Raw genomic sequence first — 57,671 nt, 5'->3', positions numbered from 1 at the left:
TCCCGCGGGCGTGTTGGCGGAGCCGTCCGGTGCCTTGCCGGTGACGTTGCCGAACCGGTCGCCGTGCCACTTGTCCCAGGCGTCCTTCAGCGTCTGCACGGCCTTGCTCAGGGCCTGTTCCGCCAGGATCAGCCCGTTGCCCTGGAAGGTCTTGCTGACGTAGCCGTCCACCTTGCTCGCGCTCTGCGTGCTGAAGCCGCGGGGCGCCAACTGCTCGTGGTAGTGCTTGTACTGCTTGCGCAGCGTGTCGAGGAGGTTGACGAAGACCCCGGCGGCGTTGCCCTGCCAGGCCGCGTTGTCGCGTCCCATGGCGTTGACCCAGCCGTCGAGGAGGGTCTCGTGCTCCTCGAAGAAGAGCTTGGCGCGGTCGAGGGACCTGGCGCGGTGGGAGAAGGTGCCCAGGTCGACGGAGTCGGTGTCCGCGACGGTCAGTCCGTCGAAGGAGAAGCCGCCGGTCCGCCAGGGCGATGCCTGGAGCTGGCCCAGGGCCGGGCCGACCCCGTTGGCGTACTTGTGGAGGTTGGTCCCCGTCAGCCCGCCGCCGCTCTGCCAGGCGTAGTTGATCTTCGCGATGTACAGGTTCAGGGCCTTGGCGTTCTTCATGGGGCCCGCGTCACCGGTGCCGGCGTAGAACAGCACCCAGGTGCCGCCCTGTGCGGTCAGCCGCTGGGCCAGTGCCGTGGCATCGGTCTTCCCGGCGTTGGAGATGGTCACCGACAGCCAGGGCGTGTCGACGGCGGCGTCGGCGTTGCCGCCGTTGCTGTTCGAACTGCCCTTGAGGTCAGTGGTGACGGACTGCCGGGCGGGGACCTTCCATCCGGTCATCAGATGGACCGTCTGCTCCCATGTGCCGGGGGTGCTGTCGTTCTCTGGCATGGCGGTCGGGGCTCCGGTGGGTACGGGGTCAGAGGGTGGAGGCGGTGCCGCCGATGTCACGGCCGACGTCGGCCATGGACGAGATGAACCGGTCGGCGCTCACCGCCTGGAGCGAGGAGCCGGAGGTGTTGAGCAGGGTGGTAACGGTGTCCCTGAGGTCCCGGTCCATGTCCTGGAAGAGCTTCTTCTGCTTGACGAAGACCCGGTCGATGTTCCTGGCGAGGGCGACCAGGTTGGTGCGCAGGGCGTCGCCGTGCACCGTGCCGGCGGCCCCCATGGGACCGATGGCGAGCTGCCGGTGGGGGGTGGCGCTGAGCACCGAGTGGAGGGTGAACAGCGACTCCACCGGCGGCTGGTCGGCCGTGTCGTTGCGGATCTTGGTGAGGTCGCCGCTGAAGGTGGTCAGTTCGTGGTCGGCGAACGAGGTCAGCTGGCCGGCGTCGAGGTGCGTGAGGTCTGCCATGCGTCATCTCCCTTGCTGGTCTTGGGTGCCCGCGGGACGGCTGCTGGTCCTGGGTGCCCGCGGGACGGCCCCGCGCGGCCGGGAAAGGGGCCCGGCCATGGGCACGGCCCGGACCGAGGGCGCGGCCCGGGAACGGGGGGCGCGGCCCGGGACGCTCCGCCGCCGCCCGGCTGCAAGGGCGGCGTGAGACGGCGGTGCGGCCCGGGACGCGGGTCAGGACAGTTCGCTCCACATCTGGGCGAGGCTGTTCTCCGTCTGCCGGTAGTTGTTGGAGACCTCACCGAGGAGGGTGGCGTGGGAGGTCAGCAGCTGCTCCATCGCGATGACCGCGTTGTTCCAGTCGGTCTGGGCGGTGCTGTAGGCCTGGGCGTCGGCGCCCTGCCAGGTGGTCTTCAGCTCGTTCAGCTCCGCCTCCAGGTTGTCCAGGGTGGTCTCGATGGCCCGGGTCTGCTGGATCAGGTCCTCCACGCCCTGGTCGACGTGGTTGTACTCGACGTGGATGACGCCGTCGGCACTCATGGCAACTCCTGGTGTCGTGGGTGGTGGTGGGGTCAGCCGGTGAGCTGGTTGTAGACGGAGTCCGCCGCGCCCTGCGAGGAGCGCAGCATGTCGGTGTTGGCCGTCTGGGTGGAGGTGTGCTTCTGCAGGGTCACGTTCAGGTGGTTGATCAGGCCCTGCAGCTTGTTGAGGATGATCTGGGCCTGCTGGTCCCACTGCTGGAGGAGCCGCTGGAACTCGGCGCCGTCCTCGGACGCGGCGCTGTAGCTGGTGGCCAGGGCGCCCGCCGTGGTGTCCACGTCGTTCTTGCAGCGCAGGATGGCCGTGTGGGCGGTGTTGAGCGCGTTGACGCCGAGGAGGGTCGACGACCTGGACGACTGCTGGATCGGTGTGGTCAACGGAATGCCTCGTTTCCCTGAGTGGTGTCGGACACGGGTCGGTCCGGATGGCGTGCGGGCTGTTCGGCGTGCTCGCGGGCCACGCGGTCAGTGCTGCCCGCCGGCGGCGGACCCCGCGGGGTTCCGGCAGCCACCGGGCGGTGTGGTGTGGACGGCGGTGGCGCCGGAGGCGGCGCGGGGATCCAGGTCGGGGCCGGTCGGGAGCATCCGCAGCAGGGGCGCGGGCAGCGCCGACGGCTCCGTACCGCCGTAACCGAGGGCCGAGACGGCGTCGGACACCAGGCGGTACTTCACTCCGTTGTCGGTGACCAGGTAGGTCGTGTCGCCCAGCGTGCCCCCGCCCGCGCCGAGGGCGCGCACCACGGCACCGGCTCCCGGGCGCACCGCGACGGCGTCCACCGGGGAACAGGCGGCCTGCACCCCGTCCGGAGCGACTGCGGGGGAGGCGTCGAGGGCGGAGACGACCGCGACGCTCGTCACCGGGCCGCGGGAGGTCGGCCGCACGCTCGCGCACAGGTTCTCCTCCTGGTCGGGCTCCACCAGCCGGGGCGGCCCGGAAGGCCACGGCCCGGAGTCGGCGCCTGTCTTCGCGGCACGCTCGAGATGGGCGTCGAGGGTGTCGGTGGCCAGCGTCACCGGGCGGGGCGGCTTGCCGGCGTAGGCGTCCTCACGGGTGCGGGGGTCGCCCAGCACGAGAGCGGCGCGCGTGGCGTCGAGCGGGCGCAGTCCCTGCCGGGTCAGCAGGTAGTAACGCAGCGGTCCGTCGGGGACCTGCGCGGTGAACACCTGTCCGACGCGGGTGGGGCGGCCGTCCAGCGCGGGGCCCGCCGAGCCGCGTCCGGGGACGTCGAGGGGGGCCAGACGGGGGCCGAGGGGCAGGCTGTTGAGGAATTCGGCGGACACCGCGCGGGGCGTCGCGTCGCCGTAGCCGAGGGCGCGTTCCGCGCCGTGTTCGGTGTCGAGGGCGAGTCTGCGGCCGTGCCAGACGAGGAACCTGTCGCCGCCCGCGGAGACCAGCAGGCCCTGCGTGGACGTCAGCCCGTCCCCGGCCGGCGGCTCGGCGCCGACGACCAGCGTGGTGGTGGCCCGGCCGTTCGCCCCCTCGGTCCGCCCGGCGCCGGAACAGACCAGCCAGGGGGCCGAGCCGACGTCCGAGGCGAGGGGCAGGTCGTCCGGGGCGCCCGGGATGCCGACCGGGACGCCGCGCGGGGTGCCGTCGAGGGAGGCGGCGGACACCATGCGTACGGCGAGGTCGGATCCGCCGATCAGGCGCGCCGAGGCGTAGTTGCGGATCGGGTGCAGGACGCCGTCCTGGTAGATGAACCGGCTTCCGGTGTCCTTGCGCACGATCATGGCGTCCGCGCTGCGCCAGGAGTCGTCGCCGCCGGGCGACAGCACCCCGAACAGGACGCAGCCCGCCGCGCCCAGCACGCCCAGCAGCAGGCCCCAGGCGGCGCCGCGGCTGGTTCGGCCCATCGGGCTCTCCGCGGCGTCGGGGTCGGCGAGCAGCATGCCGGAGGTGAGGCAGCTCATCATGAAGACGTGCGCCTCGACCTGGTCGCGTTTGGACTGCATCGGCCCCTGCCTTCCTTCTCGTCTGTCGCTGTGTGGTCATCCGTCGCCGCGGGGCACGGCCCGCGGTGCCGCGGGGGTCAGCCCAGCAGGCCGCGCATCCGGCCGTAGACGCCGAGCACCCACAGCAGCAGCGGCAGCAGGGCGATCGCCGCCGCCGAGTGCAGCAGTTCCGCGGCCCTCCCCCAGTGCGGCACGAGACGGCGGCCCGGCAGGAACCAGCACAGGACGGCGAGAGCCGCCGTCAGGGCGGACAGCAACACGACGGCCAGCAGCCGCTTCCCGGCGCCGGCGTCGGCCGCGAGGGACACGATCAGCACCGCGGCGCCCCACAGGCCGGGAGCGAGCACCGCGACCCGCTGGAAGGCGTTGCCGATGCCCCGGCTGTGCAGGGCGAGCAGCAGCGCCAGGACGGCGGTGGTGACGCGGGCGGGGGTGTCGTGCTCGCGGCCCAGCGCGGTCAGGGCACCGGCGCAGACCGCGCCCACCGCCCCGTACAGGGCCGTCATCCATGCCTCGGCCCGTACCGTGCGGGTGACGAGGCGTTCGCCGGGTTCGGGGTCGATGCCCTGCTGGAGTTCCTCCGCGTTGGTCGGCAGGGGCGGCATGCGCAGGCCCGCCAGCCAGAAGGAGACACCGGGCACGCCGGCACCGAGCAGGGCGGCGGCGACGGCGACGAGCGCGGCGGCGTGCGGGGCCGGCAGGTCGAAGGCGACCATGAGGAGCCCGGCCAGCCACGCGGCGACCGCCACCACGGCGGAGGCCAGGAAGAGGCGGGCGGGCCCGGAGATGAGGATCAGGGCGAGGCCGGCGCCGGTCGCCGACGCGGCCGCCGCGGACAGCAGCCGGCTGCCGGTCGCGGCGTCTCCCGAACCGTCCGCCGCGCCCAGCAGCGGCAGCAGCCAGCCCGCGGCGCCCAGACACGGGCCCGCCATGACGGCGAGCGCGGTGGCGGTCCCGTTGTCGGCCATGGCACGACTGGCGGCCGCAGCCCCGGCCAGCAGGAGCAGGCCGAGGGCCGCGGCGACGGCCGCCCGCACGGCGACCGGTGGACCGGGGAGCGCGAGGACGACGAGGGCAGCGGCGGCGGAGCACACCAGCAGGGTGCGCAGCAGTCGGCGGGTCGCGTCCGGGGACCACTGGTGCGGGCGGTCGCGCAGGGTGCCCGCCATCCCGTCCACCACGTCGTCGAAGTGCGCCTCGGGCAGGGTCTCGACCCGGGGCCGCAGATAGAGGGTGTCGCCGTCGCGCAGGTGGAGTGACTGGGCGGTCGACTCCAGGTCCAGCGGCGCTCCGCCGAGGCGCTGGAGCACCCAGCCGCCGTGTTCGAGTCCGGACTCCTCCAGCTCGTCACCGGCGTAGCCGATGACGACGGGCAGCAGGTCGGCGATCGGGACGTCCGACGGCACGGCGAGGTCGACGGACCGCGCGGAGGTCCGGATGTTCATACGGCACAGGCCGGCTGCCGCGTTGTCGCTCACGCTCGTGCCCTTTCTTCCTTCTCGGTGGCCCGCGCCGAGGCGGGCCTGGGGGTCGCGGACGGTGGTGGCGTCGTGATCCGCGTCGTGCCCGCGCTCACCCGGGCGAGGGGGATCCGGACGCCGTCCGACTGCCCGGTCCGGGGCCGGGGCGTCCAGGAGGGCGGCGTCCCGCGCGTCGGGGAAACGCCTGTGCGAAGGCCCTCGGGTCGGGGCGCGTCCTGGCTGCCGGAGGATCGTAGGCAGGCCCGTGTGAGGGAAAACTGACCGCGGACGGGGGCGGGGTGGAGTCACGCACGGGGCCGCCGACACGGCGATGACACGTCGACCGCACGGCGACGGCACGGACACGCCCCGTGCCACCGGCACGGACACGCCCCGTGCCACCGGCCCGGACCAGCACCGTGCCACCGGCCCGGACGCGCGGAGACGACGGCCTGAACGCACGCCGAGCCAGCGGCCCTTGACGGACGAAGACGCCGACCTGAGCGCGTCGGGTGCCACCGGCTGCACTCGTCGGAGACTTGGCCCCGTACCGTCGGCCAGGACGCGCGGCGACGCCGACCGGGGCGCCCCAGTGCCACCGGCCGCACTCGGCGTCGGCTCGGGCACTTTTCACGCACTCGGCGGTGCCTACGATCCCCGGTGAGGTTCGTGGACCTGTTCCCCGACCGCCGTGGGCCTGTTCCCGACCGCCGAGGACTCCACGCCTCCGCGGCCTTCGCGCGACGTGTCCCCGGACGTGAGGCCGCCCGGTGGCGGGCGGAGCGGCCGGGAGCACGGAGCCCGGTGCGGCGACCGGTTTCGACCGACCACGGCGGTGTGCGGGGCCCGAACCGCCGGACCCACCGAAGGAGCACCGTCCCGTTGTCCGTTGAACTCTTCCGCAGACCCGCCCGCCGTCGGGGTCCCGACATGCCCCAGGGCGAGCTGGCGCTGCAGGAACCGCCGACGCTGCCGGAGGCCCAGGCCGACACGTCCGCCGTCTGGACCTTCCTGCCGATGGGCATGATGTCGGCGTCGATGCTCGTGATGTTCCTGCGGCCCGGCGAGAACTCGGTGCTGAGCTACATCGCGATGGGCATGATGATGCTGTCGATGGTGGCCATGCTGGTCGGTCAGGTGATGCGCGGCCGGGGGGAGCGCAAACTCCGGGCGAAGGGCGAACGCCGCGACTACCTGCGGTATCTGGCCCAGGTACGCCGCAAGGTCCGGCGCGCCGTCGTGGAGCAGCAGGAGGCGCTCGCCTGGCGCCATCCCGATCCCGCCGCGCTGTGGTCGATGGTGCGCACCAGCAGGCTGTGGGAACGACGGCCCACCGACGACGACTTCGCCGAGGTGCGGATCGCCGTGGGTGACCAGCGGCTCGGCGTACGGCTGAACCCCGTGTCGACGAAACCCGTCGAGGACCTCGAACCGCTCAGCGCGCACGCGCTCCGGCGGTTCATCCGCGCCTACTCGACCCTTCCGGACCAGCCCGTCGCGATCTACCTCCGGGCCTGGTCGAAGGTCCTGACCCGCGGCGACACGGACCGGGCGCGGGCGGCCGCGCGTGCCGTGGTGGCCCAGCTCGCCACCTTCCACTCCCCCGACGACCTGTGGGTGGCGCTGTGCGTGTCCGACGAGCGGCGGGCCGACTGGGAGTGGCTCAAGTGGCTGCCGCACGCCCAGCACCGGCACGACCGGGACGGCGCCGGACCCGCACGCATGGTCGCCCCCTCGGTCACGGAACTGGAGAACCTGCTCGGCGCCGAGTTCCAGGAGCGCCCCGTCTTCGACCCGGACGCGGTCCCGGGACGCGAGGAGCCGTTCACCGTCGTCGTGATCGACGGCGGCCGGGTCCCGGCGGGACACCGACTCGACGGGCAGGGCTACCGGAACTGCGTCGTCGTCGATCTCGACGGCGCACTGACCTGGCGGCCGGGCCGCACGACGCTCCGCCTGGACTTCACCGGCGCCGAGCTGCGCCTGGTGCGGACCGACCGCAGCCGGCAGGAGCAGACCACCGCGCTCGGCCGTCCCGACCGGATGGGCCCGGCCGCGGCGCGGGCGCTGGCGGCACTCCTCGCGCCGTACCGGCTGAGTCTGGGCGTCGACAGCACGGAGCCGCTCTCCTCCGACACCCAGCTGACGGCGCTCCTCGGCATCCCCGACCTGCACCGGCACGACCCGCCGGCCTACTGGGCCGGCCGCACGGGCTCCGCCGAGCGGCTGCGGGTCCCCATCGCCGTCGGCGCCGACGGAGCCCCCGTCGAACTCGACATCAAGGAGTCCGCGCAGGGCGGCATGGGCCCGCACGGCATGCTCATCGGGGCGACCGGCTCCGGCAAGAGCGAACTGCTGCGCACCCTCGTCCTGGGCCTTGCGCTGACCCATTCGTCGGAGACCCTGAACTTCGTCCTCGTCGACTTCAAGGGAGGCGCGACCTTCCTGGGCCTGGACGAACTGCCGCACACCTCCGCCGTGATCACCAACCTGGCGGACGAGGTCGCCCTCGTCGCGCGCATGCAGGACGCCCTGCACGGTGAACTGATACGCCGTCAGGAGCTGCTGCGGGCGGCGGGCAACCACACGTCCGCGCTGGAGTACGAGAAGGCACGCGCCGCGGGCGCGCCCCTGGAGCCGCTGCCCAGTCTGTTCGTCGTCGTCGACGAGTTCAGTGAACTGCTCGCGGCGCACGCCGAGTTCATGGAACTGTTCGTCATGATCGGCCGTCTGGGACGGTCACTGGGCGTACACCTGCTGCTGGCTTCCCAGCGTCTCGACGAGGGACGGATGCACCAGCTGGAGAGCCACCTGTCCTACCGCATCGGCCTGCGCACCTTCTCGGCCATGGAGAGCCGCGGCGTGCTCGGCGTCCCCGACGCCTACCACCTGCCGTCCCAGCCGGGCAGCGGGTACCTCAAGAGCGGGGTGGAGGCCCTCACCCGGTTCCGCGCCGCGTACGTCTCCGGACCCTACCGGCGGCGGCGCGGTGCGCTGGCGCGGGCCCAGGTGGCCGGACAGGTCGCGCCGTGGAGCGTGGGCTGGGTCGCGCCGCGGCAACTGCCCGAGTCGGAGGCCCGCGCGCGGGCCGAGGCGGAGGCCGCGGAGGAGGCGGCGGCCCGGAGTCTGCTCGCGACGGCCGTGGACCGGCTCAGCGGTTCGGGTCCGGCGGCGCGCCAGGTGTGGCTGCCGCCGCTCGATCTGCCGCCGACCCTCGACCAGTTGCTGCCGCCGACCGCGCCGGACGCCGAGCGGGGTCTGACCGTCCCGGCGGGCGGCGCCGCGGACGTGACGAGGGGCGCCCTGCGGGTGCCGCTCGGCATCGTCGACCGTCCCTTCGACCAGCGGCGTGACCCCCTCGTGGTGGACCTGTCCGGGGCCGGCGGTCACGTCGCCGTCGCCGGCGGCCCGCAGAGCGGCAAGTCGACCCTGGTCCGCACCCTCGTCATGGCCCTGGCCCTCACCCACACACCGCGCGAAGTGCAGTTCTACTGCCTGGACTTCGGCGGCGGCAGCCTGACCGGCCTGAGCGGGCTGCCGCACGTCGGCGGTGTGGCCGCACACGTCGACGGCGAACGGATCGGCCGGACCGTCGCCGCGGTCACCTCGCTGCTGGCCGACCGGGAACGCTTCTTCCTGGAGCACGCCATCGACTCCATGGCGACCTACCGCAAGCGGCGCGCCGCCGGTGAGTTCCCCGACGAGCCCTACGGCGACGTCTTCCTCGTCGTGGACGGCTGGGGCACGCTGCGGCAGGACCACCTCGACCATGTGACCGCCCTGTCGCAGATCGCGCTGCGCGGCCTCAACTACGGGGTGCACCTGATCGTCACCACCGCGCGCTGGGTGGAGCTCGCCGCGCAGGTGCGCGACCAGGTGGGCACGCGCCTGGAGCTGAAGATGGGCGACCCGATGGAGTCGGTGATCGACATCCGGCGGGCCCGTTCGGTCCCCCGCGTCCCCGGCCGCGGTCTGACTCCCGAGAGCAAGCTGCACTTCCTGGCCGCGCTGCCCCGCCTGGACGGCGTCCAGCGGCACGACGACCTGGCCGAGGGCGTCGCCGACGTCGTCGCGTCCGTCGCCCGGCACTGGACGCGGCCACCGGCCCCGCCCGTGCGGATGCTGCCGCTGCGGCTGCCCGCCGCCGAACTGCCGCCCGCCGAGGGCGACCTGCGGGTGGCGCTCGGTGTGGAGGAGGACGGGCTGGCCCCGGCCTGGCACGACTTCGCCGAGCACCCGCATCTCGTGGTGGTCGGTGACTCGGAGACCGGGAAGACGAACCTGCTCCGCCTGGTGGCCAAGGGCATCACCGAGCGCTACACGCCCGCGGAGGCGCGCGTGCTCGTCGTCGACTACCGCAGGGAACTGGTCGAGGCGGTGCCGCAGGAGTACCGGCTCGGCCACGCGGTCTCCGTCGACCAACTGCGCGAACTGGCCGACGGGGCGGCGCGCGCGCTGCGCACCCGTATGCCCGGCCCGGACATCGCGCCCTCGCGCATGCGGTCGCGTGACTGGTGGCAGGGACCGACCCTGTTCGTCCTCGTCGACGACTACGACCTGATCAACGCACCGCTCGGGCGCAGCCCGTTCGAACCGCTGCTGGACTTCCTCGCGCTCGGTCACGAGGTCGGCTTCCACCTCGTGGTGACCCGCTCCGCAGCCGGCGCCGGTCGCGGTCTGGGCGACCAGGTCCTGCGCCGCATGCTCGACGTGAACACGCCCGCGCTGCTGATGTCCTGCCCGCCGTCCGAGGGCTATCTGTTCGGCAGTGTGAAGCCACGCGTCCTGGTTCCGGGCCGTGCGCTGCGCATCACCCGGCGCAGGACGTTCCAGGTGCAGACCGGGCTGCTGGAGCAGGACTGAGAAACCGCGTGGGGGGGGACAGGCTCCAGCCGGTCCCCCCGCTCACCTCCCCCGGACGCGAAGCCCGAGCCTCTCTCCCGGGGCCGGCGCCCTTACGTCTGCTCGGCGGCGGCAGCGCGGCGAGCGCGCCGGGCGCGTACCGCGCCCCGTGCGGCAGCCGCCGCCAGCACGGCCGTGAGACAGACCGAGCCCACGAGCAGGGCGATCCGGCGCGGGCCGGGGTCCTCGCCCGACAGGGACACCACCACCCCGCGCCGCGGTGTCGGCTGCGGCACGGCCGCGTCGACGTGCGGTACGACCGTCAAGGCGGCGTAGGTGTCCAGGCGCGGCACGTCCGCCGGGTACGCGGTCGCGGTCAGCCTCCGCGCGGTCTCCTCCGCGCTCAGCTTCGGGTACCGGGACCGTACGAGTGCCGCGGCGCCCGCGACCTGGGCGGTGGCGAAGGACGCGCCGGTGCCGGTGAAGCTGCCCGTGCCGCGGGGCCCGGGGCCGACGACCTTGTCGCCGGGTGCGGCCAGGTCGGCCCGCACCGGTGACCGCGCGCCGTCGGGACGGCCGCCGTCGGGGCCGAAGTCCAGGACCGACAGCACGCCCTTGTCGGAGGCGGGCCAGAAGCGTGCGGGAGCCGCCGCGCGGGACGACACGGCGGCGGGTGCGTCGGGCACGGCCGCCGCGACCACCAGGCAGTCGTGCGCGGCGGCGTAGCGGACCGCCGCCGTCAACCGGGGGCTGCTCTCGGGCAGGGCCAGCGGGACGGCGATCACCCCGGCGCGGGCGTCGGCGGCCGCGCGGATGCCCGCGGCGACCCTCGCGGGGTCGGGCAGGCCCCGCGGGTCGGTGCCGCGCACGGCGAGGACCCGCGCGTCCGGGGCCACTCCCCCGAGGTCCACGCCGGCGGCGCTCTCCCGGTCCGCCGCGACGAGTCCGGCGACGAAGCTGCCGTGCCCGACGCAGTCCTCGCCCGCGTCCCCCACGGCGTCGACCCGGCCCTTGAGACCTCGGGTGCCGGGCGCGACCCCCGTGTCGACCACGGCGACGGTGACGCCCGCTCCCCGGGAGTGCTGCCGGACGGCCGGCAGGCCGAGCACGGCGTGCGTCCAGGGCACCACCGTCATCGCGGTGGGCGAGGACCGGGTGCAGGGCGCGCCGGGGCCCAGCGAGCCGGGGATGACGGGCAGCCGCACCGTCGCCCCGGAGGACGCCGCGGGGGGGTGGGGCGTCGTCGGCCGACGCCGTCGGCACGCAGCACAGGGTGAGCGCGAGGGCCCACAGTCCGCCGGGAATCGCGTGGCGGGCGCGGCGGGCGGACGGGGCGGGCGGGCGCACCCCGCACGGCTGGGAGAGGGGCATGTTCGGTGCGGTCCTTGGGTGGTCGTGGGGGCCGGGCCGGTCAGGTCGAGGACAGGTACGGCCCGGCGTGCAGGCGGGGGGCGGCGGGTCGCGGCGGGGCGTCCGTGCCGCTCTGCCGCGGGGTGTGCCGGGACAGCCGGTGCAGGGCCTCCTCGCGGGTCGGCCCGTTCCCGGTCCGGCGCACCAGCTCCTGGGCGTAGGCGCGTTCCCAGGCGTGCAGCACGAAGTGGCCCGGTGCGTGCTCGTCGAGCAGGTGCACTCCGGTCAGCGCGGCGAGCAGCGGGAGCGTCGTTCGCGGGGGCAGGCCGGCCAGGGCCGCCGCCTCGTCGGTGCGGACGCCGGGACCGGGATGCAGCGCGAGCAGCGCGAACAGCCGGGACGCGGCAGGGGCGAGCGTCCGGCAGGAGCCGTGCAGCCGCTGCCGTGCCGCCGCGCGGACGGCGTCGTCCCACGCCCGCGTGTTCGCGCCGTCCGCGATCTGCGCGGCGGCCGCTTCGAGCGCGAACGGCAGTCCCGCGCAGCGCTCCACGATCCGTGCGGTGTCCGCGGCGGCGAGGACGGCCCGGCCGCTGCCGCGGTGGGCGGTCAGCAGGTCCGTGGACTCGGCGGCCGTCAGCGGATGCAGGCGGACGCGGTGGGCCCCCTCGTCCGCGACGAGCGGCAGAAGCTGGTCGCGGCTGGTCACCAGGGTCGCGCATCCCGGCGCGCCGGGCAGCAGGGGCCGTATCTGCGTTGCGTCGCGGGCGTCGTCGAGCAGCAGCAGGGCGCGGCGGCCACTGAGTTCGCTGCGCCACAGGGCGCTGTGGGCGTCCTCGTCGTCCTTGTCACGGGGCAGCCGGTGTGGCGGTGTTCCGAGTACGGGCAGGAGGCCGCGGATGGCGTCGACGGGGGCGACGGGAGCGGCGGTGGGGGCGAAGCCGCGCAGGTCCACGCGGATCAGTCCGTCGGGGAACCGGCCCGCCAGCCGGCGGGCCACCTCGGCGGCCAGCGCGGACTTGCCGACCCCCGCCTGCCCGCAGACCACGGCGAGCAGTGGCGACTCGTGCTCCGAGGGGGCGTCGGCGGCCAGCGTCAGCAGTTCCGCGGTCTCGGCGCGCCGCCCGACGAACGGGGCCGCGGACACTGCCCCGCCGGGGGAGACGGACCGTTCGCCCCCAGCCGGCGAGCCGGGCGAGGGGTGCGTCGTGCCGTCGGCCGCCGGGCCGGACCGGGGGGCGGGCACCGGCCGTGGCCAGGGTCCGCCGACGCCCGTCGGCGCCGACGCGGCTCGCCGCGGCGGGGTGAGGGTACGGCCGCCGGCGTGGTCGGCGAGCACCCGCGCGTGGGCAGCGCGCAGTTCGGTTCCCTCGGCGACACCGGGCTCCTCGGCGAGCCGGGTCCGGGCCGCGTGGCACACGTGCAGGGCCTCGGCCTGGTGCCCCGTGGCGGACAGGGCCAGGGCGAGCCGCGCCTGCACGCCTTCGTCGAGAGGCCGACGGGCGGCGCAGCGTTCCAGCACGGGCAGGACGCGGATGGCCAGCCCGTGGCGCAGGGCGGTGTCCGCGGCCTCGCGCACGGTCGCGACGTACTCGTCCTCCAGGGCGGTGAACATACGGTGGCCGCGAGCACGGGCCGGAATCCCGGCGACGAGCGGCCCCCGCCACAACGAAGCGGCCTCGACGAACCGGGCCACGGCCTCCTGCGCGTCCTGGCTGCGGGCGGCGTCCTGCGCGTGTTCCCGCAGGCGGCGAGAGCGCGTCAGGTCGACGTCACCCGGCCCGACCGCCAGCCGGTAGCCGGCGTGGCCCCGGACGAGCAGGTGCCCCTGGGCGCGGAAGGACAGCCCCGGTTCGAGGGCGCGGCGCAGCGCGCCGATGTGCCGGTGGATCACGTTGGCGGCGCTCACCGGCGGGTTGTCTCCCCACAGCACGTCGGCGATCTCGGCGACGGCGACGGGCCGCTTCGCGCGCACCAGCAGCACCGCGAGGGTGGCGCGCTGCTGCGGCGGGCCGAGATCGAGTTCGACGCCTTCGCGCCAGGCGCGGACGGGCCCCAGTACGGAGAACGAGGTCGTCACGGAATCCGACGCCGAGACGGCATCCGACGTCGTGACGGCATCCGACGTCGTGACGGCATCCGACGTCGTGACGGCATCCGACACCGTGAGGGAATCCGCCTCGGTGACGGAATCCGACGGCGCCCCGGTCCGCGTGCTCACTGTCCGTCCTCCCGCCGCGCGGCTCTCACTCCAGGCGCCACTTCTGGTTCTGGGTGCCCGCGCACGTCCACAGCTGGAGCCGGCTGCCGTTGCCGGTCTGCTCGTTCTTCACGTCGACGCATTTGTCCGCCCGGACGTTGACGAGGTCACCGGCGGCCGTGAGCTTGAACTTCTGGGCCCAGCCGCCGTTGCAGTCGGCCACCTGGATCGCGGCCCCGTCGCTCGCCGAGGCCCAGGCGACGTCCATGCACAGACCGAGCGAGCGCAGCGAACCGTCGGAGTAGAAGGACCACTTCTGCCATGCGGCGCCGCTGCAGTCCCAGACCTGGAGCGGGGTTCCGTCGGCGGCCGCGCCGTCCGTGACGTCCGCGCAGCGGCCGGACGCCTCGCTCGTCAGCGCGCCGGCCGCCCGCACGGTCGGCCCGTCGGCGGTGTCCGTCCGGGCCGCCTTCCCGGTGGTGGACTTGACGGGTTTGCCGCCGCCGGACGCCGGTGCCCCCGCGGCGCCCTGGTGCGTGGCCGACGGGGAACCGGTGTGCGCGGGCACGGCGGGCTTCCCCGCTTTCGTGAGGGACTTGTCCGGTGCCGCGGCCGCGCCCTTGCCGGGCCGGGCCGGCGAGGAGGCGCCGGGCGAGCCGGACGGCGCCGTCGCGGGGGCGGCGCCCGGAACGCCGCCCGTGCCGTCGCCGTCCTGCGTGAAGTCTCCCTGGGCCGAACCGGAGGCGCGGGACCCGGACTTGTCGCCGTCCGAACCGACCAGCAGCACACAGCTTCCGGCCACCAGCAGGGCGAGCAGCGAGACGCCGATCACCGACTCCCGCGAGAGCCGGCGACCGCCTTCGGGGGGGTCGCGGTCGTCGCCCTCCTCGGTGGTCGCGGCGAGCGCGTCCGGTTCGGCGGTGCGCGCGCTCTCGGCGCGTCCCTCCGACGGTTCGCCGCGGCCCGTGCCGGAGCCGGTGTCGGCGTCCCGCCCGACCGTCGCCGTCCGCTCCGGGGCGCCGACGGCCGGGTCCCGCGACCCGTCCGTCCCGGGTTCGGTGAGGGGGGCGGCGGTGCGCGGCAGGACGTCCGCGGACGTGGGCACGGTGTCCGGGCCGCCTGCGGGCGCGTCGTCCCCGTGCGGGGGGTCACCGTCCGGCTCCTCGGTCCGCACCGGGGCGGCGGCCGCGCGGACCGGTGCCTGGTCGGGGGTCGCGCCGCCCAGGGGCTGCGCGGCAGCGGCCTCGGGGCCCGGCTGCGGGGCCTCGTCAGGTTGCCCGGCGGTGTCCGCGTCCGGTGCTTCCCGGGTCGCCACGGCGAGGTCGCCGGACGGGGACGAGGTCGTGTCCCCGGGGCGTCGTGTTCCCCCGCGCGTCATAGTCCACTCTCCTGGATGAGGCCCTGATCAACGATGTGGGCAGCCCGGACCCGCGCACGTGACGCGTGCGACCTCGTCCGACCGGCGACCGGGCGAGCCCGCCCTGCGAGTGAGCCTAGGCAGGCCCAGTGACCGGAAACTGACCCTCGCCGTCCCGACCGGGGCGCCGGTTCTGTTCATCGGCGCGGCGGCGCCCGACGAGCGGACGGCGGTGGCCGCCCACCGCGCACCGGCACCGGCACGGCCCGAACAGATGAAATAGTCGGAAAGGGGGGAATGACCGGAACGGGCGGCACGGCTGAAACGGACGGCATGGCCGGCACCGACGGCACCGACGGCACCGCAGGGCTCGCGGTCCCGGTCGCGAGGGCGGACAGCATGTCGGCCGCGCCCCGGCAGGGCGGGACGGCTTCCCGACGGCGGGGGCGCGCGGCCGGTCCCCCGCCGCCGCGGTGGGCGGGGAGCGACGGCCCGGGACCGTACGGTCGCCCCGGCTCGGGGCCGGACGAGCCGGACGCGTCCGGCGGCTCGGCCGCGTCGGCGGACGCGTGCCCCGGTGCGGGCGAGACGTCCACCCGGGGGTCCTCGGGGCGCCGTGCGCCAAGGGCGGGCTCGGCTTCGCACACCCCGTCGTCGACCGCGGCACGGGTCTCCTCGACCAGCGCCGCGAGCGGGAAGGCCGGTACGGTCAGGGCGCGGGCGGCGACGGAGGCCAGCGTCGACGGAAGTCCCCGGGTCAGCCCGATGAGCGTGGCGACCGCGCTCTCCCCGGCCGTGACCCGTTCCGCCCCGAGCCGGGCGACGAGGAACTCGCGTGCTTCGGCGGCGTCGAAGGGTTCGAGGCCGACATGGCGCACCGGGTGCGGGCCGCCCGCCGCCTCCCGCATCGACGCACGGCTCGTGACGACGGCGAGACACCCCGGGGCCGCGGGCAGCAGGTCCGCGATCTGTGCGGCGTCGCGGGCGTCGTCGAGGAGGACCAGGACACGGCGACCCGCCAGCGCCTGCTGATAACGCCGAGCCAGGTCGTCCGCGGGGATGTCGTCCGGTGCGACACCGAGGGCGCGCAGGAACCCGCTCAGCACCACCGCGGGATCGGCGGGCGGTCCGTCAGGGGCGTGGCCCCGCAGGTTCGCGTGGAGCCGGCCGTCGGGGAACCGGCCGGCCGCTCGGTGCGCCCAGTGCAGGGCGAGCGCGGTCTTGCCGACGCCCGCGGGCCCTGTGAGGACGATCGTCCCGGCCGGTCCGCCCCCGGTGCCGTCCGGATCGGGCAGCGATGCGTGCGTCCGTCGCCTGCGGATGAAGACCCGTGGCCCGGCGGGGAGTTGTGCGGGTACCGGCCACGAGGCCGGTGGTGCGGGGGGCCGCGGCGAGGCGGCGGACGGAGCGGGGCTGTCGACGGGCTGCGGGGTCGACTCGGCGGCCGGGGGGAGGTGTTCCTCGGCGGCCGAGGTCGTGGCGGAGCGCGGTGCGAGCACGTGCCGGGCCGCGGCACGCAGTTCCGGTCCGGGTTCGATGCCCAGGCCGTGCGCGAGGCGGCTCTTCACCGCATGGAAGGCGCGCAGTGCTTCCGGCGCCCGGCCCGTCGCCACGAGGGCGCTCAGCAGACGCGCGTGCAACGGCTCGTCCAGGGGGCGTTCGGCGGTGCAGCGGCGCAGGGGGCCGAGGAGTTCACCGATCAGGCCGCAGTGCTGCGCGGCGTCCGCCGCCTCCTTGACCACGGCGTGGCGCTCGCGGTCCAGCGCCTGGAAGACGGGAACCGTCGTCGCCGACCGCGGAAGCCCGTCGAGCGGATGCCCCTGCCACAGCGCCAGGGCCCGCAGATACGTCGTCACTCCTCGCCGGGTGAGGCCATCGTCGCACAGGCGACGGGCGTCCTGGGCCAGCGCCCGGAAGCGCAGCAGATCGAGGGAGTCCCCGTCGACCTCCATCCGGTAGCCGCCGGCGCCGCGCACCAGCAGACCACCGGAGGTCCGCGACGGAAGGCCGGGGTCCAGGATCCTGCGCAGCGCGCCGACGTACCGGTACACCAGCGTCTGCGCGCTGACCGGTGGTTCCTCGCCCCAGAGCGCGTCGACGATCCGCTCGACCTCCCATGGCTGCCCGGGGGAGGCGAGCAGCAGCGTCAACAGGGCCCGCTGCAGGGGTGTACCGAGGTCCACGGGCACGCCGTCGCGGTGGACGCGGACCTGCCCGAGGACACGGAACCGCAGTCCGCGCTCGTCGGACACGGGTCGGCTCTCACGGAGCGCTGCGTCACCCATGGGCGGGCACGCGCTCGTGACGGGGGACGGAAGTGCCGCGCAGCGCACGTCGCTTGGAGCCTCGCACGGTTCGTCCGGCGGGCTCGGGGACGTCGCGGGTGCCGGAGCTCCGCACGCGGAACAGGGCGGTGCCGTCCGGTGAACGGCTGTCCCGGTGACAGACCATGTGTACAGCTCCGAGCGAGGTCGATCCGTGCGAGAGGGCATCGTCGTCCTGGGCCACGGCCGAGCCGGCCGGGCTGGGCCGCGCCTCGTGGTGTCCGTGGACGCCACGGGGCGGCGGGGCGTGGTGATGCCGGCGCCAAGAATCCCGCACGAATGTCGGGAACTTGTTTGATTCCTGTCGGGGTCCGGTGCGGTGTGCCGACTTCCGTGGTCCAGGCGGAGACCGGCGCTCCGCTCTCCCTACGATGGCCCCCATGTGTGCGTATGTTGTGCTCGCCGACGACGATCCGAAACAAGCCGATCTCATCCGCCTGTACCTGGAGCGAGAAGGCCACACGGTGGACGTCGTCCACGACGGGCGGGCCGCGCTGGACCAGATCCGGCGGCGCATGCCCGATCTCGTCGTGCTGGACTGGATGATGCCGCGCGTGGACGGCCTGGACGTGTGCCGTGTGCTGCGCCGGGAGTCCGAGGTACCCGTCCTGATGCTCACCGCGCGAGCGGAGGAGGACGACCTGCTGCTCGCCCTCGACCTGGGGGCCGACGACTACATGACCAAACCCTGCAGCCCGCGGGAGCTGGTCGCCCGTGTCCGCACCCTGCTCAGACGCGCCGGCCACGCGGCGGCCACCGGTGCCGGGGCGGACGCCGTCCGGTCGGGCGGGGCCGCGTTCCGGGCGTCCGACCCGGTACACGTGGTGGGTTCGCTCGTCGTGGACCCGGCCCGGTTCGAGGTGCGGGTGGAGGGACGGCTGGTCGACTGCACGCCGGGCGAGTTCCGCGTGCTCGAAGTGCTGGCCTCGGCTCCGGGCCGGGTGTTCACCAGGAGGCAGATCCTGGAGCATCTGCACGGCATCGACCGCTACGTCACCACCCGCACGGTCGACGGACATGTCATGAACCTGCGCCGCAAGATCGAACGTGATCCCGCCAGGCCCGAGCGCCTGCTGACGGTCTACGGCGTCGGCTACAAGGCCGCCGAACCCTGCTCCGCGGCGGAGCCGGACGACGCGGCCGGTGCCCGTGCGCGGTGACATGCTCCCGCGTGGGAGCCTGCGTTCACGCCTGCTGGTGATGTCCGTGCTGGTGTCGCTCTGCTCGATCGTCGCCACCGCCTGGCTCGTCGTCAGCGTCACCGCGGTCGCCATCGGGCGTGAGCGCGGTCAGGCCATCACGGACGACGCCCGGGTGTACGACACGCTCCTCGGGTTCGCCGCGACGCACCCCGACTGGCGGGGTGTCGAGCCGACGGTCCGTGACCTGGCGCGGGAGACCGGTCGCCGGATCACCCTCACCGACGAGAACCGCCGCGTGCTGGCGGACTCCGACCAGGGGGGCCGTGCGGCGGCCAGGTCGCTTCCCGACACACCGTCGGCGACCGTCGACGCGCTCGCCGTGGACCCCACGCTCGTCGCCCGCCGCGGCAGCGGGCCGTCCGAGGGCATCGATCCGCGGGCCGTGGGACCCTTCCGGCTGACCGGCCGGGAGAAGGCGGACCTCGACACCATCGCGACCCGGGTCGCGGACTGTTTCCGCGACGGCCCCGTGGCGGCCGACGTCGATGTCGTGCACGCTCCGAGCGGCCGCCCGGAGGTCTGGCTCGACGGCCGGGTCCTGGACGTCGGCGACCGGTGCGAGGTCGACGACCTGCTCGAACGCACACCCACCGAGTCCCGGGCGCTCGCCCAGCTCGGCAAGCTCGTCAACAGGTGCCTCGCCGACCGGCACGCCTCCCCCGTGCGGCTCTTCGACAACCTGACCTGGACGCCCGCCACCGCCCGCGGCGCGCCGAACAGCCGTGCGGTGACGGCCTGCCTCTCCGAGGCGTCACGGGACCAGCTCGACCCGTATGTGGCCCCCGCGGCCCTGCTGTTCGCCACCGCCCCCGAACGGAAGATCGCGACCTTCTTCGATCTGTCCGACGCCAACCGCATGCGGATCGCCGGGGTCACCGCCGCGGTGCTGCTCATCACGGTGACCGTCACCTTCGTCGCCGGCACCCGCATGGTCAGGCCGCTGCGCGCGCTGACCGGCGCGGCCGAGCGGATGGCCGAGGGGGACGAGGACGCCCAGGTCGAGGTGAGCGGCCGCGACGAGTTCGGCAAACTCGCCGCGGCGTTCAACCTCATGTCACGCAGACGCCGCGAACTGGAGCAACTGCGGCGGGCGTTGGTCAGCGACGTGGCCCACGAGCTGCGCACCCCGCTCAGCAACGTCCGCGGCTGGCTGGAAGCCGTCGAGGACGGCGTCGTCCCGGCGGACAAGCGCCTCATCTCCTCGCTGCTGGAGGAGGCGCTGCTCCTGCAGCACATCATCGACGACCTGCGCGACCTCGCGGCGGCCGACGCCGGTGCGCTGCGGGTGCACCCGGAGGACGTGGACGCGGCCGCGCTGCTCGCCCAGGTCGGGCGCGCCCACCAGGGCAGCGCCGGCGCCGCGGGAGTGAAGCTGGTGTGGACCGCGCACGACCGTCCGTCGCTGCGCGCCGACTCCGTCCGGCTGCGCCAGGCGATCGGGAACCTCGTGTCCAACGCGATCCGGCACACGCCCGAGGGCGGCACCGTCTCCCTGTCCGTCCGCGCCCGGGGGGACCAGGTGCTGTTCAGTGTCGAGGACACCGGCTCCGGCATCAGCGAGGAGGACCTGTCCAAGGTGTTCGACCGTTTCTGGCGGGCGGAGAAGTCGCGCAGCCGGCAGGGCGGGGGAAGCGGTCTGGGGCTGTCCATCGTCCGCAAGCTCGTCGAGGCGCACGGCGGCACGGTGCACGCCTCCAGCGTGCTCGGCGAGGGATCGGTCTTCACGCTCGGGCTGCCCGGCCCGTCGGCCGGACAGCCCGAGCCCCGGCTCACGTCCTCGACGTCCCGTCGTCGGCCCGCGGGGCGGACGGGAGCCACGGACACGACCTGAGCCGGCTCCGGGGCCGCGGTCAGCCCGCCGCCCCGGCACCGGCCGGGCCGGCCGGGTACAGGTAGCGGTCGGCGGGCATCCGCGTGCCGTGCGCCCAGGCGTCGACGCCGACCCCGGTTGGGTGGGCGGTGGCCGCACGGACACCGAAGCCGGACCGGACCCACAACGGTTGCGAACCGTTTCCCGACACACGGCGCGGACCATCAACCGCATGAACCACTTCGACCTCACGCGCCGCCACCGTGTGCTCGGCGCCACCGTCCTCGTCTGTGGCGCCCTTCTGCTCACCGGCTGCGGCGGTTCGGACGACGCGGACGGCAAGGGACCGGCACAGCGGGACGTGGCGTCCCTGCACGACGACGGCGACGCCCCCGCGAGCAGGGCGACCGACCGGGCCACGCCGCCCTCCGACAACGACCGTCCCCAACTGCGGCTCGACAGCTCGGAGGAGGAGAAGAACCGCTACTGGCACATCTACGCCATGTGTCTCAAGGACCACGGCCACAGGATGCTTCCGGCACGCGGACCGGACTCCGTCGACGACACCGACCACAGCGCCACGGCCAAGGCCGCCACCAAAGCATGCGCGAACAAAATCCCGCTGCAGCCACCGGAGATGGACGAGGCGACGAACCCGCACTACGACGAGGACTACCGCGCCTACGTGAAGTGCCTGAACCGCAAAGGTCTCAAGGTCACCGCGCTGCCCGACAACTCCGGCTGGACCTACGACGGCAAGAACACGATGAGCGCCGCCGAGCAGAGCGCCGTCGACAACAGCTGCACTCTGGAGGCGTTCGGTGGCAAGGCCGGCTAAAGGCGTCGTCGTCGCGCTGAGCGTCCTGCTGGTCGCCGGTGCCACGGGCGGAGGTGCCTGGGTGTGGCACGACACACGGACCGCGGCGGACCCGGCGGCCGCCTCCCCCGGCCGCGCGCGGACCGCCACCGTGACACGGACCGACCTGTCCGACAGCCGCACTCTGCCGGGCACCCTCGGCTTCGGGGCCCCGCACGTGCTCAAGGGCACCGGGAAAGGTGTCGTGACGCGGCTGCCGAAGCCCGGCGCACGGGCGGTCAGGGGCAAGGCGCTGTACCGGATCGACGACCGGCCCGTCCCCGTCCTCTTCGGTGACACACCGGTCTTCCGTGAACTCGCCAAGACGGGCGTGCGCGGCCACGACGTGAGCGTCCTCGGGGACAACCTGCGGGCTCTCGGCTACGACACCGGTCCGGCGGTCGTCGCCAGGGGCACCGGCGGCGACGAGGAGGGCGAGGAGTTCACCCAGGCGCTCGCCGCCGCTCTCGAACGGTGGCAGCACGACACCGGACAGGACGCCACCGGCACCCTGGTCCCCGGCCGGGTCGCGGTCCTGCCGGGCCCGGTGCGCGTCGACTCGGTCCAGGCGCAGCCGGGCGACCCGGCCGACGGCGCACTGCTCACCTACACCTCCGCCGCCAAGAGCGTCACCGTCGCGATGGAGGCGACCGACGTGGGCACCGTCAAGGCGGGCGACGGCGCCGCCATCACCCTGCCGGACGGCAGGACGATCCGCGGCACCGTCAGGACGCTCGGCCGCACCGTGCAGGGCGGCGCCGCCGAGGGGTCCGCGCCGCAGACCGGACCGGCCACCATCGACGTGACGGTGGCCCCGAACCGGGCGAAGGACGTGCGGAACCTGGACGCGGCAGCCGTGCAGGTGCGTTTCGACACCACCACGCGCAAGGGCGTGCTCGCCGTGCCCGTGAGCGCGCTGGTCGCCCTGCGGGAGGGCGGCTACGCCGTACAGCGCCCCGACGGCACGCTGATCGCGGTGACGACGGGCATGTTCGCGGGCGGTCTGGTCGAGGTGGGCGGCAAGGGAGTCACGGCCGGCACCAAGGTCGTGACGGCGTCATGAACCGCTCCTCCGCTCGCTCGGCCGCGACTCCCCTCACCACGGCCCCCGTTCTCCTCGTCGACGACGTCTCCAAGAACCACCCCGGCGGTGTCACGGCCCTGGACCGTGTCTCGCTCCGCGTCGACGAGGGCGAACTCGTCGCGATCGTGGGCCCGTCAGGATCGGGCAAGTCGACGCTGCTGCACATCATGGGCACCCTGGACCGGCCGACGACCGGCACCGTCCACGTCGCAGGACACGACGCCTCCGCGCTGGGCGACCGTCACCTCTCGGCGCTGCGCGCGCGTCTGCTGGGCTTCGTCTTCCAGCACTTCCACCTCACCGACGGACTCGACGCCACGGAGAACGTGGCCACCGGCCTGCTCTACGCCGGGGTCCCCCGGCGAGGCCGGCGGTCCCTCGCACGGGAGGCACTGGCCAGGGTGGGCCTCGACCACCGCCGCTCCCACCTTCCCCGGCAGCTGTCCGGGGGTGAGCGCCAACGCGTGGCCATCGCGCGCGCCCTGGTCAACCGTCCCGCGCTCGTGCTGGCCGACGAGCCGACGGGCGCCCTGGACGCGGCCAACGGGGAGACCGTGCTGAATCTGCTCGTCGAACTCAACGCACAGGGCACGACCATCGCCCTCATCACCCACGACCGCGACATCGCGGCCCGTCTCCCCCGCCGGGTGGAACTGCGCGACGGCCGCGTCACGGCCGACGTCACCAGAGCGGGGAGCGCCGCATGAAGCACAGGCCGAAAGGCGGGGAGCGCCGCATGAAGCACGGGCCGAAAGACGCGGAGCGCGGGGAGCGCCGCGTGAGGCGCCGGCTGAAGGACCCCGTGCTGCGCCCCGTGCGGCTGCCGTTCACGGACATCCTCCGGCTGGGGCTGCTCGGCATCCGCACCCGCGGTCCACGCGCAGCCCTGTCCGCGCTCGGCATCTCCCTCGGCATCGCGACCCTCGTCGTCGTGACCGCCGTACCCGCCTCCAGTCAGCGGGCCCTGATGGACCGGCTGTCCGCGCTCGGTACCGACATGCTGCGCGTGGCCCCACCGGCGGACAGCGACCCCCCGGTGGTCCTGCCGGCGAACGCGGACGCCATGGCCGCCCGCATCGGACCGGTGACCAGCGCCAGCGCCGTGGCCAACACCCATGAGACGGTGCTGCGTTCCGATCGCGCCGACCCGTCCGACGCCTCGGGCATCAGCGTTCTCGCCGCGCGGACCGACCTCCTCAGGTCGGTCCACGGCCGGGTCCGCTCGGGCTCGTTCCTCTCACCCACCACCGGGCGGTTCCCGACCGTGGTCCTGGGTTCCCGGGCCGCCGCCCGACTCGGGTACGACCGGGTCCGGCCGGACGGGCAGACGGGGCAGGTCCACATCGGCGGCCGATGGTTCGCCGTCATCGGCATTCTCGACCCGCTGCCGCTCGCCCCCGACCTGGACGCGTCCGTCCTGGTCGGCTGGGAAGCCGCCCGCGACCAGCTCGGGTTCGACGGCCGTCCCACCGTCGTCTACGTCACGGCCCGCGAGTCGCGGATCGAGGCGGTGCGCGCGGTGCTGCCCGCGACGGTCCACCCGCAACTGCCGGGGCTGGTCCAGGTCAGCCGCCCGTCGGACGCCCTGGCCGCCAAGCGCGCCACCCAGCAGACCCTGTCGGTGCTGCTCCTCGGGCTGGCGGGCGTCGCGCTCCTCGTCGGTGGCGTGGGCGTGGCGAACACCATGGTCGTCTCGGTGCTGGAGCGGCGCCGCGAGATCGGTCTGCGCCGCGCGCTGGGCGCCAGCCGCCGTCAGATCAGAGGGCAGTTCATGGCGGAGTCGGTGGCCTTGTCCGCGCTGGGCGGCTGCGCGGGAACCGCGCTCGGCGCGGCGGTGGCCGCCGGGTACGCCGTGTCCCAGTCCTGGCCCGTGGTGTTCCCTCGCCTCGCCCTGGTCGCGGGTGTCCTCGCCGCCGTCGTCGTCGGCGTGGCCGCGGGCCTGTACCCCGCCGCGCGGGCGTCCCGGTTGCCTCCGACGGAGGCGCTGGCGGCGGCCTGAGGCCAGGGGCACCCAGGCGAGGGCCCGGGCGGATCGACGGGGTGGACGGCCCGGGCGGCCTGGGCGGCCTGGGCGGCCTGGGCGGCCTCCAAGAAGATCCGGTGCGCCTCGGACGCCGAACCAAGACTCGGAGCCGACCATGTCATCGACTACGCCCGGGAAGACTTCGCGGACGGATCCCGCCGGTACGACCTCGTCCTCGACATCGCGGGCAACCCCTCGCTGAGGCGGCTGAGGCGAGCCCTCCGGCCCCGAGGGACCGCCGTGTTCGTCGGGGGCGAGGACGCAGGTGCGCTCACCGGCATGGGAAGGCAGCTGCGGGGTGTGCTGCTCTCCGTCTCCCTCAGGCAGCGCCTCGCGCTGCTGGTCGCCGAGGAACGCGCCGCCGACTATGCCCGGCTCACCGGGTTGATCGAGGCCGGCCGGCTCGTCCCCAGCATCGACCTGGTCCATCCGCCCGAGGACGCCCCGCTCGCCGTGCGGGAGCTCGCGGCGGGGAGCGTCCGCGGCAGGATCGCCATCACCGTGGACCGATGACAGGCCCGGCGCAGCGGTCCGGCCGCCGCACGCGCACGGACACGGACACGGGCACGGACACGGACACGGACACGGATCGGCCGATCCGGAAGACCGCACCACTGGTCGATCGGTACGGCGCCCCGGGCCGGCCCACGCGCCGCGCCCCTCGGGGGCACCGCGAGCACCGGGTCGTCCTCGGCGGCGTCATGGAACTGGTCACCGCCTTCGCCCGTGTGGCGACCGCCCTCGCCCTCCACCCGGTGACCCGGCGGGTCAGCAGGACCGCGGCGCTCGGGTCCGTCTCCTCCCGCGCGGTCGAAGCGGGTCTCATCCTCGTCGGCGTCGTCGGCGTCCTGTCGGTCGTCACTCTCCGTCAGGACCTCGGCGGCGGCACCGACGCACCGGCCGGCCTGACCACCATCGCCCAGGCCCTGGTCGACGTCCGCGACTGGACCTTCCTCTTCGGCCCGGGGATCATGTCCGCGATCAACGCCCTGTTCCCCGGAACGGTGCTGTACCGCGCCGGTCTGGTCCCCCGCCCGCTTCCCGTCCTCGGGTTCATCGGCGTACCGCTCATGGTGACGAAGTGCATGGTGGTCGCCTTCGGCGGCATGGACGACCTCTCCGTCGTCGGCCTGCTGCTCACCCTCCCCATCGCGGCCTGGGAGTTCGGGCTCGGCCTCTGGCTGACGTTCAAGGGCTTCCGTCCCTCGCCCGTCCTGAACCGTGACTCGGCGCCGGCCTGAAGCCGGGCCTCCGGCCCCGGCGCCCCCTCGCAGCAAGTGAACCGACGAACGAGGTGCCCGGACCGGGCCCCCGAGGGGTCCGGGCCGGGCACCTGCCCGTGCTCAGGTGAACGGGATGGTGAGGACGGAGCCCGTGCCGACCTGGAGGGTGGACGGGCCGTTGCCCAGTGCGCTCCAGACCTCCACACGGACGGTGCCGCCGACCAGGTCGCCCAGGGTGCCCGAGGCGGAGTGCAGTCCCTGCCGTGCCGAGGAGTACTCCTCCCATCCGGGGACCGGGTCCGTGGCGAAGTAGCGGAAGGTCTCGACACGGTCGAACGTGCCGTCGCCGGTCAGGTCGTACGACACCCGGGCCTGCTGGGCGTACCCGACGGCGCCACCGGCGTCCACCTTGAACGTGAAGGCCGTACCGGTGCCCGGCTCGACCGTGCCCTTGACGTTCTTCACCTCGTAGACGAGCGGGTTCCTCGGTGTGCCGTCGTTGTTCGTGCCGCCGGCCGACGGGATGGTGTCGGAGGAGGCCGCCGCGGCCTCCCGGGGGTCGAGTCCGCCGCCCGACCGCAGGTGGAAGGTGTCGCCCGTGACGTACGGCGGAGGTGCGTCACCCGTGGTGGTGACGGTCACGGTGTCGCTGGGCGGACCGACCTGGCCGGCGGTGTCGCGGGCCCTCACTCGGTAGGAGTACTCGGTGCCGGGGCTCAGCGCGGTGTCGGTGTACGTCGTCCCGGTGACCGTGGCGACCTTCGTGCCGCCGCGCAGGACGTCGTAGTTCCTGATGCCCTTGTCGTCGGCCGCGGCCTCCCAGGTGAGCTTGACGGAGGTGTCGGTGACGTCGGTCGGGAGCGGGGTGCCGGGCGCGGAGGGTTTCTCGTCGCCCGGCGGCGGTTCCTCGCCGCCGGCGGCGCCGCAGAGGGTCCCGAGCCGGGTGTCGTCGCCCGCTCCGGACGCGGTCGACCTGGCCGGGACGTTGAGCACGCCGCCGTCGGAGAAGATCACCGAGCACTCCTCGGCACCGTAGTTGTGGGCGGCGTAGGTCGTGGTGTCGTCCTTGTCGAAGGCGACGGCCGTCGGCGTGTTGGCCGTGACGGTCATGTCGGGTGCGCCGACGGCGTTCATGGTGGCGACCCAGTGGTAGGTGTGGGCCTTGGTCTCGCCGGCCTCGGGGACGTAGCCGCCGTTCCACTGGTCCCAGTACTGCATGGCCCTGCCCGGATCGTAGAGCGCCTGGACCTGCCAGAAGATGTCCTTCCACTCGACGGCCGGACCGCCGTTCTCCTCCTCCATCTCCGTCACGCTGCGGCGGAGCATCTCCTTCTCGCGCGCCAGGTGCAGCGAACCGCCGGTCATGGGAAGGAAGTTGATGCCGTGGATCTCCTCGGGGTTCGCCGTCCACCAGGTGGCGTAGGCGCCGCCGCTGCTCCACACCATGCCGACGACATCATGGGTGAAGTCCTCGGGGTGGACCTGCTGGTCGGCGTCGAACCAGTACTGCGCGATCGCCTCCGACTCGGTCGTCAGCATGTAGACGCCCTGGTCGCGCAGCGCCTTGTCGCCCGTGGCCGCGCCCCACATGATCAGGCCGGCGCTGAGGTTGACCGACTCCGAGGACGACTCCTGGTTGTTGCCCGCGGCGAACGCCTCGTGGCCGGCGGCCCAGCTGTGTCCGGCGTACGCGTCGAAGCCGCGCAGGAAAGGGTACTTGGTGTCGTCCCTGGCCGGGTTGGCGGCGTCCTTGACGAGTTCCTTCACCATGCCGCCCCACTCGGAGTCGGCGGCCCACCCGGGGTCGTACTGCGCCACGATCGCCGCGGCCATCACGTAGTAGGAGTAGTGGAAGTGGTGGTCGTTCAGCTCCTGGTCGCTGCCGTAGGAGGCGGGGTAGCCGATGAGGGTGCGCCAGTCCTTGTCGTAGGAGAACTCGGACGGGCCGCCGACGGTGAACCACTCCTGCATACGGGACTTGATGAGCTGGAGAAGCTTGTCGCGGTCGGCCGTGTCGCCGATCTGGTCGGCGATCGGCACGAGTTGGGCGAGCTTGCCGAGGGCCTTGCCGGTCCAGTAGGTGTCGATGGCGCCGCTGAACGGGTCGCCCTGGGTCAGCACGTCGTCGATGTACGTCCTGAGCTTGGTCTTGTCGACGCCCGCGGCGCTCGGCAGGCCGGGCAGCACGCCGTTCACCTTCTGCGTGGTGGTGAACGACGTGCCCTCGCGGACCTTCATCTCACCGCGCGAGGAGACGTAGCGGTAGTCGGTCAGCGGGTCGGAGGTGTGCAGCCACTGGTGGCGGTACAGGGCCTGGAGGGTGCCGGTCTCCTCGCCCTCCTTCGCCTCGGTGGTCAGCGAGTAGGTGGCCCTGACCTCGCCGTCGCCCTCCCGGTAGTCCCAGTCGACCTTGGAGCCGGTGACGAAGCTGAAGGCGTACTTCCGGTAGTCGGCGAGCGCCTCCTTGCTCGGCAGGACCGCCAGGGAGAAGTAGTCCTCGGAGCCGAGGTCGGCGCGCATCTCGTTGCCGGAGACCGTCCAGTCGCTGCCGCTCGGGGCGAACAACGCGTAGTGGTGGCCGGAGATGGTGATGCCGAGGACGTTGCCCTGGTCGGCGAAGACGGTCGGCGGGGCCGCGGCGCTGATCCGTGCCGCGCCGCCGGTGCCCTCCGCGTACACGTACGGCGAGCCGTGGCCGATGGTCGCCCGCAGGGTGCGCGCGGAGTCCTTCCAGTAGGGGGTGACGGTCCAGTCGCTCCACCCGTCCGCCTTGGCGTCGGGCGAGTTGAGGCCCGCGAGGCCGAGGGTCAGGTCGGCCTTGTGCGAGAACTCGTACTGCCTTCCCCCACCGACGATCTGATGGTCCGTCGGGTACCCGACCTCCAGCCCCGCTGACACCGCCTTGTAGGTGAGCGGGTGGCCGTACATGTTCTCCGACCACGGATTGGCGGCGAACCGCTGGAAGACCAGCGAGGACCACCAGTCGTTCGTCGGCACGGGCTTGTCCGCCATGGCGGGTGTGACCTTGGGCTTGACCGGCCGGCCACCACTGTCGGTGGGGCCCTGCGTCCCGGCCGGACGAACGTCGCTGTAACTTCCCCTGCCCACCTCGACGGTGGCGGCGGCAGCGACGCCGCCACCGATGGTGCCCACCAGACCAGCGGCGGCAGTGGTGACCGCCGACACCAGCGCAAGACGTCTACGGAATCTCATGCGCGACCCTTCTGAGAGCGCTCTCAAGACGCGGGTCAACGTAGGATCGCGACCACGGACGGTCAAGAGTTCGAGCAGGGATCAGTGCGGGGCCGCGGCGGCCGGCGACGTCCTGCCCCCCGGAGGCTTGTCGCCCACCGCCCCTCTCCTCCGCCCGGCGCCGGTGCCGTCGGCGGCGAGAGCCCGAGGTCGGCGGGCGTCCGCGCGGGGGCGGCGGTCTCGCCTCTCAGCCGCCGCGGCGCACACGCGCCGCCTTCCGGGCCTCCGCCAGCCTGCGGGCCTCGCCGGCCTTGCGGGACGTGCCTCCGGTGCCGCGGGAGGCGCCCTTGGCCGTGCCGAGGCCGCGGAAGGGGGCGTTGGTGTTCTTCGGCCGAGGCGCCGCCGGCCCGCCGTCGAGAGGGATCCCCGAGGGAGCCTTGGCACCGGTGATCCGGCTCAGTTCCGCCTCGCCGGAGCGCACCTTCGTGACGGTCGCCTCGACGCCGGCCTCGGCCAGCACACGGCTCACCTCGCGGCGTCCGCCCGCCGAGACGAGCGTGACCACGCTGCCGGAGCCGCCGGCGCGCGCGGTGCGGCCCGCGCGGTGCACATAGTCCTTGGGGTCGGTGGGCGGGTCGACGTTGACGACGAGATCGAGGTCGTCGACGTGCAGGCCGCGGGCCGCGACGTCGGTCGCCACCAGACAGGTGAGGTGGCCGTCCTTGAACTGCGCCAGGGTCCGGGTGCGCTGCGGCTGGGACTTGCCGCTGTGCAGGGCCCCGGCGTGCACCCCGCCGGCCCGCAGATGCCGGGTGAGCTGGTCCACGGCGTGCTTGGTGTCGAGGAACAGCAGTACGCGGCCGTCGCGGGCGGCGATCTCCGTGGTGACGGCGTAGCGGTCGGGGCCGTGGACGACCAGGACGTGGTGCCGCATCGTCGTGACCGCGCCCGCGGACGGGTCGACCGAGTGGACGGCGGGATCGCGGAGGTGGCGGCGGACCAGTTGGTCGACGTCGCCGTCGAGGGTGGCCGAGAACAGCATGCGCTGGCCGTCGGGGGCCACCTGGTCGAGGGCGTCGACGACCTGCGGCAGGAATCCCAGGTCGCACATCTGGTCGGCCTCGTCGAGCACGGTGACCCTCACCCGTCCCAGGCGGCAGCCCTTGCGTTCGATCAGGTCGTGCAGGCGTCCGGGGGTGGCGACGACCACCTCGGCCCCCTGGCGCAGCGCGGCGATCTGCCGGCCGATCGACACACCGCCGACGACCGTGGCCATCCGCAGCCGCAGCGCCTCGGCGTACGGGGTCAGCGCCTCGGTGATCTGCTGGGCCAGCTCGCGGGTGGGCGTGAGGATCAGCGCGAGGGGCTGCTTCGGTTCGGCGCGCCGCCCGGCCGTCCGGGTCAGCAGGGGCAGCCCGAAGGCGAGCGTCTTGCCCGATCCGGTGCGTCCGCGGCCCAGGACGTCGCGGCCCGCCAGGGCGTCGGGCAGGGTGGCTGCCTGGATGGGGAAGGGTTCGCGCACGCCGCGGGCGTCCAGCGTCCGCAGCACCGGCGCGGGCAGCCCCAGACCGGCGAAGGAGACGGCCGCGGGCTGCCGCGGAGGAGCCTCGGCTTCGCGTCCGGGACCGGACCCGGGCTCGGCGCAGCCGCCGTGCGTCGCGCCGGATTCGTCGGGATGCTTCATGGGCTGCCTTCCGCAGAGACCGTACCGAGGAAGGCCCGGCAGGATCGGCCGGCCCGCGCACCCGAGGACGCCGGACCGGCACGCGGAACCGCCCACCGCGACAACCACGCAAAAGCGTGACGGTACCACGGGCACCCGACACGGACGCGCCGCCCGCCCCCTCGACACCGTGCGGGCGGAGCACGGGGCAGCTCCACCCGCCTCCCCCGGTCCGGGGAGGATCGCCGCTCCCCCACGCGAGGGTGCCCGACCGGGGAGGCCCGGCCGGGCACCGTTCAGGCACGTCGTTTCGGAGCGGGCCGGTCAGCGCTGGAGGGTGAGGAGACCCGGCCGGTACGGCAGTTCGTTGTAGGGGCCGCCCGCGTTGGGCGCCTTGCCCTGGTAGAGGAACTGGAGGTTGCAGGGGTCGACGGTCATGGTCTGGTCGGGGTTGTTGCGGACCAGGTCGCCGTGGCTGATGTCGTTGGTCCAGGTGGCGCCGCTGTTGGCCTTGCCGGCGAAGGGCCTGCTCTCGCTGGCGGCCTGCGGGGTCCACGATCCGCTCAGGCTGGAGGCCGTGAAGGAGCGGAAGTAGCGCCCGTTGGCCCCCATGGCCTCGACGATCATGAGGTACTGGTTCTGGTCCTGGAGCTTGTAGACCTGGGGCGCCTCGAACAGGTTGGCCTGCGTGTCGCTCATGATCGTCGTGTACGAGGAACCGAAGTTGCCGGGGAAGTTCCCGATCGGCATGCTCGCCCGGTAGATCTTGCCGTTGTCACCGGCGAAGAACAGGTACATGTTCTGGCCGTCACCGATCAGCGTCTGGTCGATCGGACCGGTGCCGGAGCCGGAGATGCTTCCGGTGAACAGCGGTTGCGGCGCGGACCAGCCGTTGGGGTTGGTGGGGTCGCTCGACGTGCGGTAGATGAACGGCCAGGCGCCCCACTGGTACGCGAGCACCCAGACCTTCTTGGGGGCGAAGTAGAACAGCGTGGGCGCCACCGTGGACTGGCTCATGGCGTTCTGGCGGGTCGACCCCATGTCCGACCAGTTGGTGAACGGGGTGAACATCATCGAGCCCCAGTTGGTCCCGTAGTTCGTCCCGTAGACCAGGTGCTTGCCGTTGTACGTCACGTTCGTGAAGTCCTTCAGCGAGCGCCACCCGTTCGACGGCTGCGCCAGCGGACCCGACGACGTCCATCGGTAGGTCGAGGGGAGGGAACAGGCGCTGGTGGCCGCCTGGGCCGGGTTGGCGACGAGCGTCCCCGCCATCGCGGCCAGGGCCGCCGCCGTGGAGGCGAGCATCACGGACATGCGTTTGCGGCTGAGCGTTACTTTGCGCATGACGACCTCTTGACTGTTGAGCAAGCGGCTCCGGTCGGCCCCGTGGGAGGGGGTCCGGACTGTCGATGTGCTGCGGTGCGTGGCGGCCCCTGGGCCCCGGGCCACCCCTGCGGTGTCACGGCCCCACGAGGTGCCGTGGTGCGGGCCCGCCGCCCGTCATCCCCCGCGCGACCTCCCCGCGCGCCCACTCCCGATCGACGCGGAGAGGGCCGGTGCGAGGGCGGCCGACTGGGCGTAGCGAGGGAGCGAATGTCGTGCCCATGACATACACACCATCGGCCGACTCCTCACGGCTCGTCTGCTTCGGCGGACCTGCTCCCGGAGACCTCCCGCTCCACGGAAGGGAGCACCCGGGCTGTTCGAGATTTCGACCAGCAGGCGAAGTCTCGATCAATCTGGATGATAGGGAGCCGGGACGCAGCGTCAATACTTCTCGCAAGATTCGACCGCGACATCGAAACGTTTCGAATCGGGGCCCGTGCCGACCGGTGGGGTCAGGTGCCGGTCCTGGCCGCGTCGACCGCCGCCCTCACGGTGGGGTACACATGCCTCAGCTCCGCCCCCGCGCCCGCGGTCCGCAGCACGTCCCTCACCTGCCCCACGTCGCGCGCCAGCAGCAGACGGACTCCGCGGGAGTCCAGTTCCTCGGTCAGCCCGTCGAGCATGCGCACCGCGCTGACGTCGACGAAGGGGACCGTCTCGGCGTCGATCACGACGGCCGTCGCCCCCTCCCGGGCCGCGGCCCTTCGCACGGCGGACTCGATCCGTTCGGCGTTGGCGAAGTAGATGCCCGCCTCGACGCGCAGCACCACCAGGCCCGGAATGCCCCGGCTGTCCGGGTGTCTGTCGAGCGAGGCGAAGTGTCCGTTCCCGGGCAGCCGGCCCAGTTCGCTGATGAGGGGGCGCGAGGAACGGTAGAGCAGCAGGAGCAGCGAGGCACCGACGCCGATGAAGAGGCCGGGCAGCGTGTCGAAGACCATCACCCCCAGCATGGCGGCGAGAGCGGCGACGAAGTCGGGCCGCGCGGCGACGCCGTACGCCTCGCCGAGCCTGCGGGTGAAGACCCGGTAGAAGGAGACCAGCGAGGAGATGTCGACCAGGTCGATCACCGCCGCGATCACCACAGCCGCGAGTACCGCCTCGGGGAGCTTCTCGAACAGGCCGGTGAGGAAGAGCAGGGTGACCAGGGTGAGGGCGGCGACGACGAGCCCGGAGAGCTGGGTGCGCGCGCCCGCCGACGCGTTGACGGCGGTCTTGGAGAGGCTGCCGTTGACGACCATGCCGCTGGACAGGCCCGCACCGAGGCCGGCGGCCCCGAGCCCGATCAGCTCGCGGTCGGCGTCGACCTCGTAGTGGTCGCGGGCGGCGTAGGTCTTCGCCGCGCCGAGTCCTTCGACGAAGGCGACCAGCAGCACGCCGACGCTCCCGGCGGCGAGGGCGCCGAGGTCGTCCAGCGAGACGTCGGGGAAGCCGAAGGAGGGCAGGCCGCTCGCGATGCCGCCGACGACGTCGACGCCGTGGTCCTCCAGGTCGAAGGCCGCGGCCACGGCGATGCCCAGGGCCACCGCGAGGAGCGAGCCGGGGACGACCGGGGCGACCCGCTTGAGCACGAGGATCACGGCGAGACTGCCGGCGCCGACGAGGACGGTGAGGCCGCTGGTGTCCGAGAGGTCCGCGAACAGGGCCCCGATCCTCTCGAAGAAGTTCCCCGGCCCGCCCTCGACACCGAACAGCTTCGGCAACTGGCCCGCGATGATGGTCAGTGCCAGGCCGACGATGAATCCCTTCAGGACCGGCGCGGAGATGAAAACCGGCGAGGAAACCGAGGCGCAGCACTCCGGCGAGGAGCGCCGCGGCGCCCACCGTGAGGGCGAGCGCCGCCGTCATCGCCGTGAAGTGCGCCGGCGAACCTCCGGCGACGTCACCGACGATCGCCGCCGAGAGCGCCGCCGTGGCCGCCATCGGGCCGACCACCAGGTGCCGGGAGCTGCCGAAGGCGGCGTAGAGGATCAGGGCGGCGGGCGCCGCGTAGAGGCCGACCACGGGCGACACGCCGGCGATGGTCGCGTACGCGAGCGCCTCGGGCACCAGCACCGCCCACACGGTCGCCCCGGCCAGCGCGTCGCGGCCCAGCCACTGCCGCCGGTAACCCCGCAGTGAGGGGAACAGCCATCGCACGTGCGCCCTCACGAGGAGAGGCCGCCGATGGCGTCGCCCACCAGCTTCGCGGCGAAGATCAGGCAGATCACCGCCATGATCACCGTGTTGTTGCGCTCCATCCAGATCTTGAGGCCGTCGAGGATGTGCTTCGAGCGCTCCCTGAGGGCGAAGTAGAGCACGAGCGGCGTTCCGGGTCCGAGCGACCCGAGCACCACGTAGACGGCCAGTGCCACGGCCTGGGTTCCGGCGGAGGTGTCCGTGCGCGCGATCGCCGACGCCGCGGCGATCGAGAGCAGCAGGTTCTTCGGGTTGACGGCGGACAGCGCCGTCCCGACCGCCAGCGCCTTGACCGGCGTGAACGAGTCGACCGTCTTCATCCACTTCGGCAACGTCACCTCCTCGTCGCCGCGCGGCCGGCCGCGCCACTCCTTCACCGCCACCCACAGCAGCAGCACCCCGAGCGCCAGGTCGAGCGCGCTGACCCAGTCGGCCGGCTGACCCTGCTCGCCGGGACCGGCGCCGCCGGAGACCAGCAGCACGATCGTGCCGACGAGGGCGAGGCCCAGGGCCCAGCCCAGGAGCATGGCCGGGCCGTTGGTACGCGCCCTGGGCGTGGCGAGCATCAGCACCACACCGACGATGGGGAACGCGCTCAGCGCCACGGCGACGCCGTAGGGCAGAATCTGACCGATCGCCTCGCCCACGGCCGCCTACCTCACGCCGGTTCGATCTCGCCCGGCCGCCAGCTCTTGTCGAACCAGCTGTCGAGCGGGCCGTAGAGCCGGAGGATCGTGAACCAGCCCTTGCCGGGGACGGTCCGGACCCAGTTGCCCTCCCTGCCCTCCGGTGCGGTCGGGCCGAAGTGGAGGACCGTGTCGCCGTTGTCCTCGGACCGGACGGCCTCCGAGAGGCTGTTCACGCTCGGGTACACCGCGTCGGTGCGCAGCAGGGAACGGGTCTGGGGGTCGTAGACGTTGACGGCCCAGAAGTTCTTCGCCGGGATGCCGCTCGGCAGCCTGAGCGTGTAGGCGCGCCCACCGTCGAGCCAGGCGCCGGTGGAGTCCTCCGCCGTGTAGGCGTACTGCGATCCGACCCCGACGGCCGCCGCCGCCATCGCCGGCGAGGTGCCCGCCCCGACGTAGTGGAACACCGCCCGCGCGTCCAGCAGCCGGGCGCCCTCCGCCGACAGGAACTCGTAACTGCGCGACGGCCAGGGGTTCTTCCACGACGAGCTGCCGGGGTAGTGGTAGAAGGCCGGGTCGCGCGGCTTGAAGGCCAGCGTCCGTACGATGCCCGACGCGATTCTCGCGGCGGTGTCGAGGATCGAGCGCATCCGGTCGTCCGGCCGGAACGGCTTGCCGGGCACGATGCCGATCGCGGCGAGCTGTCCCGCCCGCTCGGGGTCGAGCGCCTCCGGGGGCTCCCCCTGCACGAGGGTGTCGATCTCCTCGTAGAAGGAGAAGTCGTTGGCGTGGACGGTGTTGAAGTCCGACTCCGCGAAGTTGACGAAGCGCTGCTCGGGCGGGTCCGCGGCGGCGGAGAGCGGATAGATGCGCGCCCGGAGAATGCCCTCCTCACCGCCCAGGGCACGCATCAGCACCCAGGAGGAGTAGGTCTTCGGCCGTACGACGAGGTATCCGTCGGGGACGTCGCCGTCGTGGCCCGGGGGCAGGAAGAGGTACTTGCCTCCCTCTCCCCCGTCCCGTCCGGCCAAGCCCATGTCGGTGACGTAGTGCTGCCACAGGTCGTTGACGAAGCACAGCGAGTTCGGCGGCGACTCGATGACGGTGGGGCCGTCCTGGTCGAGCGCCAGGCAGGCCATCCCGTACGTCGTCTCCGTGTTCGCCGTGAGGACCAGCGGTGCCGAGCCGCAGCGCGGGGCGGTGAAGCCGATGGTGCGGGAGTCGATGCCGAGGCCGGCGAGGCCGCGCCGCATGGCCACCATCGAGGCACCGGGCACGCAGTTGAGGAACACCTCGATCCCGCGCAGCAGGTCCAGGACGTCGTAGCTGCGGGTGACCGTGTCGGGCAGCGGCAGGCCGTCGAAGAAGTCCATCTCGCCGAAGACCGTCTCCAAACGGTCCGGGAGGCTGATGGAGGCCAGGGTCTCGGCGGACGTGCCAGGGCTGGCGCCTTCGCTCACTTGGGTCATTCGGGTTCCTCTCCATCGGACCGTTCCTTGAGCACGGTCTTCCAGTCGTTCTTCACGCTGACCGTCGTCCAGCCCTCCCGCCCCGCGGTCGCGCGTGCCCGCTCCGCCCCCTCGGTGTACGCGTACTCCCGCACGTCGTCGTCGTGCACGACGAGGAGAGCGAACCGGGCGGACGCCAGGAGTTCGGCGTCCACGTCGTCGTTGCCGGCCGCGAAGCGCGGCAGGCGGCCGGTGCGGGCGAGGACGTATTCGGGCTTTCCGGGCCCGATCGCGACGGGTCCGTGCAGGGCCGCCCGGCGGACCGGTTCGCCGTCCCGCCAGACGAACTCCGGGGCCGAGCCGATGACGTTCTCCCGGGGCAGGCCCCAGGTGTCCTCGCAGATCACCCGCATGAAGTCACGTCCGCCGCCCGAGCAGACGAACACCCGCCAGCCGTGGACCCTGAGGTAGTCGAAGAGTTCCAGCATCGGCTGGTAGACCAGTCCGGTCGCGGGCAGGCCGAAGCGTTCGTGGCGCCAGGTGGCCAGGTAGCGTGCGGCTTCGGCCTCGTAGGCGTCGAGGGTGGTGCCTTCCCAGGCCGCGCCGATGGCCTGCACCATCGACGTCACGGCGTCGGCGTCCTGGACCTCCAGCGCGTGGAGGAACGACTCGTCCCGGGCGGCGATGGCGCGGTAGGGCCACGTGTCGGCCAGCGACGGGTCCGCCTTCATCCGCGCGGCCAGTTTCTCCAGGATGAACGCCGTCTGCACCGGGGCGGGCTTCTCGACCCAGAGAGTTCCGTCGTTGTCGAACACGGCGACCCGGTCCCTCGGCGGGACGTAGCCCGGCGACTCCTCCGTGGCGGCGGACGTCACGAACGCGACGATCGCCCGCTTCGCGGCGCCGTCGTTCCAGCTCTCCAGGGAACTCGTGTGCATGGTCACCTCGGTGTCCGGACCGTCACGCCGTCCGGTCTCCCGCGCGGAGTCAGTTCTCCGCCTCGATCTCGCCGGGCCGCCAGGACTTGTCGAAGAACGGCGGCAGGGGGCTGTAGAACCGCAGGACCGCGAACCACCCGCGGCCCGGCATGGTCTGGATCCAGTTGCCCTCGGGGACGCCGTCGGGCCGGTCCGGTCCGAAGTGCACGGTGGTCGTGCCGTCCGGGTCGGCGACCGCCGCCGGGGTCGGGTAGTCCTGGCTGCCGGCGCGGGGGTAGCGCTGCGGCGTGGAAAGCATGGAGCGGGTCTGGTTGTCGTAGACGGTGACCGACCAGAAGCGGGCGGCGGGGATGTCCGGGGGAAGGAGCAGCCGGTAGCGGCGGCCCCCGTCGAGGGCCTGGTCCTGCCGGTCCGCGAACGCGAACAGGTACTGCGAGCCGATGCCGGGCAGCGGCGCGGTGAACGCCGGGCTGATGCCCACGCCCACGTACCACCACCAGCTCCGGAGGTTGAGCATGCGGGCGCCGTCGCTCGGCCGGGTCTCGACCCCCTGGTCGGAGATGTGCGGGGGCGGGGTCATGAAGTCGTAGCCGGAGACGATCAGGCCGTTGACCCAGCGGGAGGACGCGCCGTAGTAGTGCGCCCCCTCCTCCGGGCGCGGGATCGAGGGTGCCCAGCTGTGTCTCGACCCGTTCGGGCGTCGAGAGCGACTCCACCACCTGGGGTGAGATCCGTTCGTGTGGCACGGCGTCGCTCCGTTCTCGGGTGGGGTTCCCTTCGAACATGAGCCGTCGCAGGTGCGCACCGCCACTGCGCGTGAGCCGTTGGAGGGGTCGGCGCGGAAGCCGTCCGGCCGTGGACGCGCCCCGTGCTCGCTGTGCGGCGACAGGGCCCTCCAGGGCGACCCCCGCTGCCCGACGCCACCGCTGCTGCCCGGCGCCCCCGCACGGACCGTGAGGCGCGGAATCGGCCGGGAGTGGTCGGCCGCCTCTCCGACCGCCACGGCATCCGCGTCCGCTTGCGCCCCTCCGGCGAGCAGGCCGCACGACCTCCCTGGTCATACTCCCGAGCGACCTCACCGACGCCCAGGCCCACGACGGGGGCACGCACGGGCCGACGGGCGCCCTCACGCTCGCCACCACGCACCCCGGCCCTCGTCGTACGGCCCTTCCCCGGCGAGGACTTCTCAGGAGCGTGACGGCAGCACCTGGGCGACGCTCACCGGCCGTTCGTCCTTCGTGAACTGGGTCCGGTACAGCTGCGCGTACCGGCCGTCCGCCGCGAGGAGTTCCTCGTGGGTGCCGTGTTCCACGATCCGGCCGGCCTCGACGACGAGGATCCGGTCGGCGGCCCGCACGGTCGACAGGCGGTGGGCGATGACCACGGCGGTGCGGCCCTCCAGCGCCTCCGTGAGGGCTTCCTGGACGGCGGCCTCGGAGGTGTTGTCCAGGTGGGCGGTGGCCTCGTCGAGGATGACGACGCGCTGGCGGGCCAGCAGCAGCCGGGCGATGGTCATGCGCTGGCGTTCGCCGCCGGAGAGCCGGTAGCCGCGTTCGCCGACCACGGTGTCGAGACCGTCGGGCAGGGACCGTACGAGGTCGTCGAGGCGGGAGCGGCGCAGGACCTCCCACAGGTCGTCGTCGGTGGCGCCGGGGCGGGCGAGCAGCAGGTTGGCGCGGACGGTGTCGTGGAAGAGGTGCCCGTCCTGGGTGACCATGCCGACGGTGCCGCGCAGCGACTCGGCGCTCAGGTCCCGTACGTCGACGCCGCCGATGCGGACGCTGCCGGCGTCGGTGTCGTACAGGCGGGGCAGGAGCTGGGCGACGGTCGACTTGCCGGCGCCGGAGGAGCCGACGAGGGCGATCGTGCGGCCGGGTTCGGCGCGGAAGGAGATGCCGTGCAGGACCTCGGTGCCACCCCGGGTGTCGAGGGCGGCCACCTCCTCCAGGGAGGCGAGGGAGACCTTGTCGGCGGACGGGTAGCCGAAGCGGACGTCCTCGAACTCCACGGACACGGGACCCTCGGGCACATCCCGGGCGTCCGGTTTCTCGTCGATCAGCGGCTTCAGGTCGAGCACCTCGAAGACCCGCTCGAAGCTCACGAGAGCGCTCATGATCTCGACGCGGGCGCCGGCGAGGGCGGTCAGCGGGGCGTAGAGGCGGGTCAGCAGGAGGGCGAGGGAGACGATCGCTCCCGCTTCGAGGGTGCCGCGCAGCGCGAACCAGCCGCCCAGGCCGTACACCAGGGCGAGCGCCAGGGCGGAGACGAGGGTGAGCGCGGTGATGAACACCGACTGCGCCATCGCCGTGCGTACGCCGATGTCCCGCACCCGGCGGGCGCGTTCGGCGAACTCCGCGGACTCGTCGGCCGGACGTCCGAAGAGTTTGACGAGGGTGGCGCCGGGCGCCGAGAAACGTTCGGTCATCCGGGTGCCCATGGCCGCGTTAAGGTCGGCGGCCTCCCGCTGGAGCCGGGCCATCCGGGTGCCCGTGCGGCGGGCCGGGATCACGAACACGGGCAGCAGGACCAGCGACAGCAGGGTGATCTGCCAGGACAGGGTGAGCATCACGGTGAGGGTGAGGACCAGGGTGACCACGTTGCCGACCACTCCGGACAGGGTGTTGCTGAAGGCCCGTTGGGCGCCGATGACGTCGTTGTTGAGACGACTGACGAGCGCTCCCGTACGCGTACGTGTGAAGAACGCGACGGGCATGCGCTGCACATGATCGAAGACAGCGGTCCGCAGATCGAGGATGAGTCCCTCGCCGAGTTTCGCCGACAGCCATCGGCCCAGCAGCCCGAGGGCCGCCTCGGCGACCGCGATGAGGGCGATGAGCACGGCAAGACGGACGACGAGGGCCTCGTCGCCGTCCGACACGATCACGTCCACGACGTTCCCCGCGAGCACCGGCGTGGCGACGGCGAGGAGGGCGGTCACCACGCTGACCGCGACGAACCACGCGATACGGCGGCGATGTGGACGGGCGAAGGCGCCGACGCGTCGTAGCGTCGTCCGGGCGAAGGGGCGGCTCGGCCGCCGGGCGTTCGACATGCCCTGCAGCTGGCTCCAGGCGGTCATCTCCATACTCATGGGAAGGACGGTAGAACCTCAACCAATCTTGAGGTCAACCTGTCGAGGCGACCGAGGCCGGCCGAGGTCGGCTGGGATCCGCCGAGGTCGGCCGAGGCCGGCTTCTCGGGGTCGACCGGCTCTGCGAAGGTGGCCGGTGCCGTGAAGTCCCGCGCCGGTCACCGCATGTCCCCGCGTCCGCCACCCGCTGTTGGGGCCAGCCGGAGAGCCTCTCCCGGTGTGACAGCGATACGGCTCCCCGCGGGGCTCCCCAGGCGTGTCCCGGTCCGCCGGATCCTCCCGGTCCGCAGGCTGCTGTGCCTGCTCCCCCTCGTCCACATGGCGGTCGCGTATCTCGCGGCCACCGTCGCGGTCGCCCTGGTCCCGACGCCGGGCGGCCTCGGGTCCGTGGACGCGGCGCTCGTGGTCGCCCTGGTGGCGACGGGCGCGCCGGCCGCCACGGCCACGGCGGTGGTGCTGGCGTACCGCGTCATCACTCTCTGGCTGCCGTTGCTGCCGGGGGCGTTGACGCTGGGGGCGCTGGTGCGGCTGAAGGTGCTGTGAGTGGACGGGCCGCGGTCGGACAAGCGGAGGCCGACCCGGTCACGCGGAGGCCGACCCGGCCATTCGGATGCGCTGTCACCGGATGCCCCGTCAGCACGGGCAGGTTCAGTGCGCGCGGTCAGCACAGGCACCGCCAACGCGGGCACGGTGGCGCGTATCAGACATTCCGTCGCGTTCGACGGGCCGTCCATGGCCGATCCACGCAGGTCCGGTGCCGATCAGGCCGGCGGGTGCGGCAGGATGAGCGGTCGCGCCCGACGCCGTACACGCGTCCGGGCAGGCGTGATCATGCAATCCGGATTCGAGCAGGTGGCAAGGTGACGACACATCACATACGGTCCGCGGGACATGACATACGGCCCGTCGACCGCTCCCCGCACCCCACGGGAGGCGACCGATGACCCGGACCCTCACCGTCGACGACTGCCTCGTGGCCGGAATCATCCTGGTCGCGGGCCTGTTGGCCGCGTTCCTGCTGCGCCTGCTGCTGCGCTGGCTCGGCGGGCACGCGACGAAGACCCGCTGGAGCGGTGACGACGTCATCGTCGACGCGCTGCGCTCCCTGGTCCCCTGGAGCGCGTTCGTCGGTGGCGCGGCGGCCGCGGCGGCGGCGCTGCCGCTCACCAGGACGGTCCACCACCATGTGAACCAGTCGCTGACGGTGCTGCTGATCCTGGTCGCGACGATCACCGCCGCCCGGGTGATCGCCGGTCTGGTCCGTACGGTGACCCAGTCGCGGGCCGGGGTCGCCGGCTCGGTGACCATCTTCGTGAACATCACCCGCGTCTCGGTCCTCGCGCTCGGCTGCCTGGTGATCCTGCAGACCCTGGGCATCCCGATCGCGCCGCTGGTCACCGCCCTCGGTGTCGGCGGTCTGGCGGTGGCGCTGGCCCTTCAGGACACGCTCGCCAACCTCTTCGCGGGTATCCACATCCTCGCCTCCAAGACCGTCCAGCCCGGTGACTACATCCGGCTGAGCAGCGGCGAGGAGGGCTATGTCGTCGACATCAACTGGCGGCAGACGACGATCAAGTCGCTCTCCAACAACCTGGTGATCATCCCGAACGGTCAGCTCGCCGGCACGAACATGACCAACTTCAACCAGCCCGAGCAGGACATGACCCTGCTCGTGCAGGTGGGCGTCGCCTACGACAGCGACCTGGAGCATGTGGAGCGGGTCACCAACGAGGTCATCGCCGAGACCATGAAGGAGGTCGAGGGCGCGGTGCCGGACCATGAGCCCGCCGTGCGCTTCCACACGTTCGGCGACTCACGGATCGGGATGACCGTGATCCTCGGGGTCGGGGAGTTCAGCGACCAGTACCGGATCAAGCACGAGTTCATCAAGCGCCTGCACCGGCGCTACCGGGCCGAGGGCATCCACATCCCGGCGCCCCGCCGGACGGTCACGCTCCAGTCGGGCGCGGCGGGCGGTACGGGCCTCGAGATCCCGCACCAGCGCGAGGTCCCGATCGACGCGCGGTAGGGATCCGGCGCCGGGTGCGTGCGGGCGGGTGCGTGGGGGAACCGCGCGAGAACCCCCCACGCACCCGCCCGCACCCGCACCCGCACCAACACCCGCCAACGAAGCCCGCCCCCGAGTCACCGGGCCCCGGCCCCATGCGCCGTCCCTCCCCCGCACGAGATATCTTGATGTCGAGCAATGTTGCAGACGTGGAGCGGAGCACCCGGTGACTGACTCGACCATCATCTACACACACACTGACGAGGCCCCGGCCCTGGCGACGTATTCGTTCCTGCCGGTGATCAAGGCGTACGCCTCGCAGGCCGGTGTCTCCGTCGAGACCCGTGACATCTCGCTGGCCGGACGCATCATCGCCGTCTTCCCGGAGTACCTCCAGGAGGGCCAGCGCATCCCGGACGCCCTCTCCGAGCTGGGCGAGCTGGCCAAGACCCCCGCGGCGAACATCATCAAGCTGCCGAACATCTCGGCGTCGATCCCGCAGCTGAAGGCCGCCGTCGCCGAGCTGCAGAGCCAGGGCTACGCGCTGCCGGACTACCCGGACGACCCGAAGACCGACGAGGAGCGCGAGATCCGCGCCCGCTACGACAAGATCAAGGGTTCCGCCGTGAACCCGGTCCTGCGTGAGGGCAACTCCGACCGCCGCGCCCCCGCCTCCGTCAAGAACTACGCCAAGACCCACCCGCACCGCATGGGCGCCTGGACCTCCGAGTCCAAGACCAACGTGGCGACGATGGGCGAGAACGACTTCCGCTCCACCGAGAAGTCCGTGGTGATCGCCGAGGACGGCGCACTGAGGATCGAGCTGGTCGGCGACGACGGCACCACCACCGTGCTGCGCGAGTCCGTACCGGTCCTCGCGGGCGAGGTCGTCGACGCCTCCGTGATGCGGGTCGCCGCGCTGCGCGAGTTCCTCACCGCGCAGGTCGCCAAGGCGAAGGCGGAGGGCGTGCTGTTCTCCGTGCACCTCAAGGCCACGATGATGAAGGTCTCCGACCCGATCGTCTTCGGTCACGTGGTGCGCGCCTTCTTCCCGAAGACGTTCGCGCAGTACGGCGCGACGCTGGCCGCGGCCGGTCTGTCCCCGAACGACGGTCTGGGCGGCATCTTCAAGGGCCTCCAGGCCCTGCCGGAGGGCGCCGAGATCAAGGCGTCCTTCGACGCCGAGCTGGCCGAGGGCCCGGAGCTGGCGATGGTCGACTCCGACAAGGGCATCACCAACCTGCACGTGCCGTCGGACGTCATCGTCGACGCCTCGATGCCGGCCATGATCCGCACCTCCGGTCACATGTGGGGTCCGGACGGCCAGGAGGCCGACACCCTCGCGGTGCTCCCGGACTCGTCGTACGCCGGTGTCTACCAGGCCGTGATCGACGACTGCCGCGCCCACGGCGCCTACGACCCGTCGACGATGGGCTCGGTCCCGAACGTCGGCCTGATGGCGCAGAAGGCCGAGGAGTACGGCTCCCACGACAAGACCTTCGAGATCGCGACCACGGGCACGGTCCGTCTGGTCGACGGCAACGGTGTCGCCGTCATCGAGCAGCCCGTCTCCGCCGGTGACATCTTCCGCGCCTGCCAGACCAAGGACGCCCCGATCAAGGACTGGGTGAAGCTGGCCGTCACCCGCGCCCGCGCCACCGGCGACCCGGCGGTGTTCTGGCTGGACGAGACCCGCGCCCACGACGCCAACCTGATCGCGAAGGTCAACACGTACCTGGCGGAGCACGACACCGAGGGCCTGGACATCCGTATCCTCGCCCCGGTCGAGGCGACCAAGCTGTCGGTCGAGCGCATCCGCCGCGGCGAGAACACCATCTCCGTCACCGGCAACGTGCTGCGTGACTACCTCACCGACCTGTTCCCGATCCTGGAGCTGGGCACCAGCGCCAAGATGCTGTCGGTCGTCCCGCTGATGGCGGGCGGCGGCCTGTTCGAGACGGGCGCCGGCGGCTCCGCTCCGAAGCACGTCCAGCAGCTCGTCAAGGAGAACTACCTGCGCTGGGACTCCCTCGGCGAGTTCTTCGCGCTGGTCCCGTCGCTGGAGCAGTACGCCGCGGCCACCGGCAACGCCCGCGCCAAGGTGCTGGCCGACACCCTGGACCGCGCGACGGCGACCTTCCTCAACGAGGACAAGTCCCCCTCGCGTCGTCTCGGCGGCATCGACAACCGCGGCAGCCACTTCTACCTGTCCCTGTACTGGGCGCAGGAGCTGGCCGCGCAGACCGACGACGCCGACCTGGCGAAGGCGTTCGCCCCGCTCGCCGAGACGCTCGCCGCGAACGAGCAGAAGATCGTCGACGAGCTGATCGCCGTCCAGGGCAAGGAGGCCGAGATCGGCGGCTACTACCAGCCCGACCCGGCCAAGGCCGCCGCGGTCATGCGCCCGTCGGCCACGTGGAACGAGGCGCTGGCGAACTTCGCCTGACGCTCCGCTCGGTCCGGCCGATCCGACGGCACCCCGGCTCGCCCGTGGACGCCGGGTCGGCCACCCCCCTGAGGCCACACACCACCGCCCCGGCCGGGTTCCTTCCCGGCCGGGGCGGCGTGCTGTCCGGGGACCGCACGGTCAGGGGGACCGCACGGTCACGGGCACTGCCCATCGGCATGCTGTCAGGCGGTGCCGAGGGCCGTCCGCAGGGTGGCGATCGCCTGGGTGATCGCGGCTTCGGCGGCCCCGGTCTCCCGCAGGGCGTTCAGCATCACGAAGTCGTGGATGACTCCCTGGTAGCGCACGGCGGTCACCGGGACACCGGCCTCGCGCAGCTTGTTCGCGTACGCCTCGCCCTCGTCGCGCAGCACGTCGGCCTCGGCGGTGATGACGAGCGCCGGCGGCAGCCCCCTCAGCTGGTCGACGGACGCGCGCAGCGGCGACGCGGTGATCTGCGCGCGCTCCTGCTCGCTCGTCGTGTACTGGTCCCAGAACCACTGCATGGCGTCGCGCCGCAGGAAGTAGCCCTCGGCGAACTGCCGGTAGGAGCCGGTGTCGAAGGCGGCGTCGGTGACCGGGTAGAAGAGGACCTGCTGGACCAGCGGGACGTCGCCGCGTTCCTTCGCCATCAGGGTCAGCGCGGCGCTCATGTTGCCGCCGACGGAGTCACCGGCCACCGCGATACGGCCCCCGTCGAGGCGGTGCCCGGCCCCCTCCTCGACGACCCAGCGGGCCACCGTGTAGCTCTGCTCGACGGCGACCGGATAGCGGGCCTCGGGCGACCGGTCGTACTCGGGGAAGACGACCGCGGCCCGCGCGCCCACCGCCAGTTCCCGCACCAGCCGGTCGTGGGTGTGGGCGTTGCCGAAGACCCACCCGGCGCCGTGGATGTACAGGATCACCGGCAGCACGCCCTCGGCCCCGGCGGGCCGGACGATCCTGACCTTGACCTCTCCGGTGGGGCCGCCCGGAACGGTCACCCACTCGTCGTCGACGTCCGGCTTCGCGATGTCGCCCGACTGCACCTCGTCGACGACCTTGCGCCCCTCGACCGGGCCGAGGTCGAAGAGGTACGGCGGGTTCGCGGTGGCCTCGGCGAAAGCCGCGGCGGCGGGTTCGAGGACGGGACGGCGGGCGGTGCTCTCGGACATGGCGATCTCCTCGGGTGCGGTGCCACGGGCAGGTCCACCCGCGTGGTTCGCGAGTGCGGCGGCACACCGGAAAGATAGCGCGCGATTAAGTCGCACACAACTTATTTGGAGGCGATTCCCTCTCTCACGACTTCTTAGGGCTCGATATGACTGTATGGCTGCCGGTAGGGTGGGAGATCGTCAGGGAGAGGGCACGGGACGGAGGAGCGACACCGTGAGCACAGTCGGCGAACTCGTGGACACCGCCGGAGCGGAACCGGCGCAGGGGCACACCCTGCTCCTCGACGATCAGCTCTGTTTCGCGCTGTACGCCGCCTCGCGCGCCGTCACGGCCCGCTACCGGCCCCTGCTGGAGGAACTGGGTCTGACCTACCCGCAGTACCTGGTCATGCTGGTCCTCTGGGAGCAGGACTCGATATCCGTGCGTGACCTGGGTGCCGCGCTCCAGCTGGAGTCCAGCACACTCTCCCCGCTGCTGAAGCGCCTGGAGGCCGGCGGCCTGCTCCGCCGCGAACGCCGCCCGGACGACGAGCGTTCCGTCGCCATCCGCCTCACCGAGGCCGGGGCCCTGCTTCAGGGGCGGGCCCGGACCGTACCGGTGGACATCGGCGCCGCGATGGGCCTGACCCCCGAGCAGCACACCCTCACCCGGCACCTGCTGCGCCTGCTCACCGCGAACGTCAGCCAGGTCTGAGGGGGGACCAGGAGTCTCCTCGGTGGCGCGACGACCGGGAGCGGGCCGCCCCACTGCCATGTCAGAACGACATGGTCGACGGACCCCGCGGTGGGAGCACGCGCGAGGGCGCCCGCGGGCAGGTAGCGGTGGTGCCTGACCCGCTCGCACGGCGACTAGTCGCCGTGCGAGCGGGTCAGACCGCGTAGGGCACGGGCGGCGTCGCGGGCCTCCCGCTCGGCCTCGGTCAGGGCGGCGGCGGCCGTCCGCCCCCTCTCCTCGGCCTGCCGCTGCTCACGTTCGGCGCGGTCGAGGTCGGCTTCGGCACGACCGGCGTGCTCCTCGGCGCGGCCGATCTCCGCCTGGGCGTGTTCGAGGGCCTCCCGCGCCTTGCGCAGTTGCCGCTCGGCGGTGGACATCTCGCGCCGCGCCCGGTCGCGGTGGTCGCGGGCCCCGCGCAGCGACGCGTCGGCGTCGTCGGCTTCCGCGCGCCGCTCACCGAGCCGCCGTTCGGCGGCCTCGGCCGCCTCCCGAGCCTCAGCGAGCCGCCGCTCCCGCTCCAGCCGCAGGTGCCGCTCGCGGCGGCGCCCGGCGAGTTCGTCCCGGCCCTCACGGCCCCGCGTCGACGCGGTCGGAGGCTCGGCAGCGGGTCCGCGCCTCCTGCCCTTCGCGGGGGCTGCGGCGACCGGTTCGGCGGAGGAGGAGAAGGCCGACGGCGGGGCAAGGGCTGTTTCCAGCCGCCCTCCGGACCATCGCCGGGCGGCGTCCGCGTCGGCCAGCACGGCGCGCAACGTGGACTCGACCTCCTGCAGCACAGCACCGGAGAGCGGCTGCCCGGCCGCGCGGGCGAGCCCCGCGGCCTCCCGGGACAGGGCGCCCACCACACGGCGCCGCTGGTCGGACAGCTGCTTCAACCCGTCAGGGTCCAGCGTGCGGTACGCCTCGCGCAGCGACTCCCCCAGCTCAAGGAAGTGGCGGCTCTCATCGGGGCGGGAGCGCAGCAGCAGATTGGCCGCCCAGGCCGCCAGGGTGGGGCGACGCGCGCCCCGGATGACCCGCGCGTCGTCGCCGCGACCGACCGTCCTCGCGGCGGCCGCCCACACCTCCCGACGGCCGACGAAGTCGGACGGCGGGGTCACGTACAGCTCGTCGAGCACCGCTTCGACGTCGAGCCCGTCCGGCCGGTCGGGTCGGTCGGGCCGGTGGGTCACCCCGCGGCTCACCCGCTTGCCTGGCATGATCCCCAGCCTGCCCCGGACCGCACGACCTCGCACATCACCCGATCACGATCGGATCGTCCTCAGCCCGCGAGGGGCCGGGGGCCGTTCTCTCACCCGGGGGACCCACGGGGCGACGGCCTCCCACGCCGTCAGTCCGTCCCCGGACGCGTGAGGTTCGCTCCACTCGCCGGGTCGAACACGTGAGCCTTGGCCATGTCGACCCGCAACTCCACGGGCGCACCCTCGCGAGCACGGGTGGCGGCGTCCAGACGGGCCACGATCTGGCCGGTGTCGGCGCCGGTGTCGCGCAGACCCGAGTCCTTGGCGAGTTCCTCCAGCTCGGTGGTGGTCGCGGGTCCGCCCTCCGCCGTGAAGTAGACGTACACGTCGGAGCCGAGCGACTCCAGTACCTCCACGGTGGCGGTGATGAGCGGACCCGTCCGGTCGGGTTCGTGAGAGAGGGCCGCGTCCTCGAACGCCTCCGGTCGCAGCCCGACGATGACCTCGCGTGGCGCGTTCTGCCCCTCCAGGGCCCGTCTCGTACGGTCGTCGAGGGGCAGGTCGCCCAGGGGAGAGCGCAGGACCCCGCTCTCGAGGGTGGCGTTCAGGAAGTTCATGGCCGGGGAACCGATGAAGCCCGCGACGAAGATGTTGCGCGGCAGGTCGTACAGCTCGGCGGGTGTCCCGATCTGCTGCACCAGGCCCTGCCGCATGACGACCACCCGGTCGCCGAGCGTCATCGCCTCGGTCTGGTCGTGGGTGACGTACACGGTCGTCGTACCGAGGCGCCGCTGCAGCCGGGAGATCTGGGTGCGCATCTGCACCCGGAGTTTGGCGTCCAGGTTGGACAGCGGCTCGTCCATCAGGAACGCCTTGGGGTCACGGACGATCGCCCGTCCCATGGCCACCCGCTGGCGCTGGCCGCCGGAGAGATTGGCCGGCCTGCGGTCCAGGTGCTCGGTGAGATCGAGGATCCGGGCGGCCTCCGTGACCTTGGCCTCGATGGTGGCCTTGTCCACCTTGGCCAGGCGCAGCGGGAAGCCCATGTTCTCCCGGACGTTCATGTGCGGGTAGAGGGCGTAGCTCTGGAAGACCATGGCGACGTCGCGTTCCTTGGGGGCGAGGTCGTTGACGACGCGGTCCCCGATGCGGAGGGTGCCCTCGGTGATGTCCTCCAGGCCGGCGATCATGTTCAGTGTGGTGGACTTGCCGCATCCCGACGGACCGACCAGGATCACGAACTCGCCGTCGGCGATCTCGAGGTCCACGTCCTTGACGGCGAGGGACCCGTCGGGAAAGCGCTTGGTGACTCCCTCGAGGATGATCTCGGCCATGGGTGGTGCCTCCTTGCCTTCCTGCCTTCGTGCGGTCCGGGCCGGCGTGCCGCGGCCGGCCCCTCGGACCGGTGTTCTGCCTGCCGTGGTCGGGGTGTTCACCCCTTGACCGCCCCTGAGGTGAGTCCGGCGACGATCCGCCGCTGGAAGAGCAGGACGAAAACGATGATCGGGACGGTGATGACCACGGCGGCCGCGGCGATCGACCCGGTGGGCTGCTGGAACTGGGAGCTGCCGGTGAAGAACGCGATCGCGGCGGGCACGGTGCGCGCGGACTCGGTGGAGGTCAGCGAGATCGCGAACAGGAAGTCGTTCCAGCAGAAGATGAACACGAGGATGGCCGTGGTGAACACCCCCGGCGCGGCCAGCGGCACGATGACCATGCGGAAGGCCTGCACGGGCGTCGCCCCGTCGACCTTGGCGGCCCTCTCCAGATCCCAGGGGATCTCCCGGAAGAAGGCGGACAGGGTGTAGATCGCGAGCGGCAGGGAGAAGGTCATGTACGGGATGATCAGCCCGATCCAGGTGTCGAAGATCCCGATGATCCGCTCGATGTTGAACAGCGGCGACACCAGGGAGATCGGGGGGAACATGGCGATCAGCAACGACATGCCGATGAGCAGCCGCTTGCCGGGGAACCGCAGCCGCGCGACCGCGTAGGCGGCCATGGTGCCCAGCGCCACCGCGATCACCGTCGAGATCAGGGCGATGCCGATCGAGTTGATCAGCGCCCGGGTGAACTCGGCCGTCTGGAAGATGCCCCGGTAGTTCTCCCAGGTCCAGTCCCTGGGGATGTAGTTGCCGTCGGTCAGGGTGCTGGGGTCCTTGAACGACAGTGCGGCGATCCATCCCACCGGGAACAGGGCGTACAGCACGACCAGCGCGTTCAGGACGCCCCAGCGGACGGCGTGTGTCCTTCCCACGGCGGCCATCAGCGCTTCACCTCCGCTCCGGGGGCGGCGGTGCCGAACAGTTTGATGAAGGTGAAGGCGATGATCCCCACGCAGATGAAGATCAGGACGGAGATCGCCGATCCGATGCCCAGGTTCAGCGCGGTGAACAGGTTGTCGTAGCCGAGGATCGACACCGACCCGGTTCCCTGGGCGCCCGCGGTCAGGATGTAGATGTTGTCGAAGATCCGGAACGCGTCCAGGGTGCGGAAGAGCAGGGCCACCAGGATGGCCGGTTTCATCAGCGGCAGCATGATCCTGGTGAAGCGCTGCCAGGCGGTGGCGCCGTCGACCATGGCCGCCTTCAGGGTCTCCTCGGGGACCAGCGCGAGTCCCGCGAGCAGCAGCAGCGCCATGAACGGTGTCGTCTTCCACACCTCGGCGAGGATGATCAGCCACAGGGCGGGCCAGTGCTCGGTGAGCGGTGCCTCCCCCTGGGGCAGCAGCTCTGCCAGATAGCCGAGATCAGGGGTCCAGGCGTACTGCCAGGAGAAGGCGGCCACCACGGTGACGATCCCGTACGGGACGAGGACCGACGTGCGGACGGCGCCGCGCCAGAAGATCGTGCGGTGCATCACGAGGGCGAGCCCCATCCCGAGGGCCAGTTCGATCGCCACGGAGATGACGGTGATGAACAGGGTCACCCAGAAGGCGTCCCACCAGAACGGTGAGGACAGCACCGCCCCGTAGTTGCTCAGTCCCACGAACTCCGCGCGTCCGGGAAAGCGGAGGTCATAGCGCTGGAGGGAGAGGTAGACGGCGTATCCGACGGGGTAGGCGGTCACGGCGATCATGACGACGACGGCGGGAGCGCAGAGGAGCCAGCCGAGCCGGCGTTCCTGTCTGGCGCCCGCCGAGAGCGCCGCCCGGTCCGGTTCCGCCCGGCCCGTCTCGATGCCGGGAGGGGGCGTGGCTCCGGCTGCTCGCGCCCGGGTACTCATCTCGGGCCGTCCGGGGACGCGGCCCGCGCGCCGGAGCGCCGACCGGCACCGGGGTGCGGGAGGTGGTGGTTCACGGGATCACACCCTCGGATCGCAGGGCTTCGTCGATCTGTTCCTTGATGGTGTCGACCGATCTCACGGGCTTGATCCCGGAGGGCGGGGACAGGGTGTGGGAGACCGCGATCGACACGTTCTGGTAGACCGGGGTGATCGGGCGCACGCTTCCCGCTTCCAGGGCGGCCAGCACGTCCTGGGAGAAGGGGTACTCCTTCATGAACGCGGGCTCGTCGTACAGGGCGCGCAGGGTGGGGGGAAGACCGCCCTCCAGCGCGGCGGCGAGCTGGTTCTCCCGGTTGCGCAGGCACAACGCCGCCTCGAAGGCGAGGCCGGGATGGCGTGAGTAGGCGCTCACCGCCAGATCGATGCCGCCGATGGTGGGCCGTGCGGGGCGGTCCGCGTCGACGCGGGGGTACGGCGCCCAGCGGAAGTTCTTGAACAGCGCGGGGTTGTTCGCCTTCATCGACGGATACACGAAGGGGTAGTTGAGCTCGAACGCCGCCGTTCCCGACTCCATGGCGAGCCGGTTCTGGTCCTCCATCTGGTTGGGCAGGGAGGGGTCCGCGGCCGGGGAGTCCGCTAGATCACGCATGACCTGCGCGGCCCGGACGGCGGGAGGGCCGAGGGAGGGCGCGGTGGCGCTCGCGTTGAGGATGGTGCCGCCCGCGCTGTTGATCAGTGTGTTGAACCAGACGGTGAGGCCCTCGTACTGGGCCCCCTGGATCTCCACGAAGTGCGGTTTGCCCTGCCGGGCGAGGGCGCCGGCCATGTCCAGCATCTCGGCCCAGGTCCTGGGCGGCTTGGGTACGAGGTCCTTGCGGTACCACAGGAGCTGGGTGTTGGCGTTGTACGGGACGGCGTAGAGCTTGCCCTTCCAGGTCGAGGTCTGCAGCGGTACGCGCAGGGTGCCCTCGGTGGCCCGCCGCTTCGCCGCGCCCGTCCATTCCCGGATCCAGCGCGCCTCGGCGAACTCCGCCGCCCAGGTGACGTCCAGCCCCAGGATGTCGAGCGAGTCGTCCTCTGCGGCGAGTCTGCGGACCAGTTGCTGGCGCTGGCCGTCCGCGGCACGTGGAAGCTTGTTGTAGCTGATCCGGTACCGCCCGCCCGACGCCCGGCTGCATTGGTCGGCGGCCTTCTGGAGTGCGCCGGAGTCGTCGGGGAAGTTGTACCAGTTGAGGGTGGGCCTGCCGGAACCCTCGTCGCCGCCGCACGCGGTGAGCACCGACGCCAGCAGCGGCAGCACGGTGAACGCCCGGAGCCAGCGCGCCCGACCGGGACGTCCCCGCTGACCCGAAACCGGCCGGCGGCCGCACCTCGCGTGCATGCGCTCCACACCTCGCTTCCGGACGGTGACGGGGGGACGGGGACCTCGCGATGTCGCCCCTGGGCACACTAAAGACCACAAAAATTGAGATCAAGGACATATCGCATCGAATCGCCCAGGGCTTCGCGGGTCACCCGCTCGGCGAACCCGCGGGCGCGGCGGAGACGGGACGAGGAGTCGCAGGACGAGGAAGTGGGGGCGGGGAGAAGGGAAAGGCCGGTTTCGGAAACCTCCGAAACCGGCCTTCACCTACGACTCTTCCGAGTCGGGACGACAGGATTTGAACCTGCGACCCCTTGACCCCCAGTCAAGTGCGCTACCAAGCTGCGCCACGTCCCGTCGCGCTCTCTCACGGTGCTCGCACCGCTGGCTCGTGCCCCCGTGTGAACGCGCAGGTAAACCCTACCCTACACACCCCGCCGACCGGGTCACCGCTGCTTCTCCGCCTCCACGGGGAGACCGCCAGGCCCTGCGGACGACGGTGTCCGCAGGGCCTGTTCATCGTGATGCGCGCGCGAGCTGGTGCGGTCAGGTCACCGGGGGCTCGATGTCCGCGTCGATGGGCTGCCAGCGGGTGACCGCCCGGGTCAGAGGGTGGTCACCGCCGAGTTCCCGGCTGCCGGTGGCCCGGCGTTCCGCTTCGGCGTGGAGCCCGGCGGCCTCCTCGTGCCGTCCCTCGGCGGCGTCGGAGTCGTCACGACGCAGTTCGATCGCCAGGTTCGAGGCGGCGGCGATGGCGAGGTAGTGGTCGGGGCCGAGCACCTCCGTCAGCCCTTCGTACGCCTCGCGGCCCACCGTGAGGGCCTGTTCGTGGTCCCCGCTCTCGGCGAGGTCCGTGGCGTGGTTGAGCATGCAGGTGAGGGTGTAGGGGTGATGCGGGACCAGCAGGCGGCGGAAGCGGTCCAGCGTGCGGGTCGACAGTTCAAGTGCGGCTTCCCGCTCCCCGGTCAGCCGGAGCAGCACGGAGAGGTTGTTGGCGCAGGCCAGGGTGAAGACGTGATCCGGCCCGAACTTGTGCTGGTACCGGTTCAGCGTCTCCCTGGCCAGTTCACGGCCCCGTACCGACTCGCCGCGGTCGTAGAGGTCGGCGGAGAGATTGGTGGCGACGGCCAGTGTGTCGGGGTGGTCGGGGCCCAGTTCCTTGAGGGCCTGTTCGTACGTCTCGCTGGTCAACTTGTGGGCTGCCTCGTAGGCGCCCAGCCGGCGGTAGATGATCGCCGCGCCCAGGGAGGCACGGAAGGTGACCAGGTGGTCCGGGCCGAGCGCCCGCCGGCTGCGCTTGAGCGTGTCCTCGACGAGTCTGCGCGCTTCCTGGAAGCGCCCGGCCGCCCGGAGGTCACGGCTGAAGTTGTTCGCGGAGTTCAGCGTGGAACGCTCGTCGGGCCCGGAGATCTCCCGGCGCTGCTTGAGGATGTCCCGGTTGGTGTCCCGGGCCGCCTGCCGGTCGCCGTACAGGAACTCGGACACCGCGAGGTTGTTGGCGGCCGCCAAGGTGCGCGGGTGTCCGTCGCCGAAGACCCTGCGGGTCCGCCGCAGCGTGGTCCGGTCGCTCGCCATCGCGTCGGCGTACTTGCCGACGCCGCGCAGGTCGGCGCCGAGGCTCATGGCCGCGCCGAGGGTGTAGGGGTGCTCCTCGCCGAGGATCCGGCTGCCCCGTTCGTACACGTCGCGGGTCACGTCGTACGCCTCGGGCAGACGGCCCTGGTCGCGCAGGGCGTTGCCGAGTTCGGTGCGCAGGCGCAGCACGAGCGCGTCGTCCTCGCCGAAGCGGGGTCGCCAGCTGGTGAGGACCCGTTCGGCGGTCCGGTTGGCGGTGTCGGCGTCGCCGCTGCGCCACAGGTAGCGCACGGTGTCGCAGATCCACTGCCGTACGGGCAGGGCGTCGCTCTCCTGGGCCCGGGTGGGCCACAGGTGCGGCAGCAGCGCGCTGTACCGGCGCCAGCTCTCGGACTCGTCCGGGCTCTTGGGGTTGGCCTGACCGAGTACGGCGTGGGCCCGTTCCCGCATGGCGGTCTGGTCCTCGGGGCTGAGCTGGTCGCGCAGGACCCGCTGGATCAGGCGGTGCAGGGTCAGGGTGTCGGTGCGCTGGTCCACCTGGGCGAGTCCGTTGCGGACGATCTCCCCGTAGAGCCTGCTCATCATCAGCGGATCGGAGAGGCTCGGGTCGTGGCGTTCGAGGAGTTCGAGCGCGGGACGGCTGCTGAGCAGGTCCCGGGGGATCGGGTCCGGCCCGAAGAACGCGCACAGTTGAAGGAGGACGGCTGCGGCCGGCGTGCGGGATTTCAGCCGATCGAGTGACCAACTGGCCGCGGCCGATGTCGGGTAATCGGGGGCTGACTGGTTGCGCAGGATGTCGGTCATCTGAGTACGGAGCATCTCCACATAGGTGGCCACGGGCATCGCCGACTCCTGCAATGAGGCGGCGGCCAGGCTCACGGCCAGTGGGAAGTCCCCGAGTTCCTCGGCCACCCGAGCCGCCTCGGCGGGCTCCAGGGCCTGGTTGTAGCGGCGCAGCAGCGCGACGCTCTCCTCACGGGTGAAGAGGTCGACCTCGATGCGTGCCGCGCGTTCGGCCCATGCCGGATTCCGCGAGGTGATGAGGATGTGGTGACCGGGCCCACTGACCGGAACCAGACCGTCAAGGTCGGCCGGTTTCTCGGCGTTGTCGTAGACAAGCAGCCAGCGCGCGTGGGGGGTGCCGCGGCGCAGCTTTTCCAGCACCTCGTTGCATATGGCCGCCAAATCCTTGCCACCGAGGGGCACACCGAGATGCCCGGCCAGCGAGTTCAGGTCCTGGCGGATCTGCGTCGGTTCCGCTGCGTTGATCCACCACACCAGATCGTAATCGGATTCGAAGCGGTAGGCGTACTCGAGTGCCACCTGTGTCTTGCCGACGCCACCGAGCCCGTAGAGGGCCTGGGGCAGGACAGCGGTGGTGCCGGCGAGCAGGCTGTCGCGCAGTCGTTCGATGAGTGTCCGGCGCCCCGTGAAGGCGACGTTTCGTTGGGGACGTCCTCCTATGACCTGGGGCGGGGTGCCGGGGAGCCGGGTGGCCGCGGCGAGGCTCACGGCGGTGGCACGGGATCCCGGTTCCGTCGGGCTGCCGCGGTCGACGGCGTTCAGCAGCCGGACCACCGCCTCCTCGGCGGAGACCCCGGCGAGGCTGACCGTCGCGGAGGGCGCGAACTCGGACGGCGGCGGGGAGTCGTCGACGCGCAGCGGGACGACCATGCCGATCTGGCCCGCCGGGTCCCGGCGCCGGATCTGCCGCCACATCTCGCGCGCCTGCGGCAGGGCGGTGTACTGCGGGGAGAGCAGTACGATCATGCGTCCCTCGCCGGCCAGGGTGCGATCCAGTCCGGCCGGTGTCGCGGGGGTGGCGGTCGGGTCGTCCGCCTCGACGGGGGCGAGCGTGGCCTCGTAGCCGGCGGCCCGCAGGACGCTGACGGTCCAGTCCGCCCACAGCCGGTCGGTCGCGGCGTAGTTGACGTAGAAGTCCTTGCGCAAGGTGGGCGCCGTGCGTTCGTACTCGGCGCGGAGGGTCCGGCGGTACGGCTCGGGCATGTTGTTCAGCCGCGTGACCCGGTTGTCCGTCAGCCGGGCGGTGAGACGTTCGAAGGCGGCGAGGAGGGTGCCGTCCTGGCGCCGCTCCCCCACCGTGGCGGGTATCTCCTCGTACGCGTAACTGGGCTTGTACGGGATCTCGACGCTGCTCCAGTACTGGTCCTGCTCGTCGGCCGGGACCCAGTCCAGGAAGGGCGCGAAAAGGCTGCGGGCCTGGTGGCGGCCGGCCTCCAGACGGTCGCGGCCGGCGTCCTCGACGCGCATGGGCACGGGCACGATGCGGATGTCGCGATCGGGGTGGGAGTTGCTGCGGACGGAACGCGCCACGTGCGCGGCACCGTTGACGCCCTGGCGGCTGAGGGTGAAGCAGTCCACGACGATGTCGGGCATGACGACCGTGCAGATGCTCGCGGTGTCGCTGAGGCCGGTGCGGCTGTCGATCAGGACGTAGTCGTAGCGTGCGGCCATGTCCTCGCGGAGCGCGGTGAGGAAGTCGGCGCCGCCCATGCGGTAGAAAGTGCCCCAGTCGAAGGTGCTGACGGTGACCGCGTAGGTGTCGGGGTCCTGGACGCCGGCGGGGAGCAGATCGAGTTTGCCGCCGGGGGGCAGCCGCAGTTCGGTGCCGACGGCATAGCGGTCGACGCGCGCCAGTTCGCGGGGGTCGGGGCCGTCGGGGTGGCTGCCGTCGCGAGGGGGTGGTCCGGCCGCACCGGCGTTCTCCACGCCGGAGGCGACCCGTTGTGCCACGGAGCGGCGGGCGAAGTCACCGACCATCTCGATGACGCCGGCGCTCTCGGTGAGGTCGGGGTCGGCCAGCAGGGGCTGGAGGTAGGTGTGCAGTCCGGGAGCTTCGAGGTCCCAGTCCACGACGAGGACGCGCAGACCGTTGCTCGCGAGTATCCAGGCGGTGTTGACCAGCGCCATCGTGCGCCCCGTACCGCCCTTGAAGGAGTAGAAGGTGATGATGGTGCCACGGCCGCGGTCGTCATGGGTCATCTGTCCTGCTCCTGCTCTAAAGGAAGGGGATCGGAGGAGGGGCGGGCAGGCTGCGGGCGCGCAGGGCCGTTCGGCTCGGGCCGTGGGACGGTCAGGGTGCTCAGGACGGGGAGCGGCGTGGAGGTGGTCCGTGACCTCTCCAGGGAATCGAGCTTGATCGTCTCCAGGAACGAGAACAAGTGGTTCTGCACCTTGGCCACGACGGCGTGGAGCGCCCCGTCGAATTCGTCCGAGCCGATTCCGGACTGGAGCAGCGGCAGGGGGTCCCCCGCTCCTTTCGCCCAGTTCAGCGGTAGGGCGCTGCGGACCGCCTCCCAGTAGGACTTGCTCCGGGGTCCGTCACCCGCCTCGTCGGGACCGCAGGGAACGATGGCCGCGCTGCCCGGATGGTTGCTCCGGTCGTAGGCGCGCAGGGCCCTTCCGTACGGTTCGTCCGCGGCGGCCCGCGCCTCCACCAGGAGGACCGCGACCTGCCCCTGCCCACGGGCCTCGTCCAGGGTGGCGCCGAGGACGTCCGAGACGACGTCGGTGCGCACCGTGAAGCCCCGTTCCTCCAGGAGTTGGCTCGCCCTCCTGGCCACGGGCTCCGGGGATTCGGTGTGGTAGGGGTTCCAGTCGGTCGGGCTCTCCCCGTGGCACCCCGGGTCCGTGGACCTCTCGTGGTGGGCGGTCCCGGAGGTTCGGGCGGCGACGAGCAGCAGGGCGTGGCTGCCCGGCTCCGCGCGCTGGGCGGCGGACGGGAAGGGTCCGGCGGATTCCGGTGCGGTGAGGTCCAGGCCCTCGGCGGGCGGTATGCGGAAGTGTTCGGCGGCCACGAGGATCTGCCGCGCGAGGAGGTTCACGATGCGGCGGTACTCCTCGCCGCCCGGGTCGGCCACCAGGATGCGGCGCAGCCCCCACTGCGCGTAGTGCTCGCCGAATTCGAGGTTGTCGTACTGGATGTGGGC

At 72.6% G+C, this 57,671-nt stretch carries 38 protein-coding genes, 1 tRNA gene and 3 pseudogenes (2 of these 42 running past the window's edge); 13 read left to right on the top strand and 29 right to left on the bottom strand.

Annotated features, from left to right (window positions below; translation table 11 throughout):
- From GSY65_RS33115 to eccD, 6 genes are all read right to left on the bottom strand, one after another.
- Positions 1-876 carry the start of an AAWKG family protein gene (locus GSY65_RS33115; RefSeq protein WP_159775432.1) on the bottom strand. 1,761 nt of this gene lie to the left of the window's left edge, so 876 of the gene's 2,637 nt are visible here — the first part of the coding sequence; the start codon lies at positions 874-876; its stop codon lies beyond the left edge, outside the window.
- A gap of 28 nt (positions 877-904) precedes the next feature.
- Positions 905-1,339 (bottom strand): type VII secretion system-associated protein, encoded by a 435-nt coding sequence (locus GSY65_RS33110; RefSeq protein WP_159775430.1) that lies wholly within the window; start codon positions 1,337-1,339, stop codon positions 905-907.
- A gap of 213 nt (positions 1,340-1,552) precedes the next feature.
- Positions 1,553-1,858: a WXG100 family type VII secretion target gene (locus tag GSY65_RS33105; protein WP_159775428.1), complete on the bottom strand. Its 306-nt coding sequence runs from the start codon at positions 1,856-1,858 to the stop codon at positions 1,553-1,555.
- 32 nt (positions 1,859-1,890) lie between these two features.
- Positions 1,891-2,235, bottom strand: coding sequence for a hypothetical protein (locus GSY65_RS33100; RefSeq protein ID WP_159775426.1), 345 nt, complete (start codon positions 2,233-2,235; stop codon positions 1,891-1,893).
- Positions 2,236-2,322: 87 nt separating this feature from the next.
- Positions 2,323-3,810 (bottom strand): type VII secretion protein EccB, encoded by a 1,488-nt coding sequence (eccB, locus tag GSY65_RS33095; RefSeq protein WP_159775424.1) that lies wholly within the window; start codon positions 3,808-3,810, stop codon positions 2,323-2,325.
- Positions 3,811-3,887: 77 nt separating this feature from the next.
- Positions 3,888-5,288 (bottom strand): type VII secretion integral membrane protein EccD, encoded by a 1,401-nt coding sequence (eccD, locus tag GSY65_RS33090; protein ID WP_159775422.1) that lies wholly within the window; start codon positions 5,286-5,288, stop codon positions 3,888-3,890.
- Between the two features lie 864 nt (positions 5,289-6,152).
- Here eccD and eccCa point away from each other — a divergent pair.
- A complete protein-coding gene (gene eccCa, locus GSY65_RS33085) occupies positions 6,153-10,133 on the top strand; it encodes a type VII secretion protein EccCa (RefSeq protein ID WP_201452750.1) in 3,981 nt (1,326 codons plus the stop codon).
- A gap of 92 nt (positions 10,134-10,225) precedes the next feature.
- On the opposite strand, the gene GSY65_RS33080 is transcribed toward eccCa, so the two are convergent.
- From GSY65_RS33080 to GSY65_RS33065, 4 genes are all read right to left on the bottom strand, one after another.
- Positions 10,226-11,317: a S8 family serine peptidase gene (locus tag GSY65_RS33080; protein ID WP_236580165.1), complete on the bottom strand. Its 1,092-nt coding sequence runs from the start codon at positions 11,315-11,317 to the stop codon at positions 10,226-10,228.
- A 206-nt stretch (positions 11,318-11,523) separates the two neighbouring features.
- On the bottom strand, positions 11,524-13,539 hold the full coding sequence (locus GSY65_RS33075; protein ID WP_159775420.1) for an AfsR/SARP family transcriptional regulator: 2,016 nt from the start codon (positions 13,537-13,539) through the stop codon (positions 11,524-11,526).
- 166 nt (positions 13,540-13,705) lie between these two features.
- Positions 13,706-15,037 carry an RICIN domain-containing protein gene (locus GSY65_RS34215; RefSeq protein WP_236580164.1) on the bottom strand — a complete coding sequence of 444 codons (1,332 nt, stop codon included), beginning with the start codon at positions 15,035-15,037 and terminating at the stop codon, positions 13,706-13,708.
- Positions 15,038-15,213: 176 nt separating this feature from the next.
- On the bottom strand, positions 15,214-17,268 hold the full coding sequence (locus GSY65_RS33065) for an AfsR/SARP family transcriptional regulator (protein ID WP_159775418.1): 2,055 nt from the start codon (positions 17,266-17,268) through the stop codon (positions 15,214-15,216).
- 452 nt (positions 17,269-17,720) lie between these two features.
- On the opposite strand from GSY65_RS33065, the gene GSY65_RS33060 reads away from it, so the two are divergent.
- The 8 genes from GSY65_RS33060 to GSY65_RS33025 all read left to right on the top strand — a co-directional run bounded on the left by GSY65_RS33060 (position 17,721) and on the right by GSY65_RS33025 (position 25,556).
- On the top strand, positions 17,721-18,500 hold the full coding sequence (locus GSY65_RS33060; protein WP_159775416.1) for a response regulator transcription factor: 780 nt from the start codon (positions 17,721-17,723) through the stop codon (positions 18,498-18,500).
- Between the two features lies 1 nt (position 18,501).
- Positions 18,502-20,373, top strand: coding sequence for a HAMP domain-containing sensor histidine kinase (locus tag GSY65_RS33055; protein WP_159775414.1), 1,872 nt, complete (start codon positions 18,502-18,504; stop codon positions 20,371-20,373).
- Positions 20,374-20,584: 211 nt separating this feature from the next.
- Positions 20,585-21,190, top strand: a complete 606-nt coding sequence (locus GSY65_RS33050; protein WP_159775412.1) for a hypothetical protein — start codon at positions 20,585-20,587, stop codon at positions 21,188-21,190.
- Entirely contained in the window at positions 21,174-22,271 is a 1,098-nt protein-coding gene (locus GSY65_RS33045; RefSeq protein ID WP_159775410.1) for a hypothetical protein, read from the top strand. Before GSY65_RS33050 ends, GSY65_RS33045 begins: the two co-directional genes overlap by 17 nt.
- Entirely contained in the window at positions 22,268-22,999 is a 732-nt protein-coding gene (locus GSY65_RS33040; RefSeq protein ID WP_159775408.1) for an ABC transporter ATP-binding protein, read from the top strand. The genes GSY65_RS33045 and GSY65_RS33040 overlap by 4 nt, the downstream gene beginning before the upstream one ends.
- 71 nt (positions 23,000-23,070) lie before the next feature.
- Positions 23,071-24,291 carry an ABC transporter permease gene (locus tag GSY65_RS33035; RefSeq protein ID WP_236580163.1) on the top strand — a complete coding sequence of 407 codons (1,221 nt, stop codon included), beginning with the start codon at positions 23,071-23,073 and terminating at the stop codon, positions 24,289-24,291.
- Between the two features lie 96 nt (positions 24,292-24,387).
- Positions 24,388-24,828: a zinc-binding dehydrogenase gene (locus tag GSY65_RS33030; protein ID WP_159776672.1), complete on the top strand. Its 441-nt coding sequence runs from the start codon at positions 24,388-24,390 to the stop codon at positions 24,826-24,828.
- A complete protein-coding gene (locus tag GSY65_RS33025; RefSeq protein ID WP_159775404.1) occupies positions 24,825-25,556 on the top strand; it encodes a DUF4386 domain-containing protein in 732 nt (243 codons plus the stop codon). The genes GSY65_RS33030 and GSY65_RS33025 overlap by 4 nt, the downstream gene beginning before the upstream one ends.
- Before the next feature lie 102 nt (positions 25,557-25,658).
- On the opposite strand, the gene GSY65_RS33020 is transcribed toward GSY65_RS33025, so the two are convergent.
- From GSY65_RS33020 to GSY65_RS32980, 10 genes and pseudogenes are all read right to left on the bottom strand, one after another.
- A complete protein-coding gene (locus GSY65_RS33020; protein WP_159775402.1) occupies positions 25,659-28,751 on the bottom strand; it encodes a glycosyl hydrolase in 3,093 nt (1,030 codons plus the stop codon).
- Positions 28,752-28,977: 226 nt separating this feature from the next.
- Positions 28,978-30,414: a DEAD/DEAH box helicase gene (locus GSY65_RS33015; protein WP_159775400.1), complete on the bottom strand. Its 1,437-nt coding sequence runs from the start codon at positions 30,412-30,414 to the stop codon at positions 28,978-28,980.
- A gap of 303 nt (positions 30,415-30,717) precedes the next feature.
- Positions 30,718-31,617: pseudogene (locus GSY65_RS33010) on the bottom strand (non-reducing end alpha-L-arabinofuranosidase family hydrolase); the annotation flags it as partial.
- A 614-nt stretch (positions 31,618-32,231) separates the two neighbouring features.
- A complete protein-coding gene (locus GSY65_RS34420; protein ID WP_268978266.1) occupies positions 32,232-33,542 on the bottom strand; it encodes a SulP family inorganic anion transporter in 1,311 nt (436 codons plus the stop codon).
- Between the two features lie 64 nt (positions 33,543-33,606).
- Positions 33,607-33,825, bottom strand: a pseudogene (locus tag GSY65_RS34805) (SulP family inorganic anion transporter); the annotation flags it as partial.
- Positions 33,826-33,923: 98 nt separating this feature from the next.
- Positions 33,924-34,601 (bottom strand): GAP family protein, encoded by a 678-nt coding sequence (locus GSY65_RS33000; RefSeq protein ID WP_159775398.1) that lies wholly within the window; start codon positions 34,599-34,601, stop codon positions 33,924-33,926.
- A gap of 11 nt (positions 34,602-34,612) precedes the next feature.
- The gene (locus GSY65_RS32995; protein ID WP_201452747.1) at positions 34,613-36,049 is read right to left on the bottom strand and encodes a DUF1254 domain-containing protein; all 1,437 of its coding nucleotides are present in this window, start codon (positions 36,047-36,049) and stop codon (positions 34,613-34,615) included.
- Positions 36,046-36,966, bottom strand: coding sequence for an HAD family hydrolase (locus GSY65_RS32990; protein ID WP_159775396.1), 921 nt, complete (start codon positions 36,964-36,966; stop codon positions 36,046-36,048). Before GSY65_RS32990 ends, GSY65_RS32995 begins: the two co-directional genes overlap by 4 nt.
- 49 nt (positions 36,967-37,015) lie before the next feature.
- Complete coding sequence (locus GSY65_RS32985; RefSeq protein WP_236580162.1) at positions 37,016-37,546, bottom strand: DUF1214 domain-containing protein; 531 nt, start codon at positions 37,544-37,546, stop codon at positions 37,016-37,018.
- Positions 37,547-38,152: 606 nt separating this feature from the next.
- The gene (locus tag GSY65_RS32980; protein WP_159776668.1) at positions 38,153-40,051 is read right to left on the bottom strand and encodes an ABC transporter ATP-binding protein; all 1,899 of its coding nucleotides are present in this window, start codon (positions 40,049-40,051) and stop codon (positions 38,153-38,155) included.
- 309 nt (positions 40,052-40,360) lie between these two features.
- Here GSY65_RS32980 and GSY65_RS32975 point away from each other — a divergent pair.
- The 3 genes and pseudogenes from GSY65_RS32975 to GSY65_RS32965 form a co-directional block, all read left to right on the top strand.
- Positions 40,361-40,600: pseudogene (locus GSY65_RS32975) on the top strand (lysylphosphatidylglycerol synthase domain-containing protein); the annotation flags it as partial.
- Positions 40,601-40,997: 397 nt separating this feature from the next.
- Positions 40,998-42,086, top strand: coding sequence for a mechanosensitive ion channel family protein (locus tag GSY65_RS32970; protein ID WP_159775394.1), 1,089 nt, complete (start codon positions 40,998-41,000; stop codon positions 42,084-42,086).
- A gap of 205 nt (positions 42,087-42,291) precedes the next feature.
- The gene (locus GSY65_RS32965; RefSeq protein WP_159775393.1) at positions 42,292-44,511 is read left to right on the top strand and encodes an NADP-dependent isocitrate dehydrogenase; all 2,220 of its coding nucleotides are present in this window, start codon (positions 42,292-42,294) and stop codon (positions 44,509-44,511) included.
- Between the two features lie 185 nt (positions 44,512-44,696).
- On the opposite strand, the gene GSY65_RS32960 is transcribed toward GSY65_RS32965, so the two are convergent.
- Positions 44,697-45,665, bottom strand: a complete 969-nt coding sequence (locus GSY65_RS32960) for an alpha/beta hydrolase (RefSeq protein ID WP_159775391.1) — start codon at positions 45,663-45,665, stop codon at positions 44,697-44,699.
- 274 nt (positions 45,666-45,939) lie between these two features.
- On the opposite strand from GSY65_RS32960, the gene GSY65_RS32955 reads away from it, so the two are divergent.
- Positions 45,940-46,359 (top strand): MarR family winged helix-turn-helix transcriptional regulator, encoded by a 420-nt coding sequence (locus GSY65_RS32955; RefSeq protein ID WP_159776666.1) that lies wholly within the window; start codon positions 45,940-45,942, stop codon positions 46,357-46,359.
- A 155-nt stretch (positions 46,360-46,514) separates the two neighbouring features.
- Here GSY65_RS32955 and GSY65_RS32950 read toward each other — a convergent pair whose 3' ends face one another.
- The 8 genes from GSY65_RS32950 to GSY65_RS32915 form a co-directional block, all read right to left on the bottom strand.
- Positions 46,515-47,576 (bottom strand): hypothetical protein, encoded by a 1,062-nt coding sequence (locus tag GSY65_RS32950; RefSeq protein WP_236580161.1) that lies wholly within the window; start codon positions 47,574-47,576, stop codon positions 46,515-46,517.
- Between the two features lie 131 nt (positions 47,577-47,707).
- Positions 47,708-48,892, bottom strand: a complete 1,185-nt coding sequence (locus GSY65_RS32945) for an ABC transporter ATP-binding protein (RefSeq protein ID WP_159775389.1) — start codon at positions 48,890-48,892, stop codon at positions 47,708-47,710.
- 98 nt (positions 48,893-48,990) lie between these two features.
- Positions 48,991-49,824, bottom strand: a complete 834-nt coding sequence (locus tag GSY65_RS32940; RefSeq protein ID WP_159775387.1) for a carbohydrate ABC transporter permease — start codon at positions 49,822-49,824, stop codon at positions 48,991-48,993.
- Positions 49,824-50,783 (bottom strand): carbohydrate ABC transporter permease, encoded by a 960-nt coding sequence (locus GSY65_RS32935; protein WP_236580160.1) that lies wholly within the window; start codon positions 50,781-50,783, stop codon positions 49,824-49,826. Before GSY65_RS32935 ends, GSY65_RS32940 begins: the two co-directional genes overlap by 1 nt.
- A 70-nt stretch (positions 50,784-50,853) precedes the next feature.
- On the bottom strand, positions 50,854-52,083 hold the full coding sequence (locus GSY65_RS32930; RefSeq protein ID WP_236580159.1) for an ABC transporter substrate-binding protein: 1,230 nt from the start codon (positions 52,081-52,083) through the stop codon (positions 50,854-50,856).
- 346 nt (positions 52,084-52,429) lie between these two features.
- A tRNA-Pro gene (locus GSY65_RS32925) sits at positions 52,430-52,503 on the bottom strand.
- 189 nt (positions 52,504-52,692) lie between these two features.
- Positions 52,693-56,724, bottom strand: coding sequence for an FxSxx-COOH system tetratricopeptide repeat protein (gene fxsT / locus GSY65_RS32920; protein ID WP_159775383.1), 4,032 nt, complete (start codon positions 56,722-56,724; stop codon positions 52,693-52,695).
- On the bottom strand, positions 56,721-57,671 hold the 3' portion of the coding sequence (locus tag GSY65_RS32915; RefSeq protein ID WP_159775381.1) for a TIR-like protein FxsC. The gene runs 387 nt beyond the window's last position; only the last 951 of its 1,338 coding nucleotides appear in the window; the start codon falls outside the window, past its right edge; the stop codon is at positions 56,721-56,723. Before GSY65_RS32915 ends, fxsT begins: the two co-directional genes overlap by 4 nt.

It is taken from the genome of Streptomyces sp. HM190 (assembly GCF_009857135.1).
GTDB lineage: Bacteria > Actinomycetota > Actinomycetes > Streptomycetales > Streptomycetaceae > Streptomyces > Streptomyces heilongjiangensis.
Note: the sequence above shows the minus strand (reverse complement) of the source record. Positions and strands in the feature narration are given on the sequence as shown.

What these genes read in the sequence shown, in the direction of transcription:
- GSY65_RS33020 (WP_159775402.1), bottom strand. Translation starts at nt 28,751, where the DNA reads ATGAGATTCCGTAGACGTCTTGCGCTGGTGTCGGCGGTCACCACTGCC.
- GSY65_RS32980 (WP_159776668.1), bottom strand. Translation starts at nt 40,051, where the DNA reads ATGGAGATGACCGCCTGGAGCCAGCTGCAGGGCATGTCGAACGCCCGG.
- GSY65_RS33110 (WP_159775430.1), bottom strand. Translation starts at nt 1,339, where the DNA reads ATGGCAGACCTCACGCACCTCGACGCCGGCCAGCTGACCTCGTTCGCC.
- GSY65_RS33040 (WP_159775408.1), top strand. Translation starts at nt 22,268, where the DNA reads ATGAACCGCTCCTCCGCTCGCTCGGCCGCGACTCCCCTCACCACGGCC.
- GSY65_RS32945 (WP_159775389.1), bottom strand. Translation starts at nt 48,892, where the DNA reads ATGGCCGAGATCATCCTCGAGGGAGTCACCAAGCGCTTTCCCGACGGG.
- GSY65_RS32940 (WP_159775387.1), bottom strand. Translation starts at nt 49,824, where the DNA reads ATGGCCGCCGTGGGAAGGACACACGCCGTCCGCTGGGGCGTCCTGAAC.
- GSY65_RS33055 (WP_159775414.1), top strand. Translation starts at nt 18,502, where the DNA reads ATGCTCCCGCGTGGGAGCCTGCGTTCACGCCTGCTGGTGATGTCCGTG.
- GSY65_RS32985 (WP_236580162.1), bottom strand. Translation starts at nt 37,546, where the DNA reads ATGACCCCGCCCCCGCACATCTCCGACCAGGGGGTCGAGACCCGGCCG.
- GSY65_RS32990 (WP_159775396.1), bottom strand. Translation starts at nt 36,966, where the DNA reads ATGCACACGAGTTCCCTGGAGAGCTGGAACGACGGCGCCGCGAAGCGG.
- GSY65_RS32950 (WP_236580161.1), bottom strand. Translation starts at nt 47,576, where the DNA reads ATGCCAGGCAAGCGGGTGAGCCGCGGGGTGACCCACCGGCCCGACCGA.
- GSY65_RS32970 (WP_159775394.1), top strand. Translation starts at nt 40,998, where the DNA reads ATGACCCGGACCCTCACCGTCGACGACTGCCTCGTGGCCGGAATCATC.
- GSY65_RS33060 (WP_159775416.1), top strand. Translation starts at nt 17,721, where the DNA reads ATGTGTGCGTATGTTGTGCTCGCCGACGACGATCCGAAACAAGCCGAT.
- GSY65_RS32960 (WP_159775391.1), bottom strand. Translation starts at nt 45,665, where the DNA reads ATGTCCGAGAGCACCGCCCGCCGTCCCGTCCTCGAACCCGCCGCCGCG.
- GSY65_RS32995 (WP_201452747.1), bottom strand. Translation starts at nt 36,049, where the DNA reads ATGACCCAAGTGAGCGAAGGCGCCAGCCCTGGCACGTCCGCCGAGACC.
- GSY65_RS33050 (WP_159775412.1), top strand. Translation starts at nt 20,585, where the DNA reads ATGAACCACTTCGACCTCACGCGCCGCCACCGTGTGCTCGGCGCCACC.
- eccB (WP_159775424.1), bottom strand. Translation starts at nt 3,810, where the DNA reads ATGCAGTCCAAACGCGACCAGGTCGAGGCGCACGTCTTCATGATGAGC.
- fxsT (WP_159775383.1), bottom strand. Translation starts at nt 56,724, where the DNA reads ATGACCCATGACGACCGCGGCCGTGGCACCATCATCACCTTCTACTCC.
- GSY65_RS34215 (WP_236580164.1), bottom strand. Translation starts at nt 15,037, where the DNA reads ATGACGCGCGGGGGAACACGACGCCCCGGGGACACGACCTCGTCCCCG.
- GSY65_RS32935 (WP_236580160.1), bottom strand. Translation starts at nt 50,783, where the DNA reads ATGAGTACCCGGGCGCGAGCAGCCGGAGCCACGCCCCCTCCCGGCATC.
- GSY65_RS33105 (WP_159775428.1), bottom strand. Translation starts at nt 1,858, where the DNA reads ATGAGTGCCGACGGCGTCATCCACGTCGAGTACAACCACGTCGACCAG.
- GSY65_RS33015 (WP_159775400.1), bottom strand. Translation starts at nt 30,414, where the DNA reads ATGAAGCATCCCGACGAATCCGGCGCGACGCACGGCGGCTGCGCCGAG.
- GSY65_RS33025 (WP_159775404.1), top strand. Translation starts at nt 24,825, where the DNA reads ATGACAGGCCCGGCGCAGCGGTCCGGCCGCCGCACGCGCACGGACACG.